General features: G+C 58.4%; 49 protein-coding genes and 1 pseudogene (1 of these 50 cut by a window edge). 21 read left to right on the top strand and 29 right to left on the bottom strand.

Going from position 1 to position 57,002, the window contains the following annotated elements; translation table 11 throughout:
* The 7 genes from ACXHXG_RS14220 to ACXHXG_RS14190 all read right to left on the bottom strand — a co-directional run.
* A protein-coding gene (locus ACXHXG_RS14220; protein WP_457899658.1) for a monovalent cation/H+ antiporter subunit D family protein crosses the window boundary here: on the bottom strand, window positions 1-1,273 show its 5' portion. 191 nt of this gene lie to the left of the window's left edge; 1,273 of the gene's 1,464 nt are visible here — the first part of the coding sequence; it begins with the start codon at window positions 1,271-1,273; its stop codon lies off the left edge, out of view.
* Between the two features lie 4 nt (window positions 1,274-1,277).
* On the bottom strand, window positions 1,278-1,580 hold the full coding sequence (nuoK, locus tag ACXHXG_RS14215; RefSeq protein ID WP_104827778.1) for an NADH-quinone oxidoreductase subunit NuoK: 303 nt from the start codon (window positions 1,578-1,580) through the stop codon (window positions 1,278-1,280).
* Window positions 1,580-2,080 carry an NADH-quinone oxidoreductase subunit J gene (locus tag ACXHXG_RS14210; protein ID WP_457899657.1) on the bottom strand — a complete coding sequence of 167 codons (501 nt, stop codon included), beginning with the start codon at window positions 2,078-2,080 and terminating at the stop codon, window positions 1,580-1,582. Before ACXHXG_RS14210 ends, nuoK begins: the two co-directional genes overlap by 1 nt.
* A 189-nt stretch (window positions 2,081-2,269) precedes the next feature.
* Window positions 2,270-3,052, bottom strand: a complete 783-nt coding sequence (locus ACXHXG_RS14205; protein WP_285169727.1) for an ATP-binding cassette domain-containing protein — start codon at window positions 3,050-3,052, stop codon at window positions 2,270-2,272.
* A complete protein-coding gene (locus ACXHXG_RS14200; protein WP_457899656.1) occupies window positions 3,045-5,300 on the bottom strand; it encodes an ABC transporter permease in 2,256 nt (751 codons plus the stop codon). The genes ACXHXG_RS14205 and ACXHXG_RS14200 overlap by 8 nt, the downstream gene beginning before the upstream one ends.
* Window positions 5,301-5,380: 80 nt before the next feature.
* Entirely contained in the window at window positions 5,381-6,463 is a 1,083-nt protein-coding gene (locus ACXHXG_RS14195) for a substrate-binding domain-containing protein (protein ID WP_104827782.1), read from the bottom strand.
* Between the two features lie 372 nt (window positions 6,464-6,835).
* Window positions 6,836-7,069 (bottom strand): helix-turn-helix domain-containing protein, encoded by a 234-nt coding sequence (locus ACXHXG_RS14190; RefSeq protein WP_457899655.1) that lies wholly within the window; start codon window positions 7,067-7,069, stop codon window positions 6,836-6,838.
* Window positions 7,070-7,197: 128 nt separating this feature from the next.
* Here ACXHXG_RS14190 and ACXHXG_RS14185 point away from each other — a divergent pair, with 128 nt between their 5' ends.
* From ACXHXG_RS14185 to ACXHXG_RS14175, 3 genes are all read left to right on the top strand, one after another.
* Window positions 7,198-7,767, top strand: coding sequence for a YcxB family protein (locus ACXHXG_RS14185; RefSeq protein WP_457899654.1), 570 nt, complete (start codon window positions 7,198-7,200; stop codon window positions 7,765-7,767).
* A gap of 260 nt (window positions 7,768-8,027) precedes the next feature.
* On the top strand, window positions 8,028-9,266 hold the full coding sequence (serA, locus tag ACXHXG_RS14180) for a phosphoglycerate dehydrogenase (protein WP_283052988.1): 1,239 nt from the start codon (window positions 8,028-8,030) through the stop codon (window positions 9,264-9,266).
* Between the two features lie 202 nt (window positions 9,267-9,468).
* Entirely contained in the window at window positions 9,469-10,353 is an 885-nt protein-coding gene (locus ACXHXG_RS14175) for an MBL fold metallo-hydrolase (RefSeq protein ID WP_457899653.1), read from the top strand.
* Here the strand turns inward: ACXHXG_RS14175 and repC (ACXHXG_RS14170) are convergent.
* From repC (ACXHXG_RS14170) to ACXHXG_RS14155, 4 genes and pseudogenes are all read right to left on the bottom strand, one after another.
* Window positions 10,350-10,544, bottom strand: a pseudogene (repC, locus tag ACXHXG_RS14170) (replication initiation protein RepC); the annotation flags it as partial. The gene ACXHXG_RS14175 and the pseudogene repC (ACXHXG_RS14170) sit on opposite strands and share 4 nt — an antisense overlap.
* A gap of 37 nt (window positions 10,545-10,581) precedes the next feature.
* Complete coding sequence (locus ACXHXG_RS14165; protein WP_457899652.1) at window positions 10,582-13,977, bottom strand: acyl-[ACP]--phospholipid O-acyltransferase; 3,396 nt, start codon at window positions 13,975-13,977, stop codon at window positions 10,582-10,584.
* A 90-nt stretch (window positions 13,978-14,067) separates the two neighbouring features.
* Window positions 14,068-14,349, bottom strand: coding sequence for a YiaA/YiaB family inner membrane protein (locus tag ACXHXG_RS14160; RefSeq protein WP_104827797.1), 282 nt, complete (start codon window positions 14,347-14,349; stop codon window positions 14,068-14,070).
* A gap of 37 nt (window positions 14,350-14,386) precedes the next feature.
* Window positions 14,387-15,076, bottom strand: coding sequence for a PspA/IM30 family protein (locus ACXHXG_RS14155; RefSeq protein ID WP_285169723.1), 690 nt, complete (start codon window positions 15,074-15,076; stop codon window positions 14,387-14,389).
* 110 nt (window positions 15,077-15,186) lie between these two features.
* On the opposite strand from ACXHXG_RS14155, the gene ACXHXG_RS14150 reads away from it, so the two are divergent.
* Both ACXHXG_RS14150 and ACXHXG_RS14145 read left to right on the top strand, forming a co-directional pair.
* A complete protein-coding gene (locus tag ACXHXG_RS14150) occupies window positions 15,187-15,795 on the top strand; it encodes a TetR/AcrR family transcriptional regulator (protein WP_283052993.1) in 609 nt (202 codons plus the stop codon).
* Window positions 15,796-16,118: 323 nt separating this feature from the next.
* The gene (locus tag ACXHXG_RS14145; RefSeq protein ID WP_104828001.1) at window positions 16,119-16,709 is read left to right on the top strand and encodes an IMPACT family protein; all 591 of its coding nucleotides are present in this window, start codon (window positions 16,119-16,121) and stop codon (window positions 16,707-16,709) included.
* A 34-nt stretch (window positions 16,710-16,743) separates the two neighbouring features.
* Here the strand turns inward: ACXHXG_RS14145 and ACXHXG_RS14140 are convergent, their stop codons facing one another.
* Together ACXHXG_RS14140 and ftsZ are read right to left on the bottom strand one after the other, a co-directional pair.
* Window positions 16,744-16,959 (bottom strand): hypothetical protein, encoded by a 216-nt coding sequence (locus ACXHXG_RS14140; protein WP_260304580.1) that lies wholly within the window; start codon window positions 16,957-16,959, stop codon window positions 16,744-16,746.
* Window positions 16,960-17,081: 122 nt separating this feature from the next.
* The gene (gene ftsZ / locus ACXHXG_RS14135) at window positions 17,082-18,104 is read right to left on the bottom strand and encodes a cell division protein FtsZ (protein WP_260304581.1); all 1,023 of its coding nucleotides are present in this window, start codon (window positions 18,102-18,104) and stop codon (window positions 17,082-17,084) included.
* 220 nt (window positions 18,105-18,324) lie between these two features.
* On the opposite strand from ftsZ, the gene ACXHXG_RS14130 reads away from it, so the two are divergent.
* Window positions 18,325-19,185: a tetratricopeptide repeat protein gene (locus ACXHXG_RS14130; RefSeq protein WP_457899651.1), complete on the top strand. Its 861-nt coding sequence runs from the start codon at window positions 18,325-18,327 to the stop codon at window positions 19,183-19,185.
* Here the strand turns inward: ACXHXG_RS14130 and ACXHXG_RS14125 are convergent.
* Together ACXHXG_RS14125 and ACXHXG_RS14120 are read right to left on the bottom strand one after the other, a co-directional pair.
* Complete coding sequence (locus ACXHXG_RS14125; protein ID WP_104827803.1) at window positions 19,123-19,839, bottom strand: hypothetical protein; 717 nt, start codon at window positions 19,837-19,839, stop codon at window positions 19,123-19,125. The two genes, ACXHXG_RS14130 and ACXHXG_RS14125, sit on opposite strands and share 63 nt — an antisense overlap.
* Before the next feature lie 134 nt (window positions 19,840-19,973).
* On the bottom strand, window positions 19,974-20,123 hold the full coding sequence (locus ACXHXG_RS14120; RefSeq protein ID WP_104827804.1) for an entericidin: 150 nt from the start codon (window positions 20,121-20,123) through the stop codon (window positions 19,974-19,976).
* Between the two features lie 202 nt (window positions 20,124-20,325).
* Between ACXHXG_RS14120 and ACXHXG_RS14115 the strand changes: the two genes are divergently transcribed.
* The 5 genes from ACXHXG_RS14115 to ACXHXG_RS14095 all read left to right on the top strand — a co-directional run bounded on the left by ACXHXG_RS14115 (window position 20,326) and on the right by ACXHXG_RS14095 (window position 26,874).
* Window positions 20,326-20,691: a DUF488 domain-containing protein gene (locus tag ACXHXG_RS14115; protein WP_260304584.1), complete on the top strand. Its 366-nt coding sequence runs from the start codon at window positions 20,326-20,328 to the stop codon at window positions 20,689-20,691.
* A gap of 333 nt (window positions 20,692-21,024) precedes the next feature.
* A complete protein-coding gene (gene repA / locus ACXHXG_RS14110) occupies window positions 21,025-22,248 on the top strand; it encodes a plasmid partitioning protein RepA (RefSeq protein WP_104827806.1) in 1,224 nt (407 codons plus the stop codon).
* The gene (gene repB, locus ACXHXG_RS14105; protein ID WP_104827807.1) at window positions 22,245-23,273 is read left to right on the top strand and encodes a plasmid partitioning protein RepB; all 1,029 of its coding nucleotides are present in this window, start codon (window positions 22,245-22,247) and stop codon (window positions 23,271-23,273) included. Before repA (ACXHXG_RS14110) ends, repB (ACXHXG_RS14105) begins: the two co-directional genes overlap by 4 nt.
* Before the next feature lie 386 nt (window positions 23,274-23,659).
* On the top strand, window positions 23,660-24,970 hold the full coding sequence (gene repC, locus ACXHXG_RS14100) for a plasmid replication protein RepC (RefSeq protein WP_457900006.1): 1,311 nt from the start codon (window positions 23,660-23,662) through the stop codon (window positions 24,968-24,970).
* Between the two features lie 1,097 nt (window positions 24,971-26,067).
* Complete coding sequence (locus tag ACXHXG_RS14095; RefSeq protein ID WP_457899650.1) at window positions 26,068-26,874, top strand: heparin lyase I family protein; 807 nt, start codon at window positions 26,068-26,070, stop codon at window positions 26,872-26,874.
* Window positions 26,875-26,949: 75 nt separating this feature from the next.
* Here the strand turns inward: ACXHXG_RS14095 and ACXHXG_RS14090 are convergent, their stop codons facing one another.
* On the bottom strand, window positions 26,950-28,116 hold the full coding sequence (locus tag ACXHXG_RS14090) for a M20 aminoacylase family protein (protein ID WP_104825956.1): 1,167 nt from the start codon (window positions 28,114-28,116) through the stop codon (window positions 26,950-26,952).
* A gap of 399 nt (window positions 28,117-28,515) precedes the next feature.
* Here ACXHXG_RS14090 and ACXHXG_RS14085 point away from each other — a divergent pair, with 399 nt between their 5' ends.
* From ACXHXG_RS14085 to pepT, 3 genes are all read left to right on the top strand, one after another.
* Window positions 28,516-29,778, top strand: a complete 1,263-nt coding sequence (locus tag ACXHXG_RS14085) for an adenylate/guanylate cyclase domain-containing protein (RefSeq protein WP_104825957.1) — start codon at window positions 28,516-28,518, stop codon at window positions 29,776-29,778.
* Between the two features lie 234 nt (window positions 29,779-30,012).
* Entirely contained in the window at window positions 30,013-30,531 is a 519-nt protein-coding gene (locus tag ACXHXG_RS14080) for a DUF992 domain-containing protein (protein WP_104825958.1), read from the top strand.
* 354 nt (window positions 30,532-30,885) lie between these two features.
* Window positions 30,886-32,118 carry a peptidase T gene (gene pepT, locus ACXHXG_RS14075; RefSeq protein ID WP_457899649.1) on the top strand — a complete coding sequence of 411 codons (1,233 nt, stop codon included), beginning with the start codon at window positions 30,886-30,888 and terminating at the stop codon, window positions 32,116-32,118.
* A 45-nt stretch (window positions 32,119-32,163) separates the two neighbouring features.
* Here pepT and ACXHXG_RS14070 read toward each other — a convergent pair whose 3' ends face one another.
* Complete coding sequence (locus tag ACXHXG_RS14070; RefSeq protein ID WP_104827809.1) at window positions 32,164-33,258, bottom strand: LLM class flavin-dependent oxidoreductase; 1,095 nt, start codon at window positions 33,256-33,258, stop codon at window positions 32,164-32,166.
* A gap of 148 nt (window positions 33,259-33,406) precedes the next feature.
* The gene (locus ACXHXG_RS14065; RefSeq protein ID WP_457899648.1) at window positions 33,407-35,290 is read right to left on the bottom strand and encodes an MFS transporter; all 1,884 of its coding nucleotides are present in this window, start codon (window positions 35,288-35,290) and stop codon (window positions 33,407-33,409) included.
* Window positions 35,291-35,818: 528 nt separating this feature from the next.
* Here ACXHXG_RS14065 and ACXHXG_RS14060 point away from each other — a divergent pair.
* Window positions 35,819-37,048, top strand: coding sequence for an ATP-binding protein (locus tag ACXHXG_RS14060; protein WP_457900005.1), 1,230 nt, complete (start codon window positions 35,819-35,821; stop codon window positions 37,046-37,048).
* Window positions 37,049-37,083: 35 nt separating this feature from the next.
* On the opposite strand, the gene ACXHXG_RS14055 is transcribed toward ACXHXG_RS14060, so the two are convergent.
* The 9 genes from ACXHXG_RS14055 to ACXHXG_RS14015 all read right to left on the bottom strand — a co-directional run bounded on the left by ACXHXG_RS14055 (window position 37,084) and on the right by ACXHXG_RS14015 (window position 46,934).
* On the bottom strand, window positions 37,084-38,283 hold the full coding sequence (locus ACXHXG_RS14055) for an MFS transporter (protein WP_457899647.1): 1,200 nt from the start codon (window positions 38,281-38,283) through the stop codon (window positions 37,084-37,086).
* A 275-nt stretch (window positions 38,284-38,558) separates the two neighbouring features.
* Entirely contained in the window at window positions 38,559-38,930 is a 372-nt protein-coding gene (locus ACXHXG_RS14050; protein ID WP_104825962.1) for a hypothetical protein, read from the bottom strand.
* Between the two features lie 158 nt (window positions 38,931-39,088).
* Window positions 39,089-40,045, bottom strand: coding sequence for a S1C family serine protease (locus ACXHXG_RS14045; protein ID WP_457899646.1), 957 nt, complete (start codon window positions 40,043-40,045; stop codon window positions 39,089-39,091).
* 256 nt (window positions 40,046-40,301) lie between these two features.
* Window positions 40,302-40,718, bottom strand: coding sequence for an organic hydroperoxide resistance protein (locus ACXHXG_RS14040; RefSeq protein ID WP_457899645.1), 417 nt, complete (start codon window positions 40,716-40,718; stop codon window positions 40,302-40,304).
* A gap of 282 nt (window positions 40,719-41,000) precedes the next feature.
* A complete protein-coding gene (msrA, locus tag ACXHXG_RS14035) occupies window positions 41,001-41,732 on the bottom strand; it encodes a peptide-methionine (S)-S-oxide reductase MsrA (RefSeq protein ID WP_457900004.1) in 732 nt (243 codons plus the stop codon).
* A gap of 17 nt (window positions 41,733-41,749) precedes the next feature.
* A complete protein-coding gene (locus tag ACXHXG_RS14030) occupies window positions 41,750-43,516 on the bottom strand; it encodes a cytochrome c biogenesis protein DipZ (protein WP_457899644.1) in 1,767 nt (588 codons plus the stop codon).
* A gap of 182 nt (window positions 43,517-43,698) precedes the next feature.
* Window positions 43,699-45,021: an ATP-binding protein gene (locus ACXHXG_RS14025; RefSeq protein ID WP_457899643.1), complete on the bottom strand. Its 1,323-nt coding sequence runs from the start codon at window positions 45,019-45,021 to the stop codon at window positions 43,699-43,701.
* Window positions 45,018-45,758, bottom strand: coding sequence for a response regulator (locus ACXHXG_RS14020; RefSeq protein WP_104827811.1), 741 nt, complete (start codon window positions 45,756-45,758; stop codon window positions 45,018-45,020). Before ACXHXG_RS14020 ends, ACXHXG_RS14025 begins: the two co-directional genes overlap by 4 nt.
* A 123-nt stretch (window positions 45,759-45,881) precedes the next feature.
* Complete coding sequence (locus ACXHXG_RS14015; RefSeq protein WP_457899642.1) at window positions 45,882-46,934, bottom strand: alpha/beta fold hydrolase; 1,053 nt, start codon at window positions 46,932-46,934, stop codon at window positions 45,882-45,884.
* 399 nt (window positions 46,935-47,333) lie between these two features.
* Here ACXHXG_RS14015 and repA (ACXHXG_RS14010) point away from each other — a divergent pair, with 399 nt between their 5' ends.
* The 3 genes from repA (ACXHXG_RS14010) (at window position 47,334) to ACXHXG_RS14000 (ending at window position 49,965) form a co-directional block, all read left to right on the top strand.
* A complete protein-coding gene (repA, locus tag ACXHXG_RS14010; RefSeq protein WP_283053023.1) occupies window positions 47,334-48,509 on the top strand; it encodes a plasmid partitioning protein RepA in 1,176 nt (391 codons plus the stop codon).
* Entirely contained in the window at window positions 48,506-49,531 is a 1,026-nt protein-coding gene (gene repB / locus ACXHXG_RS14005; protein WP_457899641.1) for a plasmid partitioning protein RepB, read from the top strand. Before repA (ACXHXG_RS14010) ends, repB (ACXHXG_RS14005) begins: the two co-directional genes overlap by 4 nt.
* Window positions 49,532-49,614: 83 nt before the next feature.
* Window positions 49,615-49,965 carry a hypothetical protein gene (locus ACXHXG_RS14000; protein ID WP_104825970.1) on the top strand — a complete coding sequence of 117 codons (351 nt, stop codon included), beginning with the start codon at window positions 49,615-49,617 and terminating at the stop codon, window positions 49,963-49,965.
* Between the two features lie 42 nt (window positions 49,966-50,007).
* Here ACXHXG_RS14000 and ACXHXG_RS13995 read toward each other — a convergent pair whose 3' ends face one another.
* A complete protein-coding gene (locus ACXHXG_RS13995) occupies window positions 50,008-50,604 on the bottom strand; it encodes a hypothetical protein (protein WP_245464138.1) in 597 nt (198 codons plus the stop codon).
* Window positions 50,605-50,894: 290 nt separating this feature from the next.
* Here ACXHXG_RS13995 and ACXHXG_RS13990 point away from each other — a divergent pair, with 290 nt between their 5' ends.
* A complete protein-coding gene (locus ACXHXG_RS13990) occupies window positions 50,895-52,454 on the top strand; it encodes a B12-binding domain-containing radical SAM protein (protein WP_457899640.1) in 1,560 nt (519 codons plus the stop codon).
* Between the two features lie 240 nt (window positions 52,455-52,694).
* Window positions 52,695-54,656: an elongation factor G gene (locus tag ACXHXG_RS13985; protein ID WP_283053028.1), complete on the top strand. Its 1,962-nt coding sequence runs from the start codon at window positions 52,695-52,697 to the stop codon at window positions 54,654-54,656.
* Window positions 54,657-54,719: 63 nt separating this feature from the next.
* Here ACXHXG_RS13985 and ACXHXG_RS13980 read toward each other — a convergent pair whose 3' ends face one another.
* A complete protein-coding gene (locus tag ACXHXG_RS13980) occupies window positions 54,720-55,760 on the bottom strand; it encodes a LacI family DNA-binding transcriptional regulator (RefSeq protein ID WP_285169707.1) in 1,041 nt (346 codons plus the stop codon).
* A 147-nt stretch (window positions 55,761-55,907) separates the two neighbouring features.
* Between ACXHXG_RS13980 and ACXHXG_RS13975 the strand changes: the two genes are divergently transcribed.
* Window positions 55,908-56,882 (top strand): sugar ABC transporter substrate-binding protein, encoded by a 975-nt coding sequence (locus ACXHXG_RS13975; RefSeq protein ID WP_285169706.1) that lies wholly within the window; start codon window positions 55,908-55,910, stop codon window positions 56,880-56,882.
* Window positions 56,883-57,002: the final 120 nt, after the last annotated feature.

The raw sequence follows: 57,002 nt of genomic DNA, 5'->3' as shown, positions 1-57,002 counted from the left end.
TCGAGCTCACCAGGAGCACGGCCAGGAACGCGATCTGCCCTGCCTCCACGGACCCCAAAGTCAGATACCACTTGCTGATGAAGCCCGCGGTCGGCGGTATCCCGATCATGCTCAGCGAAGCGATGAAAAATGCGCCCATCGTCCATGGCAACCTGCGGCCGATGCCCGCCATGTCGCTGATGTTGCGCTTACCGGACGCGCAATAGATCGACCCCGCGCAGAAAAACAGCGTGATCTTCGAGAATGCGTGGGCAGCCATGTGGATAATGCCGCCAACCATCGCGACCGGCGACAGCAGAACCGCACCCAACACGATGTAGGAGAGCTGGCTAACTGTCGAATAGGCGAGCCTCGCCTTAAGGTCGTCCCGCGTCAGGGCATAGATCGACGCCATGAGGATCGTGAACGAGACCAGATAGGCCGTGGCGATGCCGAGGCCGAGCTCCCCGACCAACTTGACGCCAAAGACATGGAACACCACTCGCAGCAGGCAAAACACGCCCATCTTGACCACGGCCACGGCATGCAAGAGCGCGCTGACCGGCGTCGGCGCCACCATCGCGGCAGGCAGCCAGGCGTGCATCGGCATCACCGCGGCCTTGGCGAAGCCGAAGAGATAGCAGAAATAGACGACCGTCAGCAGCGCCGCCGAGGCGTTGACGCCCGCCAACAGCCCGCCCTCCCTAAAATCGAGCGATCCCGCAATGGAGTAGGTCAGTGCCAGCGCGGCGAGCAGGACGCTTTTCGAGGCTCCCATCAAATAGACGAGATATTTGTGGGCACCCCTCCACCCCTCTTCATCCTCGTGGTGATAGACAAGCGGATAGGTAACGAGGCTGAGCACCTCGTAGAAGATGACCAAGGTGAACAGATTGGCGGCGAAGGCACCCCCAACGGCCGCCGCGAGGCTGGTGGCGAAGCAGGCGAAGAAGCGGGTCTGCGCATGTTCGTTCAAGTGCCGCATATAGCCAATGGAATAGAATGCGGCCACGATCCATAAAAGCGACGAGATAGTGGCGAACACCATGCCGAGCGCGTCGGCCCGGAAAGCGAACTCGACCCCCGGCAAGATCTCGAACAGGCGCAAGTCGACGGTCCCGCCCGCCAGCACCGTCGGCGCCATTGAAGCGACAATCGCAAACAGAACAATTGCTGCTATTGGCGATACGATATCGCGGAGTTTCTCGCGGTGGTTCAGAAGCAGAATTATTAGGGCCGCCAGGCCTGGGACGGCGACGGCAAGCAGTGGCCGGATCGATATCACCGGGTCCAAGCCGCTATCCTTTCATCATGGTAACGTCGTCGACCTTGAGGGTGGATTTGTTCCTCACAAGGGCGACCAGGATGCCGAGGGCGACGGCAACCTCCGCCGCGGTAATTGCAATGACGAAGATCGCGAAGATCTGCCCGCGGAAATCGTCGTATTGCCGTCCAAAAGCGATGAAGTTGATGTTGACCGAGTTGAGCAGCAGTTCCAGCGACATCAGCACGACCAGAATATTGCGCCTGAGCAGCACGCCCGCTGCTCCGATCACGAAGAGGATCACTGCGAGCAAAATATACCACCAGAGCGGAACCATCAGCTCGACTCCTTCCGCGCCAGAACGATAGCCCCGATCAGTGCCGCCAGCAGAATGACAGAGGCGACTTCAAACGGCAGAAGATAGTCGGAAAAAAGTGTCGTGCTGAGCTGCCTAATCTCATCGCCGCCACGCGCAACGACGGGCTCCGTGACCGAAAAGCGCGGGCTCCGGAGAACCAGCACGAGCATCTCGACGCCAAGTAGAACGAGCAGCACCAGAGCCGGCAGATTGCCACCCGGCAAGAACCGCTGCAACACCGCTTCGCGCACATCAATCATCATGATCACGAATAGGAACAGGACCATGATCGCGCCGACATAGACGAAGATCTGGATGGCCGCGAGCAACGGCGCCCCGAGCAAGACGAAAATTGCGGAAACCTGCAGGAAACACGCCATCAGCGCCAATGCGCTGTGAACCGGATTGCGCGCCACGACGACCATCAGGGCCGCGATCACGGACACCGTAGCGAACAGAAGAAAGAACCCCTGATCCATCGACGCGACCCTCCCACGCGAGCTCTCACTCGGCGCGAGATGGCCGGATTCGAGTTAGCTCCGCACTTCAGGTGCATTCACAAATTGTGCCCTAGTATTAGGTTTTTCACAAGATTGTTGTCGCTAGCGGAGCAACCAAGCCGGTCCGAATGTGATGAAAACGCCTCCGAAGGTCTATAAGGTGGCCGATCAGGCATTTCTTGCCTCATCGGCTGTCAGCGCAGTCTCCCGCGTGCCGGAAACAATTATCTCCAAGACTTCGTGCTCGTCAGTGTTTTTGATGTAGCGGTCGCCGACATATTCACCGCGCTTGAGGACCATAACGCGATCACCCACAGCGAAAATATCGACCAGGCGGTGCGAGATGATGATCTGAGCAACGCCTTGTTTCTTCAACTCGAGCATGGTTTCGAGCAGCCGTTCGGTCGCCATCACGGAGAGGTTGGCGGTCGGCTCGTCGAGAATTACGACGCGCGGGTCGAACGAGATCGCCCGGGCAATCGCCACGGATTGCTGACGGCCGCCCGACAGGCTCTCAACCTTTTGATAGACGGAGTTGACGTCGACTTTGAGCCGTTTCAGCACGCCATCGGCTTCCGCATACATCTTCCGGCGGTTGACGAAGGGGCCCTTGAGCGGCCAACGGCCAAGAAAGATGTTTTGACCGACGTCCATGTTCCCGCAAAGCGCGAAGTCCTGATAGATCATTTCAATGCCGACATCGCGGCTCTCATGCGGGCTCTTGAAGTGCACCGCTTGACCGGCAACAAGGATTTCACCCGCATCCCGTTGATAGGCACCGGTCAGGATTTTCATCAGAGTGGATTTGCCGGCGGAGTTGTCACCGACCAGGCCAAGAATTTCCCCGGGATAGAGCACCAGGTCGACTTTGCGGAGCGCCTGCACAGCTCCGAAAGCCTTTTCGACGCCTCGCATTTCCACAATCGGCTGTAGTGTTATCTCGTCAGCCATGGATGCCTTCCTCTGTTCGCGCGCCCCTTGCGAGGCGCGCTCGCAGGCGTCCGAAGATATTGGCCTGGCGCACCCATATATCGATCAGCACCGCGACAATGAGGATGACGCCGATGAAGACATTGATCCAGTGCTGCGGCATGCTGAACCCCTGAACGTTGAGCTGAAGGAGCGCCCGAACGAGCGTGATAACAGCCGCGCCCGCCAGCGAACCGATCACCGTGCCATAACCGCCGAAGATTGATCCGCCGCCAATGATGACCGAAGCTATGGCGTCAAGCTCACGGAACTGGCCGGCGACCGGATTGAAGCTGCGGAAGTATGCGACGTTGATAATGCCGGCCATAGTTGCGCAGAGCGCGGCCAGCAAAAGGGAGATGAAGCGTACCCGGTTCGTGTTGATGCCGGCGTAGGCAGCGGCACGGACATTGCCGCCGGCGGCACAGACCTTCAGCCCGAACGGTGTGTAGGCAAGCACGATGCCGGCGATAATGGCAACGAAAAACATCCAGATCGTCTGGACGCTAACAACCTCAGCCACCGTGCGAATTATCCCCGGCGGCAACGTAAGGCCGAAATGGAGGAGAACGTCATTCATTTTTCGACCAAGAAGATTGTAACCTTCTGGCCAGCCGGTCAGTTGTTGTCCCGCGACAAACCAGGCGGCCATGCCGCGCGCAATGTAAAACATGCCAAGCGTGGCTATGAAGGCGGGGAGTTTGAAGCCGATTGTCACGACGGCGTTGACGAGTCCGGCGACCATCCCCACCAGCAAGGCCATCGTAACTGCGGTGAGCGGATCGGCACCCAGCACCTTCAAGAAATAGGCTGCGGTGCTGCCGGCCAGGGCAAGCACCGCGCCGACGGAGAGATCGATGTCGCCGGCTGCGATGACGTAGGTGAGCCCGACTGTAATGATTGCCAGCTCCGTGTAGTTGAGCAGGATGGCAAAGGTGTTGGACAGGTACCACCAGTAATCCGGCCTTAACGCGAGGCCTGTCAGCCACAACACGACTGTGAGGATAATCGCGAGAGCGTCGCGTCGGGCGAGAAATTTGCCGAGCCCCGTCGCAGACAGTGCCGTATCGGTCGCCATAGCTCCCTTGGTCTGGACTCCCTCAAGTGCCACGCCACCCATTTCATAAGCGGGCGGCGGCGGCCTACCGCGAAGCCACGCCCAAAGCCGGCCCGCGATCTGGCGGCGAATGAGGATAGGCTCAACAAGCACGGCGATAACAAGAAGCAGACCTAGAAAAACCAGCACCGCACCCGCGGGCAACGTGAACTTGGCGCCGACCGCAATGCTTTCACCGTCGATAACGACAGTCCGCGTGATCGGCCAGCCTTCACGCAAGACCTTGTCGATCAGGACGACGACCGCAGTGCCAAGGCACGATCCGATGACCCGCCCGCGCCCGCCAAGGATCGACGCACCACCAATAATGACGGATGCTATGACGGTGAGCTCCCAGCTTACGCCGTAGAGAGGCGTCACGCCCTTGTCCTGCGCGGCCGACAGGAGAGCGGCAAGTGTGGCGCAAAGCGACGAGAGCAGATATGCGCGAATGCGCACCCAGCGCGTGCGAATGCCGGCATAGACTGCCGCTTGTTCGTTTCCCCCGGTGGCGAAAGTCTCGTAACCCCAGCGGGTCCCGGCAAGCACATAGGCCCCGATGGCAGCGATGAGGAAGAAGATCGCGATCTGGTTGTTGAACCCCAAAGCATTTGTCTCCCCCAGGTGGAAGAGCAGCGGATGGTCTTTCGCCTTGTCGGAATAGTAGATCGCCTGTCCATGCGTGAACGCGAGCACGAAGCCACGACCAATGAAAAGCATTGTCAATGTCGCTATGAACGCAGGTACCTTCAGGATCGTAACAAGCGCGCCGTTGATCAAGCCAATGGCCGTGCCCAGCAGCACACAGAGGATCACCGACGTCGTAACGCTGAAATCGAGAAAGTTCGGGGCAAAGAGTCTGGCAAAGACGACGGCGACCAGGCCATATGTCGATCCGACCGAAAGATCGAGATCCCTGTTGGCGATCACAAACGTCATTCCTACCGCGATGATCCCCACACGGGAAGTGTCACGGAGAAGCGCATGCAGGGCTTCGGTTGATCCGAAAAACGCCGGATTGACGAGAGTGCCGCCAAGATAGAGCAACGCAAGGAAGATCAGCAGCCCGACCTCCCAGCCACCAGCGAGCTGAGGTGGCGCACGGCCCAGCGATGTCGTCGCAGTAAGCGCCATGATTTTTACCGACCAATCCTTGCCACCCGCGTTGCGGGAGGGCTTGTGCCCTCCCACATTCTCCAGATGCTTCGAGCGGCTTAGTTTTCGAAGCGCTTGCCAACCTTTGCGACCGTGTCCTTCGTCACGAGCTGGGCTCGCGTGTCGAGATTGGCGGCCGCAATGCCACGATCAATTTGCAGATAGAGCTGCATGACAGGCCAGAAGCCCTGCAGGAAAGGTTGCTGTCCCAGCGAGCCGGTCAGATTTCCAGCGGCAATACCTTCCTGCTGCGCCGGGCCGAGATCGAAACCAAAACTACAGAACTTGCCGGTTCGCCCCATCTGAGCCACTGCCTTGACGAGCGGTGGCGTAAAGACGTTGTTGGCTGTGAAGGCGCCGACTACGTCGCCGCGGGACTCGAACAGCGAAACAAGTGCGTTGACCGGATCGTTCGGGTTGGTGTCGATGCCGACATTCTCCGGACCCGCGTCAACCTTGAAGGCGTCGAGCTTGCCGGCGTCCTTCAGCGTCTTAACGATGGCGTTGAAAGCGGCGGTCACGCGATTGTTCACCTCGATGTTGCCCATCGCAGTGGAGGACGGCAGGACAATCGAGCCGCTGGTCGCTCCGCTTGCGAGCACGCATTTTGCGAGCGCCTCACCGCCGATTGCCGCCGCCGACGCATCCTGACCGGTATGGCTTATGCTGCTCCGGTCCAAGAGGTTCGCATCGAACGAGTTGGTTGTGGCAACTGGGATACCAGCCGCTTCGGCAGCCTTGACGATATCATTATAGGCGCCGACCTGCGGCGTCGTCATGATAATCCCGTCAATGGTCGGATCTTGAACGATCTGGTTGAGGATCTCGATCTCGCGGGCGGGATCGTCCACGGGCGATTCCGAACCCAGCAGCAATATCTTGGCCCCGATCATGTTGCCGGCAACGGTCGCGCCGACATAGACAGGGTCAAAAAAGCCGTTGCCCGCTGTGTGCGTTACAATTGCGAAGGTCAAATGACCATCAGCCGAATGGAAATTCTTCGTGCCGGGATCTTCCTTGGCGGCTTCAGCGAAATTGTAGCCGCCAACCGCCTTCTCGACGCTGCCGGACTGCGCAAATGCATGCGAGATGCCAAGTGATAGTGCCGCGGCCGATACCGTGTACAGCAAAATCCGCCTCATGATTGGTCCTCCCTTGAACCGAGGGAGAAAAGCCGTTCGGGCGCAATTTATCGGGAATGGGGCCGAAGGCTTTTTCCCATTTGCTAATATTCTTCGCAATTCTGATGCAAGTAAACGGTCAACTCATCGTATTGGCGAATTTGTTCGCTCCGAAAACACCCGATGATCGTTTTTCGCGGAATTCGACGGGTCGGCAAGCCTGGAGAAGTTTCTGGCAGGTCAGTTCCGACCGCGTTCCCCGATCCGATTTATGATCTGACGGGTGAGCCCAAGCCGAAGAATCCGAGCGGAGTTCGCCGCTGCGCGAAGGCTCGTTTGGGTTCGTATGCCGCGACCGGCAACTCGCCGGTCTCTCATGTGACCAATGTGATTTTAGCTACGGTTGAGGGAGGCGTCCAGATCGATATGAACCCTTTCGGCGATACCGGAGAGGTAGTCCCGCGGCGTATTTCCGAACGCTCTTCGGAATGTTCGCTGAAAGTAAGAAAGATCTGAGAAGCCGGCCTCGAAGGCAATTGTGGATATGAGTTCGACCCGCGTATCTAACCAGGGGCTTGTCGAAATAATCCGAGCAGGAGATGATCGCTCTGCTACCCCGCATTGCACGATCCACCTCGGCCATGTGTGTCAGGAAGAGAAGTCTCCACTCTGCAATAGGTCATCTTATGTCTGAGATTCCCCGCACTTCGGTTCCCAAAATCTGGCCGGCAAGCCGTGAGCCGGGTTTCCATAAGGTGTTTGAACTAACCCTGGATGATCATCTGGCGATTCAGCACACGACGCGCCAGCTACTGCCACTGCGGTCTTCCGTGCTTGCCATCTCGTTCATTGCGCTGTTCGTCGCTCTCATCACAAGCTACGATAGCTGGCGCTCCGGCAACGTGGTGCGGTTTGTCTTGGTGGTCGTCGCGACGGTGGCTCTATGCGCTCTGGCAACGGTCGTCCTGATCAAGCCGGCGCGCGCACTGCTGCGCGCCATGTATCGTCGAAGGCTGGTCAAAAATGGCGGAGCGGGCGTACCGGTCGAGGCATGGGTGGATCAGGAAGGTATCCGCTTTACAGCGAACGGTCAGACGCTGAGCTGCCCGTGGCCGTCGCTCCGCGCGATCGAGGAAGAGAATGGCACTTTTTATTTCTGGATGTCCAAGACATGGGCGCATGTCTGGCCTGATCGCATTTTCGCTTCCGCGGAGGAACGACAGCATTTCCGCGACTATATTTTGAAGTGGTCCGGGCGTCCGATCGCCTCGCCGCCAGTTCTCGCCAGACTCGGCGCTGGCGGACGGGCCAATCTTCCAGATTGAGAGAACGCGGCCTCGGGCGGCGGCGACACTTGCGCTCGCTCGCAAAACATCGCCGAATGTGCTTTCTCATCTTCGATCGGTTATCAGCCGATTTCCCAAAAGTCGTCGGCCGCGGGCGTAGTCCCTTGCCGCCAAATAGCTTGAGTTTGTTCTTGCGCTGTCCGTTGGATGGTCGCTAAAGCATGTTGCCATATCTGTGCGTTTCTCTGGCCGACAAGCGACCTCGGCTTAATCGAATGCGACAATCGAAGGCAATTCAAATGACCCGACATCTTTCTCTTCCGCGCGATCGGATTTCCGTACTTCTGCTTGAGGGCATCAGCCAGAGCGCCGTGGACTACTTTTCGTCGTCCGGCTACGTCAATCTCACGCATTTGCCGAAAGCTCTGGATGACAAGGATCTCAAAAGTCATATAGCCGATGCGCATATTATCGGAATTCGTTCACGCACACATCTGACAGACGAAATTTTCAGATCCGCCAAAAAGCTTATCGCCGTCGGTTGTTTTTCCGTGGGGACAAATCAGGTCGATCTGAATGCAGCGCGTCGACGCGGGATCCCCGTATTCAACGCGCCTTATTCGAATACGCGCTCGGTTGCAGAGCTTGTGATCGGCGAAATCATCATGCTGACGAGGCAGATTTTCCCGCGTTCAGCATCCGCCCACAAAGGTGGGTGGGAAAAATCGGCCGTAGGCAGTCGTGAGGTGCGCGGGAAAACGCTGGGTATCGTCGGCTACGGCAACATTGGGTCGCAACTTAGCGTCCTTGCGGAAAGCATGGGCATGATCGTGCGCTATTTCGATCCTTCAGATAAGCTTCGCCACGGCAATTCAGAGTCGATGGCAACGCTCGGCGAGCTTCTCGAAATCTCGGATTATGTGACGATGCATGTTCCGGAAACCAGTTCGACGCAAAACATGATCACTGAAGCCGAACTGCGCAGGATGAAAAAGGGAGCCATTTTCATCAATAATTCGCGCGGGACCGTGGTGGATCTCGAAGCGCTTGCCAAGGTTTTGAAAGAAGGACATCTCGCGGGTGCGGCTGTGGACGTGTTCCCGAAGGAGCCGGCATCAAATAGCGAGCGCTTCGAAACGCCGCTGCAAGGCTTGGATAATGTCATTCTCACTCCGCACATCGGCGGGTCGACCGAAGAAGCCCAGGAGCGCATTGGAAGGGAAGTCTCCAGGAAGCTTGTCGAGTATTCCGACGTCGGCTCGACGCTGGGCGCGGTCAATTTTCCCCAGGTTCAACTGCCGCCACGTCCAAATGGAACGCGTTTCATCCATGTTCACGAAAATCGCCCTGGCATCCTGAACAATCTGAATACGATCTTTTCGTCCCGTGGACTGAATATCGTCGGTGAGTTCCTGCAGACCTACGGCGAAACGGGTTACGTGGTCATTGAAGTCGAGGACGTTGGCGAGACGCCGGATGACATACTTGACGCGCTTCGCCAGATTCCGGGGACGATACGAGCTCGATTGGTTTACTGACGCCGGTGGGAAATTGGCATTCTCTAGGTGTTTCTGAGAGAGCTTTGTCGCCAGCGACCCAATCAGGCTAAGATTCACGCAAGGGGCGAGTCCCGTCACTTAAGAAAAGCCGATGGTGTGGAAGAACAGCGACATGCGCTCTGGCGCGGCATTGCGATCTTTCGACAGGCCTTATGCCGAAAACCACTGAAAGCTGCCCTTGATGGATATCACCGTTGAATTGTGTTCGTATCCCGATCTCGATGATCGCATCGCCATTATCAGAGCAGCGGACGAAGTCGACAGCGTCTTCGTCCGCACCGAGAGATTCAACGTTCTGATTGATACGCTGGCGACCCCGGCCCTCTGTGCGAGGGCACTCAAACTGCTTGGCGGTCATTTGCAGGATCGACCGCTCGTTGTCGTCAACTCCCATATGGACTGGGATCATTTCTGGGGCAATGCGGCACTCCCCGGCGGAGTGCCGATCGTCGCGCATGCCAAAGCACTCGAGCGGTTGCGTGATCCGTCATCCCGGCAAACTCTCAGCGACAAGATGCAGGAAAGCGCGCGGTTCCATGATGTCGAGATCATCCCTCCCAATATCACCTTTGCCGGCGAGGAGATGGCGCTTCATGGCGGGGATCTCACGCTGGAGCTCATTCACACGCCCGGGCACGCTCCCGACCATGTGTCTGTGTGGATTCCCGAGATCGGTGTCTGCCTAGCCGTCGACGCAGTCGAGACGCCGATTCCGGAAGTTTGGAGCAAAGCTCCGGCTGACCTGCATGCGCTTTGCTCATCGTTGCAGCGGATCCGTGATTTGAAGGCAAATCACGTCATCCTCGCGCACGGCCAAACCTCTGCACCATCCATCGTGGACGAAAATCTTTCCTATTTCGCTAGTTTGCGCGACCGCGTCGCCGAACTAGCTGATGAACACTTGGCTGATCCGGCTCTAAACGAGCGACCCGGCCTACGACTACAGGATTTTGTCAACGTCCCGGCTGCGATGCCGGCGGAGACCGTCGTCTTCTACGAGAACTGCCACAAATCGAACCTTCGCGCGGCTGTCGAAGCGCGAAAAGCCACGTTTGCGTTCATTTAGTGCGGATAGGCTTTTGTCGGCCTATCCGCTCGATTAAGCAGAAACCTGAAACACACCATCAACATCGGTCGAAGCGAAAGCTCGCCTCGTTCCGCCTTGCGGGTGAAGTTACGCAAATAACCACCCGCATTGTTGATGTGCCCTGCCCTCGTCACCGCAGCCGCGGTTTTCGTCCCGGGCGCATTGCAGGCGTTAACCACCGACCGCTTTGCTGCCCAGGTACGAAACTTACGCCGCCTGCGACTGCGACAGTCCTTCCATCGCCACGGCGCGCGCCGTCACGAAATCGATCTTGCCAGAGCCGAGTACCGGCACCTTGCCGACGGTGACTTCGGCAGGGACCATCATTTCCGTGGCGCCCTTCGATTTGGCGAATGCCAGGAAATCGCTTCGGTTCGCATCCGGCGCATCGGTCAGCAGGATAAGACGCTCGCCTTTCTTCGCGTCCGGTACAGCCGATACGACGCTGAGAGCACCAGGCCAGAGCTGCGCGGCAAGGGTCTCCACGGCGGCAAGCGAGATCATTTCGCCGCCGATCTTGGCAAAGCGCTTGGCCCGGCCGCGAATCTTGACGAAGCCGTCCTCATCGATGGTGACGATGTCGCCGGTATCGTGCCAGCCCTCCGGCAGCGGCTCGATGACGCCGGGATTTTCGGCGCGCAGGTAGCCGGCCATCACGTTGGCGCCGCGAATAAGAAGACGGCCGCCCTCGTCGATACCGGGAACTGGATCGAGCTTCCATTCCATCCCTGGCATGATCTTTCCGACTGTTCCCGTGCGGTTGTACATCGGCGTATTCAGCGAGATCACTGGGGCTGCCTCGGTCACGCCATAGCCTTCCAGGATACGCAGGCCGAATTTCTCCATATAGACCTCGCGGGTCGACGCCTTCACCGGCTCGGCGCCCGAGAAGATGTAGCGGATCGACCGGAGGTCGTAAGGATGAGCGGTGCGCGCATAGCCGTTCAGGAACGTATCCGTGCCGAAGACGATGGTGGCGTTCGAGACGTAGATCAGCTCCGGCACGATGCGGTAGTGCAGCGGCGACGGATAGAAGAACACCGGCACGCCCGAAACCAGCGGCAGGATCGTACCCGCCGTCAGGCCGAAGGAATGGAACATCGGCAGAATGTTGAACACCTTGTCGCCGGGGTGGAAGTCGATGCGCGAGGCCGCCTGGGCTGCGTTCGAGAGGATATTGCGGTGGCTGAGCACCACGCCCTTCGGCGCACCTTCGGAACCGGAGGTAAAGAGGATCACAGCCGGATCGTCGGCACTGCGCTTGACCAGCGGCCGGTACTTGCGGACGAGACCGACGATCTTGTCCAGCGAGGTGACCTGCGTGCGCAGTTCGTCCAGCCACACGAACGTCACGTGCTTTTCGAGTTCCTCGACCACCGGGCCGAGCTTGGCCTGGGTGATGAAGGCGCGTGAGCAGAGGACATGCTTGACCTCTGCCGTACGGCAGGCGGACAGGATGTTGGCTGCGCCGGCGGTAAAATTCAGCATGGCCGGAACCTTGCCCGCCGACATGACGCCGAGGACGGTCGCGGCCGTGCCGTTGGCGTTCGGCAGCATGACGCCGAGCGTCTTCTCGTTCGGGAACATCTTCCGGAACTTCGCGCCCAGCACCGCAGCACCGGTCAGGAGCTTGGCATAGGACAGCTTGCCGGCAATCGGATCTTCGACGGCGAGCTTCTTGCCGCCATATTCATGGGCGCTTTCGATGACGCGGCCAAGCACCGTGTTGTCGGTGTCGGCGGTGCGGAACATCAGCGTCGACATGATCTGATAGAGAGCGGCACCGGCCGCGATGCGCCGCTTCCTGCCCTTGAGTTCCGCCGGAACGTCGAGCTTGACCGGCTCAAGGATCGTCACCTTGACCTTGGGGAAGAGACGGCGGCGAACGTGGCTTGAGGTCAGATAGGAGGCGTAGCTCTTTTCCAGACCATCGATGCGAACGGGCACGATCATCGCGCCGGTCTTGTCTGCGACCATGGCCGCGCCGTCATAGACCTTCATCAGCGTGCCGGTGACGGTCAGGCGACCCTCGGGGAAGATGCCGACCGGGCTGCCATCCTGGATCACCTTGATCAGCGAGCGCGTCGCCATCGGCTTCGTCGGGTCGAGCGGCAGGAACTTGCACTTGGTCAGCAGCGGCCGCACCCACCATTTCTTGGCGAAGGCATAGTCGATCGCAAAGACAGGCTCTTCCTCGGTGATGGCAAGCGCCAGAGCACCGTCGAGCAGGCTCACATGGTTGAGCGCGATGATCGGCGCCGGGCCGGCCTTGCGGATGTTTTCAAGACCTTCGACTTCCAGCCGCATGAAGGCGCGGAAGATGATGGAGATGAGATCGCGGAAGGCGTTGGTCGGCAGCATTTTCAGCATGACCCAGGCGATCGCGATGTTAAGCACGGAGATGCTGAGAATGATGACCGGAACAGACAGGCCGATAGCCTGCAGGACAGCGACGAGCGCCAGGCCGACGGCAATGAAGAGAGCGGACAGGACATTCGATGCGCCGATGACGCGGGCGCGGCGATCCTCATGTGCCCAGCTCTGCATGGCCGAGAAAGTCGGAACGGCCAGGAAGGCACCACCGATTGCCATGCCGGCGAGGTCGATGGCAACGCGAATGGTCTTCGGTCCGGCAAAGAAGGCAAGAATGGTTTCGGCGTGGGCGGTCGACTGAAGGCCCCACAGGTTCCAGGCGAGATCGAGACCGAAGAGCGCAACAATCAGCATGCCCACGGGCGCCGGCAGCAGCACGATGCGGCCTGCAGCCATCCAGCCGGCGATGGCCGAGCCGATGGCAACGGAGATGGCAAAGATCGCCAGATAAGCAGGGACGACAATTTCCGAGCCGCCGAGGATGTCGGTCACCATGACCGGCAGCATCGACATGATGAAGGAGCCGACGAACCAGAACCAGCAGTTCATCAGCGAGGCGCGCCAGATGCGGCTATCGGCGCGAAGTTCGTTCACGAGCCTGTAGCTGGAACGCACGACATTGGTGTCGACGACCAGATCCGGCGCCTTGGAACCGGTCGAGGGGATCATGCGTGCAGCAAACCAGCAGAGGATGGAAAGCCCCATCATCATCGGGCCGAAGATCCAGACATTCTCGCCCTCGCGGAAGGCGACTGCCGCAACCATGGTGCCCGTGAGAATGGCGATGAAAGTGCCGCCCTCGATCCAGGCATTGGCCTTGGGAAGATCCCGGCTTTCCAGATGATCCGGCAGGATGCCGTATTTGATCGGCCCGAAGAGCGAGGAGATGACGCCAAAGCCGAAAAGGGCGAGCATCAGGATCCAGATGGACGAGAAGCCGATGCCGACGACGGAGATCGCTGCCACGCCAAGCTCACATCGCTTCAGAAGCTCAGCCATCTTCGCCTTGTCATATTTGTCGGCGAGTTCGCCGGCAATCGCCGACAAGAGCAGAAACGGCACGATGAAGATGCCGCCGGCAAGCGTCACCAGCGCCGCACCCTCCGTCGCCATCTGCGCTAGAATGACAAAAACCAGAGTCTGCTTGAGAAAATTATCGTTGAAAGCGGTGAGGAACTGCGTCCAAAACAGCGGCGCGAACTTCCTCGATCTCATTAAGTGCTTTTGCATGGCGTACCCCTCATTCAGCCAACAAGACGCCACAGAGTTATTACGCAAAGGTTGAGCGCGGATACAACTCTGCGGCGTCGTTAATAAAGTTTAGTCCTGACCGTCACGATTGAACTTAACCAGCAGCTTTTCCGTGCGGGCATCCTCTACCTTGCGGATCAGCCTGTCAGCCTCGGCATTGTCGCGGATCGTCTTGGTCACGTTGACCGCCGTCTGCACCAGCATCAGGATGCCCATGGCGAGATAGCCTTTGCCCCAGAGATCGATCGGCATCATGTAGAGACCGACGAACAGCATGAAGGCGGCGGCGCCGAAGGAGATGTAGGAAAAGCTGACCCAAGCCTGGGAGTGTTTCTGGAAGCTGTCGTTCATGATCGTATCCTCTCTTATGTGTTTGATGTGTTTGGTTTCAGGCTGCTGAATTCATGCGTTCGCGAAGGCGGGCGAGCACGCCATCGGCCGAGGGGCCAAGCGGTGCGCCGAAGCCGGCGCTGGCGAGTTTTTCGATGGCGATTTCGGGCCGGCTCGCGGCGTCCATTTCCTTCATGGCCGATGCGGTGATCTCGCAGCGATTTTGATAGGCCTGGAGGCGGGCAAGCGTTTCCTCGGCCTCGTCGAGCGTAACCAGGCCAGCGGCGGCGTCGCTAACGGCATTAAGCTTCTGTGTCTGTTCGGTGGCACGAGCCAGCCGCTCGCCACGCTGCAATTGCTGCAGACGCGCTTCCGATGCGCGGACGGTTGCCTTGAGCTTACCGATCGTCTGGATGAATTGCGCCTGTGCCTTCTCGGAGGCATCGCGCTCAGCCTCGAGCTGGGCAATCGCTTCTGCCGCTTCCCGGGCAAGCTCGTCACTGCCCTTCTGCAGGGCGGCAATGGCCCGGGTTTCCAGATCCGCGATGCGCGCGGTGATCGCCATGTGCTGGCTCTTTTCCTGCTCATTCTGCGCAATGGCAACCGCCACTGCTCGCCGCGCCGACTGGATGGCGCTCGCCGCGTCGCGGATCTGCTGCGCAAGCAGCGGCACGGCATTGCGATCGATGAACGCCTGCTCCGCATCGTAGGCCCGGCCGCGGATGAGCGTCAGAATTGAATTGAACATTTGTCGTCTCCCGTTTATGAACGATGTTCATGAAACGATGTATGCCAGAATCGTGAACGACGTTCAAGAATAATTTTGAACGACGTTCAAAAATCGGATTGGAATGGTTAATGGCGAGAAAAACCCTGGAAAAGCGCGAGGATCTGAGGTTGCGGCTGATCGAGGCGGCGCGAAATCGCATCGCGGCCGACGGCCTTTCCAACCTCAGGGCACGCGACGTCACGCAGGATGTCGGCTGCGCTCTTGGAGGTCTCTATACGGTCTTTGCCGATCTCGACGATCTCGTCATTCACGTCAATTCGTCGACGCTGAAGGCGCTTGAAGCCTCGCTGACGCTGGCGGAGGTCAAGGATCACACGCCGACGGACCGCCTGCGCAACCTCGCACGCGGTTATCTGCGGTTCGCGGTCGCTCATCGCAATCTATGGAAGGCGCTCTTCGACCATCGGCCGCCGGATAATCGCCCGAGCCCCGAATGGCATCTGGAAGAGCACATGTTTTTGATGGGCATCATTGCCGAGCCGCTTGCCGAACTGCAGCCGACCATGTCGGAGACGGCGCGCGCCATCCGTGCGCGAACCTTGTTCGGCGCCGTTCACGGCGTCGTCAGCATCAGCCTCGAAGGGCGGTTCGTCGGCCTGCCGGTCGAAAGTCTGGAGCGGGAGCTCGACGACTTCATCCTGACGGTCGCGGCCGGAGCCGCGGCAAGGCAGGGCTAAAGCATGCCAGGGGATTGGGAATGGCGTGCCCGATCATCGCGCTATGTACAGTAACGCGCTGACAACAGAGACGCCGCCGATCGGGGCTAAAAATAGGAGCAGGAGTTCAAGTCCGAGCGCCCACATCAGCAATTTCTGCTGACCCGGCGTCAAGTGCGGAGGCTTTCTTTCCGGCTTCCGAGGGCTCCCTCCTCCTCCATAGAACCCATTTAAATCGCGATACATTTGCGCCTCCATCATTTATGGAGAAACTATGGTTGCTGCACATGGTTCCTGCGATGGATTTGGAACCAAGCACCGCACTCCATATCGCTGGGATTAAGATGTTTCGCCTTGAAGAGCAGTGCAGTTTCGAACAGATCATCAAGAAGAGCACGTTTCGCGCCGTCGCAATCCCGGTCGATACCGAGGAGACCGCGAAACTGGCTCTTCAGACCGTCGCCACGGCAACAGGGGCCAATCACAATTGCTGGGCCTGGCGCATCGGACAAGCCTACCGCTTTTCGGATGATGGCGAGCCGAGCGGGACAGCCGGAAAGCCGATATTGGCTGCAATCGACGGGCAGTCAGTTGACCGTGTGATTCTGGTCGTTTCCAGATGGTTCGGCGGCGTTCTGCTTGGGACGGGAGGTCTCGTGCGAGCCTATGGCGGGAGCGCCGCAGCCTGCCTGCGGGCAGCGAAGCTCATCGCTTTTACGCCGATGATCGCCGGACAAGCGAAAATTCAGTTTAGCGATCTGGCTCTCGTAAAGGCACGCCTCGCCTCGCTCGATCAGGTTCGCATTGTCGAACAGCACTTCACCGACGAAGGTTGCGACGCGACAATCCAATTGCCTCAAGAGGATGTCCAAGCCGTCGCACAACTCATAAATGATCTTACAAACGGGCGCTCGTCGCTTCGTATGGACGACTGATCTTAATTCGATCGCTCCTCTTGAACCTATCTCGTTACCAGTTGCCGGGGTCTGCGGTATGGTCGATGCTGGCAAATTCATCTGCCTTTTCACGATCCAGCGTTATGCTGGTAGTGGAGTTTGAGTCATCCATGACCGAAAAATGAAGCGGTGGCTGCCCTTTCGTCAGCTCCTGGTACATGAGCAGGGCGGCCTCTTCGGCGGTATCAGCTTCGATTTCGTTCGCGACGATAACGTTAAACTTGCGCATCTCAGTTCCCTTATCTTTGCCGCCCTGATCCTAGCATCACCTCGCAGGACCGTCGCCTGCCGAAGCGACCGACCGGCACCTCGGCGTCCAATTCTCTCCCGCCCCATCGAAAATCTCGCATGCTACTGTAGCGTATGCTTCGGATCCAAATCCCGAACAAAGGCGTCCATCGGTTCAAGCATTCTGCGGCCATCCAATCCGGTCGCCACAACAGAGAGGCGGAACCTACCGTCGAGATTGCGGTCGAAGATCGCACCGATGACGATTTCCGCATCGCCTTCCACTTCGTCGCGAATGCGGCTCGCTGCCTCGTCCACCTCAAAGAGCGTCATATCCGAGCCGCCGGAGATCGAGACTAAAACACCCTTCGCACCTCTCATTGAAACGTCGTTCAGCAACGGATTCGCGATTGCCGCCTCGGCCGCTCTCATCGCACGGTTTTCCCCGGTCGCTTCGCCCGTGCCCATCATAGCTCGGCCCATACCTCGCATGACCGATTTCACGTCAGCGAAATCAAGGTTGATCAGGCCTTCCTTGACGATGAGATCGGTGATGCATCCAACGCCGGAATAAAGCACGCGATCGGCGGTCATGAAGGCATCCGCGAAAGTGGTCTTTGCATCGGCTATGCGAAACAAATTCTGATTGGGAATTACGATGACGGTATCGGCTGCCTGCTGCAGCGCCTCGATGCCGAGCTCCGCTGTCTTCATGCGGCGATTGCCCTCGAACGAAAACGGCTTGGTGACCACGCCGACGGTTAGGATGCCAGCCGAACGGGCAGCTTGTGCGATCACCGGCGCCGCACCCGTCCCCGTTCCGCCGCCCATTCCGGCGGTGACGAAGCACATGTGCGAACCGCTCAGATGATCCATGATCTCATCGATCGATTCCTCGGCAGCCGCGCGGCCAACTTCCGGCAGCGAACCTGCACCGAGACCTTCGGTTACATTTGCTCCGAGCTGGATGCGGCGAGCTGCCTTCGATGTCGCGAGGACCTGGGCGTCCGTGTTTGCCGCGATGAAGTCCACACCCGCCAGATTTTCAGCAATCATGTTATTGATCGCATTTCCGCCGCCACCTCCTACGCCAATGACAGTAATGTTTGGCCTTAGGCCAGAAATGCCGCTCTTGGCGTCCGTCATGTTTTACTTCCCTCATCCATCTTGGTCGCACGTTTATCGCTTCGAACAGCGAGTCGCGGTTCATCGTAGAAGCGCAACAAGGCGTTGACAGGGCAAAGGCCGACCGTTTGAGCGCAATCGGGCGGATGAAATTCCACAATTGACGGCTCGATATCGGCGGCGGATAACTCCGTCATGGCGATACGGGGTATTGCGCTCGGGAGCATCTGGATGGCTGCGCATGAAAGAAAGTGAGCGTTTGGCGATCATTGCGAACGCGATAGCGGCGTTCAATGAGAGCAATCGTGAGCTGGCAAAGCAGCTTTGCGAAGCCGGTTTAAATCAGTTTCCATCGGATCCGTCGCTCTCTCATCTTTTGGCAGCCATTCTGTTTGCAGAAGAAGATTTTTCCGGTGCTCGGGAAAAAATAGAGAAGAGTCTTGCAGCTCAACCAAGGAACGCCCCCGCCCTCATTCTCGCCGGCAAAATTTATCGAGCAGAGCATAAACTGGAAGCGGCATTGATGCAGCTTGAGAAAGCGGCAAGCCTGGAAGTCCGGCTAGAGATTTTTGTCGAGAAAGCCCGAATTTTCGACCAGATGGGCAACAAGTCGGCTGCACGCGATGCTTGGAGCATGGTTCTCAATGCCAAGCCGACATCCCTGGAAGCTTTGAATCGGCTCAGTTCGCTAGCGAGAGAAGGTGGCGCCCTCGTTGAAGCAGAGCAACTGCTCGAACGCGCCGTTGCCCTCGAAGACCATCCAAAAATTTGGTTTGAGTTAGCACTCGTGCGGCACGATCTGCAGAACCTGGTTGGCGCGGCCGAGGCTTACCAACGTGTGCTCGAAATGAACGCAGATGCGCCGGAGGCGGCCGTCAACTTGGGTGTCGTATTGCAAGAGGCGGGCAGAATGGACGAGGCGATGGCGGCCTTCTCGACGGCTTATGCGCTGGACGCATCCACGTTTGGCGTCATTGCCATGGCTCTTACCTCGGCGCCGTGCGGTCGGCTGTGGCTCGACGAGGAGGTTCTGCGTCAATCATTGGTTAGCGGAGCGACCGCGCTTGGCCCGAAATCGCTTGCGGTAGACGCCCGGTGTTGAAAGCACGGTGGCAACCGTCTGCGTATACGCTTCCTGCCGTTGCTCATCCAACTCCTCAAAAACAAGTTCGGGCATGCTGCGTGGAACCGCAAAACACTGTGCGACCGGCGTTCCGCGGGCCAGAATCCCCGAGAATTCAGGTTCAGTCCAAATTGCCGGGAAATTGATCCCGCCGTCAGTAAACCGGTCGGAATCCACAAGGCCTGTGACAAGCCGAAAGGGAAGATCGGCACGGTTGATGGGATGTGTTGCAAAGAGCGACCAGCCATCATCGAGCTGGATTGTCCAGAAACTGTTGAATTTGACCGCCGCCTGCCCGGCGATTTCAAACGGGCTGCCGGTCAATTGCCCAGGCGTATGAAAACTGAGCGGCGATCGAGGATGTCGCTCGGTGGCTGGCGACGGAATATCCCAATTCCAGGAAAAGGCACCCTTATCCACAAGCACATCGCACGGCAAAAGTATCGTGAAGCCATACGCCATCGCATCGACCACGGGAGGGCACTGCTTCAAAGTGCGCACGTCGCGACCGTGAATTGCCGAATAGGCGGTGTTGGGCATAGTGCGCAGCCAGTCCGGCAGCGCACTGCGAGCAAGGACGGGACGCGGCAGATATTCGGCCAAGGCCGGGTCACATCGGAAAATAATACGCATTGCGCCCGCCTCCAGTGCTGTCCGCCGGTCAAGACCGACGAGTTGGGGGACGCTATCATGGGAATCTTCGCATTGATACACGGCCGTGCGCTCGTTCCCGCAGAGCAATTTGCGGCCGGCGTCAGAGAACTAGGCTAGTTCGACGCCTTCAGCACCCGATGCGTACTCGAATCCATCGCCTGGCCGGTCTCTTTTGCATCCTTCGCCATTCCCTTTACCGTGTTTGCGCAAGACGATAGCGTCAACAGGACCAGCATTGCAGTGGCGAGTGAGACTTTGAGCATCGTTAAATCTCCCCATGGAATGGTATGGATTCAATTTAACCGCGCATCTTTTCTTTTCAAGGAAGGCCGATCCGAAACTCGCATAGGGGTCGATTCTCAACGGACGTGGAGGGTATGGAGATGGCAGCATCTCGGATTGCCGGTGTGATGGTTGCGGGCTATGTAATCGGCAATAGGCTCTGAAATAGCGAGGGCTTTCGGAATGGCTCATTCGCTTCTGAAACTGAAACGGGTATATGACGAACCCTCGAACGAAGACGGTCGCAGGGTGCTTGTCGATCGGTTGTGGCCACGCGGTCTATCCAAGAAAGATGCGGAACTGAGCGACTGGATCAAGGAAGTGGCTCCATCGCCGGAGCTCCGGAAGTGGTTTGATCACAGGCCGGAGCGGTTCATGGACTTTCGGGAAAGATACCGGCAGGAACTGGCGTCGAATCCGGCGGTGCAGGCATTGCTTCATTTTGAGGATGGACCGGTGACACTGCTGTATGGCGCGAAGGATCCGGTTCACAACCATGCAGTGGTGCTTCTGGAGTTTCTGAAGACCTTGGAAGATCGGGGCTCGTGACCAGCGCGGTTTAAACAGGAAACGAAGAATGTTAGCGGGCGATCGACACGAAAATGAGTCGCGACTCATCATAATGTTTGGAGGCTCGAAGGCGAATTCGGTCGCTCGAACGCAACCATTTCTCTTTATGCCAAAGCGCTAATCAAGATGGGCGCTTCATCGGGCAATGCGGCTAACCGATGGAGAAAACAGGGAGAATCGTGATTCGTTGCTTAGCCGGGAAACGGCGTTAGGATTGCTCTAACCTTATTTTGCTGGACGAAAACACAGAATCATGGCCTTTGTTAGCGGGTGGCGGCCGATAGAACGAGTGTAGGCCGCCAAGAGGGACAGATGGCGCTAACAGAACAAATCGAGCAGGAGAATGCTTTTTCCGAGGATGCTGCGACGAAGATCGTCCGGCATGCTGGCATGCTTTCGAACCAGCTCCAGGCTCTGCGAACCCGCATGTATCCGCCGAAGGCGGAAAAGAGCCTGCGATATTTCATGACGAATGAGGTCTCAAAATTGACCTCCATTCCCGACTCGACCCTGAAGCTGCTGTCCAATGAGGGCCGCGGCCCGGTTCCTAGCCGGCTAGAGAATAACCATCGCGCCTATACGCTGCAGCAGATCAATCAGTTGCGTGCCATGTTTGCCGAGCAGAAGCCTTCGGACGCATTGCGGTTTCTTCCTTATCGGCAGGGCAGGGAGCATCTTCAGGTGCTCGCGGTCGCAAACTTCAAAGGCGGCAGCGCCAAGACGACAACCAGCGTCCACCTTGCACAATATCTCGCGCTCCACGGCTATCGTGTTCTGGCGATCGATCTCGACCCGCAGGCCTCGCTTTCTGCGATGTTCGGTTTCCAGCCCGAGATCGACGTGCAAGCCAACGAGACTATCTATGCCGCTTTGCGGTATGACGACGAACGCCGGCCGATGAAAGAGATCATCCATCGAACCTACTTTGATGGCATCGACCTCATTCCGAGCAATCTCGAGGTTATGGAATACGAGCATGAGACGCCTCGCATTCTGGCGCAGCGATTGGGCAGTCGCGAGGGGATGTTTTTCGAACGGCTGAAGCTCGCATTGGACGAAGTCAGACATCGTTACGATGTGGTGATCTTGGACACTCCGCCATCCCTGGGTTTCCTGACGCTTGGCGCCATTCATGCTTCGACGGGGATGATTGTAACTGTCCACCCGGCAATGCTGGACGTCTCGTCGATGAGCCAGTTCCTGTTGATGATGGGAGATCTCATCCAGGTTTTGGGCGAGAGCGGTGCCGTGTTGAAGCAGGATTTTTTCCGCTACCTCATCACCCGCCACGATCCGAACGATCAGCCGCAGTCGCAGGTGGTGGCCATGCTTCGCCATCTTTTTGGCGACGACGTCATCTTGCCGACGGCGATCGAAAGCACGGCAGTCGAGGCCGCAGGTCTTGCCAAGCGCAGCCTGTACGAATTGGAGATGGGTCAGGTCGGCCGCGATACCCATCGCCGTGCCCGCGATGCAATGGATGCCGTAAACGATGCCATCCTGGATTTGATCAAAAGCAGTTGGGGGAGGCGATGACGAAGTCCCCAAAAAGATCATCGCTTGCCGCAAGCTTCGGATTGCTGGCAGCCGATATCAATGCCGATACGAAGAACAGCGTTGAGCAGCAGGTGTCCGCTTCGGCGCCTGTCCGTGTGGGCGCCGGCGTCATTGGCGCGACCCATAAGGCGATCAGTGACATCAGGGACGAACGCGACCGGCTTCTTGCCATGCTGGAGGCGGGCTCCGGCGGCTCGACCGAAATCGACACCGATCTGATCGATCCGTCGCCCTTTCCTGACCGGCTTCCTGACGACAACGACGAGTCTTTTGCGGAGTTCAAGAAGAGCATCGAGGAAGATGGGCAGAAGATCCCCATCCAGGTCCGCCTTCATCCGACGTTGGCAGGCCGATATCAGGTGATCTACGGCCATCGCCGCCTGCGCGCCGCCCGTGAGCTTCAGCGCCCCATCAAGGCGTTGACCTTGGACATGTCTGATCGAGATCTTGTTGTCGTTCAGGGGATCGAGAATGCTGCGCGTCAGGATTTGAGCTGGATCGAACGGGCGCTGTTTGCATGGCGTATGGACGAAGCCGGCATCCGCCCGAGAGATATTTATGCAGCGCTTGGGATCGACGACGCAGAGCTTGCACGTATGCGTTCCGTCTATCGCGTCGTCCCTCTCGACGTCATCGAGGCCATTGGCAGGGCGCCTAAAATTGGGCGCCCGCGATGGGTCGAATTCGGCGGATCGTTAAAAGCGAAACCTGATGCACTTAGGGCGATCAGAGAGACCCTGTCATCTGACAGGGTTTTGCGCTTGATGTCGAATGAGCGGTTCAGTCAGGCCATGGGAATGTTGAAAACTCCTGCGGCTCGCCTGCCCGGTCGAGATATTCGTGATGGACGCGGCAAATCCCTGGCGAGGCTTCAGATTTCGAAGAAAGAACTGAAGCTTATGCCAGAGACCGACCGAGGTGTCCGGTTTGCAGCCTTCCTGGAAGGCGAAATACCGGCGCTGATCGCGAAGTTCGATGCCGCAGATAAACAGGATGATTCATAAACCCTGTCAGTTGACAGGGTTTTATCGCCGCGCCCCCGCGCGGATTTGGAATAAACTTATCAACGGATGAAGCCCTCACGGCGAGCCATTCGAGAGCCTTTGTATTCTTGTAGCGAAGATATCATTGCTCTTTTGCCGCGACCTTCGATCTGTTTGGTATCCGCTAATCAGCGGAAATCGCTCGGTCAAACACCGAGAAACCATGATTGAAACGAAGAGAGAAAGGTAAGCGACGGCAAAAAGAAAAGGCCCCCAAACGGCGAACCATTCGAGAGCCTTTGCATTCTTGTAGCGAAGATATCAATAGCTCCCCCCGAATCAGTTGTCAATGCATCGAAGTCGTTTCGGTGGCCGTATTCGCTTTGCCTGAGATCAGAGGCGAAGATATGCACAATTCGAATTTCATAACGACGCCGTTTGGGCGGCGGTCGATGACGCTTGGCATGTTGTCAGATCAGTATGATGCCAGGGATATCGAACCCGGGAAATCCGTCGACAAGTGGAAGCTGTTTCGCGCGCTCTGCGAGGCTAGAAGCGTTTTCGGAATTTCCGACCGTGCCCTTGCCGTATTGAACGCGCTCTTGAGCTTTTATCCGGAAAATGCCTTGTCGGAGGAAAACGGCCTGGTGGTTTTTCCATCCAATGCGCAATTGTCGTTGCGGGCGCATGGCATTGCTCCGGCGACATTGAGACGCCATCTCGCTGCTCTGGTGGCGGCAGGCCTGCTGATCCGCAAAGACAGCCCGAACGGCAAACGCTATGCAAGGCGGGACCGGAAAGGCGAAATCGACGAGGCCTTCGGCTTCAGCGTGGCGTCTCTCATCGCCCGCGCCGATGAAATCTTTGCCCACGCGGCGAGAATCGTCGCCGATCGTCAGCGACTGCGCGTCACCAAGGAACGTCTGTCGATTTGCCGCCGTGACATCGCAAAGCTGATCGAGATCGCCCTGCAGGAACAAGCCCCGGGCGACTGGATGATGATCCAAAAGACATTCCAGTCGATCCTGGCAGCTATCCCGCGCGCGCCGCATGTCGGCGACTTAAGCGGAGTGCTCGACGAGCTGGAGATGTTGCGGGATGAAATCCTTATCCGATTGGAAAAGCAGCTAGAAACACAAAAACAAAGCGCCACCGAATCCCAAACTGAGCGCCATATACAGAATACAGATTTAAAAAACATTCTTGAATCTGAACCAGCCTCCCGCGCGCAACCAGCTCGAGGCGCAACCCAGGACGACACCGTTGATGCGTGCGACAGGCAGGAGAGTTCGCATCACCTTCCCATACCCACAGGCAACGTATATCGAGTGGCCATAGCCCAAAGACCAAGTAATCCTTCTGTTCAGCCGCTGAAGTCTTTCCCGCTTGATCTTGTGATCCAGGCTTGCCCTGAAGTCGTATCGTACGGCCATGCCGGTAAGGTCGAGAGTTGGCGAGACCTCATGACGGCGGCAATCGTCATCCGTACCATGTTGGGCATCAGCCCATCCGCTTACCAGGACGCTTGCAACGTCATGGGACCTGAAAATGCAGCAACCGTCATCGCCTGCATGCTGCAGAGGGCGGAGCATATCAATTCGGCAGGAGGTTATCTGCGCAATCTGACGCGAAGAGCGCAATGTGGTGAATTCGCTATTGGCCCAATGTTGATGGCTTTGGCGCGGTCACACAGGCTGCCAGGACGAAATGCGGCATGAAACATTTCCTCCTGCGCAAGACCGGAGGAAATGGTGTTGAACAAGATCCTTGCGAACGATCTCGAGTTTGTACGCTTGCTCAAGCTTTAGCCGGAGCGTCGTATCGTTGAGCATGACCAGACACGAGAGCCTACCTCATGGTAAAGATGATCGAGGCCGAGACCCCGTACACTTTGTCTCAAGAAAAGAGCCGGAACTTGAACATGGGAAGGATGCTTACGTGAACAACTGCGAGCTCTCGGAGGAAAATTTCCGGCGACCGTCGTTAGGACCCTGTTGGAGACGACGCGGACACCAAAAGATCAATCACGTCACCTATTTCACTTTGCGTTCCGGCGTTATTGTAGTAACCTCCTACTCGTCAAATCGATCCGAATTCAGCAGTTTTGCCTGCGACGGATTATCCCCTCCCGGACATTCCTTTGATCGAAATTGAGCCCTTCCAAAGGGTATAGTGAGTGACGGAAGTTAAAGCCGAAATTACTTCCGTTTGGCAGCTTAGCTTAGATTTAACAGCCATTTAGACATAGGATAATTTGCATCCGCAAAAGGAGAAAATGGCTAGGTTTTGGAGCGGGAGACCCCGGCAGCAACTCTATAGGCATGAGCTCGCGTAGCCTTATTTTCAGTAACCTGCATCCTGACAATTCCAGTCATTTGGCGACAGATTGAAACGCCCGGCAACACGACGGCGATGCAACGCGAAGGGACAGGGTCCTCGTCCTTTTCGCTGGATTCCAATCGACGAGATTCTGTGTTTAAACCTTCTCCAGGGTGCGATGCGCGCCTATTGGGATACGAAGATGTGGCGTTTGACGCCTGCTACTATGTTTCTTTTGCTTTTTGTCGCGGTCACATCCAACGCGTCGGCAGCCGAGCTTCTCTACAATGATTTCAGGTCGCCGACGCTAGATCAGAGCCAATGGTGTTCCTGCCAGATCGATAACAAAAATACACCGGTAACATTCTCGGCCGATCCAGCCGAAAGGAGGGATTACATAGCCGGGATTACCGTCAACGAATCCTCACTCGGCGGCAAGAAGTGCGAACCTGCTTGCAAGGCGCCGCAGGAGGTCCTGACTGCGCAACACTTCTTGATGACCGAAGTCAGCAGACCGGAGTTTCTCGGCACGAACTTCTTTGCGAAAGTGAAGCCGACATGGGCGCCGACGGCGAACCAACCTGATCCCTATTGCGACGACAACGCCTGGAGCCGGGCCAAGGCAGCTCACCAGGAGGACGAATGCATTCAGCGTGAAGAGCTTCGCCTGCAAAAGACCTTCTTTCGAAGGTCCGATGTGCCGCTCGTCTATTCCTTCCGCTTCCGCATGCCGAAAGAGGTTTTGAACGATAAGGATTCCATTCGCTGGATAACGGCGCAATGGAAACAGGAGGCTATAAATAGCAAGTACGCGCAGGAGTTTGCGGGCTGGTCACCAAGCCCGTTTCTCGCCCAGCGCTATGATGACGGCATCCTGCATGTCACGGTTCAGGACGATATGTGTAGGTGCTTGATCGCCTCGGCGCCAGCCAAGGGAAGCAAGCTCGCCTGGAAAAACGGAACGCCGCATTATTGCCAGTCTATCCGGCCGGAGGACAGCGACGGCAAGGCCTGCACGTCCAATTTGAAGGTGGAGTATGGCCGCAATCCCATCCTGTCGACGCCGGCGGGGAAATGGGTCGAGATGCGTTATCGCGTGCAGGCCGGTCGTGACGGCAGCGCTTTCATCGAGATTCATCAGGATGGCCGGTTCATCGCCAGGGTAACCGGCAAGATCGGGTATGAGCCTGATCCATCATCTCCACCGATGACCAAGTTTAAGATCGGCCAATACCGCGACTATATACCGTCCTCGGACACGTTGGAGCTGGATTGGATCAGGATCGAGACCGCCCGGAAATGAGGCAGCCTTGCCCTGCGAGGCGTCAATCCGCGGCGATCGAATGGTAAACCCGCGAACGAATGCCTCTCCGTTCAGCTATGACAATCGCTGCGCAACCAGGGCGGCCCAGTAGTCGATGCCGTAGGCGATGGCATTGTCATTGAAGTCATAAGCCGGATTATGCAGATCGGCGCTGTCGCCATTGCCGACCCAGATGAGCGCGCCGGGCCGCTTTTCGAGCATATAGGAAAAGTCTTCCGAACCCATCGTCATTGGCCAGTTGCCGTTGACGCGCTCTGCGCCGACAACGTTCTTCGCGGCGGCGATCGCAACCGCGGTCTTCTCGGCATTGTTGACGGTCACGGGATATCCCGGGCGCCAATCGATTTCGGCCTGCGTGTCATGGAGCTTCGCCGTCCCAGTCACCACATCGCGAAACCGTTGCTCTACGGCGCGGCGTGTCGCCGGCAGCATCGTGCGGACCGTGCCGCCGATTTCGACGGCGGGAGGGATGACGTTCAGCGCCTTCCGGTCGCCGCCGCTGATGAAGGTAACGGAAACGACGACGGGATCGAACGGATCGGTAAAGCGCGATGCGATCGACTGGAGCGCGACGATGACATGCGAAGCGACAAGCACGGGGTCGCGGGCAAGATGCGGCGAAGCCGCGTGGCCACCGCGTCCGTGGATGGTGATGACGAAACGGTCCCCAGCAGCCATCATCGGGCCGCTGCGGATGGCGAACGAGCCGACGGCGAGGCCCGGCTGATTATGCATGCCATAGACTTCCTCGATGCCGAAACGATCGAGCAAACCTTCCTCCAGCATCACGCGCCCGCCGCCGCCGCCTTCTTCCGCCGGCTGGAAGATCAGAACGATCTTGCCCGCAAAATTGCGATCGGCGGCAAACCGTTTGGCGGCACCCAGGAGCATGGCGGTGTGACCGTCATGGCCGCAGGCATGCATCATGTTTGGTATCTTCGAGGCGTAAGGCAGGTTCGTCTGTTCGGACATCGGCAGCGCGTCCATGTCGCAGCGAAGCGCGATCGTCTTGCCATTGCCTCTGTTACCTGAGATCACCGCCACGACCCCGGACTTGGCCATCCCGGTCACTACCTCGTCGCAGCCGAACGCCCTCAGCTTCTCCGCCACCATCGCCGACGTGCGTGGCAGATCGAATAGAAGTTCCGGATATTGATGTATCTCGCGACGCCAGTTCTTGGCCTCATCCGCAATGATGCGCGATGCTTCGGACGGGTTCATGAACAGTCTCCTTCAGAAAGTCTTACAAATCGCCGCGATGCCGGCGGGAGCGGATCTGTACCAGAGATAACGACGAGCAGCATACGAGTATAGTCACCTTTGCAGACGGCCCAAGATATGGGCCGCCTGTCAATTGATTTGTGACCCGGGGACATTGCTCATCGTCTGCCATGCGTTTGACGGCCTGCGACGGTTCGCCTCACGTTTAAAGAATACGGAATTCGACCTATCTATCTTTGGCCAGGTAGCACGAGGCGCGGTATAGGTTCGCGCTTCGGTTTATAAAATCATGGGCTGAAGCCGATTGTCGTTCCAGGTAAATGACAATCGGCGTATATTCGCACTTCGGCGTGGATCGTTGCGCGACGACAGAGACCAGGTATTTGTGGGGTACGGGTAATGCAATTGTCATCGGAAGCGGCGTCCCGCTCGCATGTCGAGAGCCAGGGTATATGGCCGGCAAGACGGAGTAATATCCTCGATTGGCTGATGCATGATACCCGCGACGAACGCTTCATCGACAATATCCTCGTGGACTTGTGCGGGAGACTGCGGGCAGCGGGTATCCCGGTCGCACGGGCGACGTTGCATTTCAGAACGCTTCATCCGCAATGGCTCGGTGCACGAATCCTCTGGCGTATAGGGATGGAGGAGGCAAACATCAGCACCTTCAGCTACGGGGTGGAGACGACACCGCAGTTTCTGGCTAGCCCGATCAACGAGATCTTCAATGGAGCCGCCGAGGTTCGCCAGAACCTCGAAAAGCTGGATACGGCCGATCGGCCCGCCTATCCGCTCTACGAGGAAATGCATGCCGAAGGATTGACCGACTATATCGCCTGGCCGATCTACCATACGCTCGGCAAGCGCCATATCGTCACCTTTGCCGCCGACATACCGGGCGGCTTTACCGAAGAGCATGTCACCTTCCTGAAGGACCTACTGCCGGCCCTGACGCTGGTGAGCGAGATCCGGCTGAAGAACATCCTGGCCCGGACGCTTCTGCGCACCTATGTAGGGCCGCATGCCAGCGAGAAAATCCTTGCGGGTGCTACCACCCGCGGCAGCGGCACGACCGTCGGCGCGGCCATCCTCATCTGCGACCTGCGCGACTTCACGACGATTTCGGACATGTGGCCGCGCGACGACGTGATCGACCTTCTGAACGGCTATTTCGACGCGATGTCGGAGCCGATCGAGAAACATGGCGGCGAGATTCTCAAATTCATGGGGGATGGATTACTGGCCATTTTTCCGCTGAGCGATCCCATGGCCTGCGCTAACCTTCTTCAGGCGATCAGCGAGGCGGAGGCTGCGGTCGGCGCGTTGAATGAGGAAAATAGTCGGAATGGCCGCGAGGTCTTGCGTTACGGCGTCGGCGTGCATGTCGGCGATGTGATGTATGGCAATATCGGTTCGCGTACCCGCCTTGATTTCACCGTCATCGGGCCGGCCGTCAATGTCGCTTCGCGACTGGAGACATTGACCAAGGAGGTCAAACGGCCCGTCTTGTTGTCCAAGGCCTTCGTCGATATGGCAGGCTGTGAGATCGAAATGGAAAGCCTTGGTGCCTTCCCACTCAAGGGTCTTGGTGAACCGGTCGATGTCTTCGCCTTTGCGACGAATGGAAATAGCGTAGCGCGCCACAAAGCGCGATCCTGATATGTTTCCGAGATCATGCCCGGTCCATTTTCTGGACCTCGCGGAGCGAAAAAGCTGATCGCAAAACGTGAAGTGTCGAGGGCTGTTGTCTCTTGTATATTAGGATGAGTGGAAAGACGATAGCCGCCTCAATTTCGTGGGATCGTTCTGCGATCACGGACGTTAGTTTGGGCCGACTCAACGGCTCGGCGACCGGGTGCCCTGCACCCTGAATACTCTGACAAGGAGAGAAAGATGAATAAATTACTCGCCACGGCATTTTCAGTAGCAGCATTGATCGTCATCGGCGGGACGGGGGTACGCGCGGCCGACCTACAGACCACCTACCAGGAGCCGGACGAGCGCAATGGGGTAAAGATCGGCTATCTTACGTGCGACGTCGGCGGCGGTGTCGGCTATGTGCTTGGCTCTGCAAAAGAGGCCGACTGCGTTTTCCGCTCGACCGTCGGAAAGGAGCGCATTGACCATTATAGCGGTGCGATCAGAAAACTGGGCGTCGATCTCGGCTTCACCACCCGCAGCCGTCTTGTCTGGCTCGTTTTTGCTCCGACAGCCGGCTATCATCATGGTGCGTTAAGCGGCCTTTATACGGGCGTTACCGCGGAGGCGACCCTTGGTGCCGGCGTTGGTGCCAACGTTCTTCTCGGTGGCAGCTCCGGCTCCGTGCATCTGCAGCTAATCAGTGTAACCGGCCAGCTCGGGCTCAACGTCGCCGCTACAGGTACGTCGGTGACGCTGACCACGATAGACTAAGCGTATCTTCATTTGCCAGTTCCGCCCCGTGCGTATCTTCTCTAAGGAGGGTACGCATAGGGTGCGACTACGGATGCATGATGGGACACTTTTAAAACGTGGTCATCGTGCAAATGATTGTCTTTGGTGGGTTACTCAACTACCTGGCTGACGCATTTTCAGCCCCAGACAACGCGTGCCGCCGGCGGTCTCGGTGGCATGGGCACACCCTTCGCGTGTTTGTTGTATTTTATACCACCTAAGGTTATATCTTGCTATACCGACAAAACGCTTCGGCAAAACGAAAATGCATTCACGGCCGCGTCCGCGAGGGCTATAGCTGTCCATCGTCGATGAATACGTGGACCTGAACTCATGACTGATACCGTTATCGATCGCTTCCTTCGCTATGTCGTTATCGACACCCAATCGGATCCCACGTCATCGACGCAGCCGTCTACGGAAAAACAGAGGAATCTTGGCCGACTCCTGGTGGAGGAATTGCTGGCGATCGGCCTTTCCGATGCGCATCTCGATGAGCACGGTTACGTCTATGCAACCGTCCCGTCCAATGTCGACAGGCCAGTGCCGGTCATCTGCTTCTGTTCGCATATGGATACGGCGCCCGATTTCACCGGCACCAATGTCAAGCCGCAAATCCTGCGAAACTATGGTGGCGGCGACATCCAGCTTCCGGGCGATCCGCAACAGGTCATTCGCGTCAGCGACAATCCGGTTCTGCGCGACCAAATCGGCAACGACATCATCACCTCTGACGGCACGACGCTGCTCGGTGCCGATGATAAGGCTGGCCTTGCGGAAATCATGACGGCCGCCCAGTTTTTGGTCGACAATCCGGAGATCGAACACGGAACGATCAAGCTTCTGTTCACGACGGATGAGGAAATCGGACGTGGGGTCGACAAGGTCGATCTGACGAAGCTCGGCGCAGAGTTCGCCTACACCGTCGATGGCGAAACGGCCGGCCATATCGAGGATGAAACCTTTTCCGCCGACGGCGTCGAAATCACCATTCAAGGCGTTGCCATCCACCCAGGTTTTGCCAAGGGTAAGATGGAGAACGCCATCAAAATCGCCGGCGCGATCATTAGCCGGCTTCCGGAAGACATGGCGCCGGAGACGACAGACGGCAGGGATGGTTTTGTCCATCCAACCGGTGTGACCGGTTCGATGGAAAAGGCAGCCCTCAGCTTTATCATTCGCGATTTCAACGATGATGGTCTCGCTGCCAAGGAGGCTATGCTCGAGGCGACCGTAAAGGAGGTGATGACGGAATATCCCGGCTCCACCTATTCCTTCAAGGTCAGGCAGCAGTACCGCAACATGAAGACCATCCTCGACCGCCATCCGGAGATCGCCGACAACGCCATCGAGGCCGTCCGGCGCGCTGGCATGACGCCCGTGCGCGGCAGCATCCGAGGCGGCACCGACGGTTCGCGACTGTCGTTCATGGGCCTGCCCTGCGCCAACATCTTCGCCGGAGGCCATGCCTTTCACTCGCCGCTCGAATGGGTCAGCCGGCAAGACATGGAGAAGGGCGTCAAGACGCTTGTCGAACTGGCAAAACTCTGGGCGGAGCGCGCCTAACGCATGCGATGATAGCGTCGTCTGAAATAGATTGACGCCTTTCCTTCATTCGACTCGAAGCCCCGCCTTTTTCAGCAGAGGGATGACCCGATCGCAGAAATAGGGCAGTTCCTGCGTATAGTTGACGAAGGACAGAGCTATGCCGGCATAGCCCTGGGCAGATATGGCGATCATATCCTCGACGATCTTTTCCGGCGTGCCGATCAACGGATAGCTGCCCGCGCCGCCGGCGAAGCGCTGGCGGTATCGGTCATAGGCATCGCGGTCGTGCGATTGCGAGAATTCCTTCTTGCCGGCCATATGCTGATCGACGGCGGCGTGGTCGGCCATGGTGACGGCGTAGCGGGTGTAATAGTCCTCCGCCTCCTGCTGAGTCTGGCGGCAGACGACGTGGCAGACGGTGTAGACGCCGACATCCCTGCCCTTTCTCTCCGCCCTTTCGCGGATATCGATGACATGTTTTCCGGCATCCGCGATCTCGGTGAAGGTGGTGAAGAGATAGTCGCAGCTCGCCGCCGCAAAATCGCGGCCCGGACCGCCGAAAGCGGCGTTCATCGTCACCGGCCGCGGCGTCTGCAGACTTGCCGGCCGGCTCACGGCTTCCTTCAGCGTGTAATAGGTGCCGGCATAGTCGACTGGATCGTCGGAGGCGTAGACCTTTTCAAGGATCTCCAGCCATTCCGCCGCCTGGTCGTAGCCCTTCTCGACCAGGGGAATGCCGAACATGCCGAATTCCTTCGGGTTCCAGCCGCAGACGATGTTGAGGCCTGCTCGCCCCTGGCTGACATGATCGACCGTCGCCAGCGATTTGGCGGCATAAAGCGGATGCACCAACGGCACATGCACCGTCATGAATAGGCCGATCTTCTCGGTCGCGGCCGCCAGCGCCGCCGCCCAGGTGAAAGTCTCGAACGACCATTCGCGCACCCGGTTCTTACCGCCGAAGCCTCGCCAGCGGGCAATCGGCAGAAAGAATTCCAGCCCGGCGCGATCGGCGATCTGCGCAGCGGTCAGATTGTCCTGCCAGCCAGCGGCCCAGCGTTCCGGCACATCGGTGATCGCCAGCCCGCCATCGGCATTGGCGGAGAATACGCCAAGCTTCAGCCGGTTCGGGCCTTTCAGCGGATGCGGCTTGATCATCTTTCCCTCTTCATTTTCGTCTTCGGCGGGCAAGACGGATGGCGGGTAGAACAGGACTTGCCCAAACATTGCCAATCGTGAAATGCCGGACGTCCGGCACAAAAAAGCCCGGCGCGATGTGGTTTTGCGCCGGGCTTTTCATATGTTGCTACTTGATGGCGTTGAGATCAATGCCCTTGGTGTCGCGGATAAAGATGAGGCCGATGACAAGGCTCATCGCGGCAACCGCGATCGGATACCAGAGACCATAATAGATATCGCCTGTGGCAGCACTCATTGCAAAGACCGTTGCCGGAAGCAGGCCGCCGAACCAACCATTGCCGATATGATAGGGCAAGGACATGCCGGTATAGCGGATGCGGGTCGGAAACATCTCAACCAATATCGCGGCAATGGGACCATAGACCATGGTCACATAGATAACGAGAATGGTGAGAATGGCGATGGTGAGGGGCCAGTTTACCGCATTGGGATCGGCGACCATCTTGAATGCGCCGCCGTTCGCTATGGTGTAAACCGGCATTTCCGTCGCCCCCGCAGCTTGGTCAGCCGTGAGCAGCTTGGCCTTGACGAGGTCAGCCACCGGCGTGACCGTCTTGTCGCCGGCGCGGACCGTCGTTGCATTGAGGCCGAGTTCAGGGTTTGCGGCAATGAAGCCATCCAGCTTGACATCAGGCACCTTGGCGGGATCGCGCGCGAGCGGGAAGCCGGCCTTTTGCAAGGCAAGATTCAGATCATGCGTGAATACTGCGCTCTTTGCGGCAGCGTCCGCGCCGGCGGTGACGGCATTGTACGAGGTGACGGTCGTATCGCCGACCGTCACCGTTGCCGGCTGGCCGGCGGGGCCATCGACGATGGCATAGGGGACGGAGCTCTTCGACAGGAATGAAGTCGCAATGTCGCAGGAGTTGTTGAATTTCGCTGTGCCGACCGGGTTGAACTGGAAGGTGCAATCGTGGGGTGCTGCGGTGACGGTGGCGCGGATCGTCTGCTCCGCCTGGGCGAGAGCCGGGTTTGCCGCGCGGGTCAATGCGTTGAACAGCGGGAAATAGGTCAAGATCGCCAAGGCGAGACCGGCCATGATAATCGGCTTGCGGCCGATCTTGTCGGATAGCCAACCGAACACGACGAAAAAGCCGCTGCCGATCAAGAGCGCTATAGCGATCATGATATTGACGGTTTGGCCATCGACCTTCAGCACGTTCTGAAGGAAGAACAGCGAATAGAACTGGCCCGCATACCAGACGACCGCCTGGCCGGCGGTGAGGCCGAGCAGCGCGAGCAGAGCGATCCTGGCGTTCTTCCACTGGCCAAAAGCCTCAGATAGGGGTGCTTTGGAGCCCTTGCCCTCTTCCTTCATCCTTTGGAAGGCCGGGGATTCACTGAGCGACAGTCGAATCCAAACGGAAATGCCGAGAAGGACGCAGGACAGGATGAAGGGGATACGCCAGCCCCAATCGGCAAAGGCGGTTTTGCCAAGCCAATTCTGCACGACCAGAATGACGATGAGCGACAGGAAGAGCCCGAGCGTTGCCGTCGTCTGGATCCAGGATGTGTAATAGCCGCGCCGGTTGTTGGGCGCATGTTCCGCGACATAGGTCGCCGCGCCGCCATATTCCCCGCCGAGCGCAAGGCCTTGCAACAGGCGCAATCCGATCAGAATGACCGGGGCGATGATGCCCCAACTGGCCGAACCCGGCAGGACGCCGACCAAGAAGGTCGACAGACCCATGATCGTGATCGTGACTAGAAACGTATATTTGCGGCCGACGAGATCGCCGATCCGTCCGAAGACCAGCGCGCCGAACGGCCGGACAAGAAAGCCGGCTGCAAAAGCGAGCAGCGCGAAAATATTGCGGGTCGCCTCCGGATAATCACTGAAAAAGGCCGCACCGATGAATGTGGCCAAGGAACCATAGAGATAGAAATCATACCATTCGAAAACAGTTCCGAGCGAAGATGCAAAGATCACCTTCTTCTCTTCCCTGGTCATACCCCGACCAGAAGTTTCACCTACAGAGGTGCTTACCATTTTTATTCCTCCCAGTTGCACCAAGGATATGGACTGCTGGAGCCGTGCCATACCCTCCCATGTTGGCATTGCGCTTGGTTTCCCGGCCTCTCGGCTGCAAACCAAGCGCCGGCGAATGCCTCCGGATTTCCTCCCCCCAGAGGTTACGCACCTGATGCCCTGGAGAAGTGTTGACCAAAAATTGAAAAATGCAATGCCAGCAACTTACGTCCGCTGTCTAAAACTGTGTGTAAGGCGGTGAGAGGGACAAGGAAATCCGCGATATCGCTCATTCCTTGGTGGTCGCGGTTGAAGGATACCAAGCGCGATCTCCAAAATCGATATGAGAAGAATGGTTTCCGCAGAAGCTACAGCCTCGGATCGTCGAAATCGCTCAATACGGCTGTCTGTTTCAGTTCCGGATCGGACGACTTTAAAATCCGGATTGGACGGTCTTGAAATCCGGATTAGACGAATATAAAATCCGAATTGGACGAAACAAAAATCCGAATTGAACGGAATATCCTTTTGCTTGAAGAAGAAGCTAGCCTGCCCCTTTATTTTCGAGGGGTAACCAAGCAAATCTCGGCAGCTCTGGCCGATACACCTGTCGTGTTGGTCAACGGTCCGCGACAGTGTGGTAAGACCACGCTGGTACGTAGGCTGATGTCGGTCGATCGGCCTTATTTCACCCTCGACGACGACACCACTCTTGCTTCGATCCGTGCTGATCCGACGGGTTTTGTTCGAGACCTCGACGTCGCGACCATCGATGAGGTACAGCGTGCACCTGACCTTTTGCGGGCTATCAAGCGCTCGGTCGATGACGATCGTCGGCCGGGACGATTCCTGCTCACGGGATCAGCGAATATTCTCACTCTGCCGACCGTAGCGGAGAGCCTCGCCGGACGGATGGAAATCATAACGCTTTTGCCGCTGGCTCAATCCGAAATCCGTGGCCTCGGGTCAAGCTTCCTCGACAATGCTTTCTCCGGGCGGGCGATCTCTCCACGGTCGTCCATTGTCGGAAAGGAGCTCGTTGAAGCCGTCCTCATTGGCGGCTATCCCGAGATGATCGGACGCAGTGCACCTAATCGACGCGCCGCCTGGGCAAGAGACTATGTCCAGGCCGTCGTAGAGCGCGACGTGCGTGATATCGCCGACATCGAGAGGCTGGGTCAGATGCCGCATCTGCTCCGCGCGCTCGCGCATCACTCCGGGCAACTTGTCAATTTCACTCAGTTGGCCGGGCAGATCGGCCTGGATGATAAAACGGCCAGGCGTTATGTCGGGTTGTTCGAACAACTCTTTCTCACAAGGCGGATCGAGCCATGGTTCCGTAACCAGCTCAAGCGGCTTGTAAAAACGCCAAAGCTGCATTTTTTGGACTCAGGACTGCTCGCCGCCACCTTAGGCGTTACTCCAGACCGGATTGCCACGAACCGCTCTCTCCTTGGTCCGCTGCTTGAAACCTTCGTCTTGAGCGAGGTCCTCAAACTGGCAACATGGTGCGAGACTGCTCCTACCCTGTACCACTATCGTGACAAGGACCAGGACGAGGTTGATATCATTCTTGAAGACAATACCGGCGCTATCGTCGGCATCGAGATTAAGGCCGCGGCCTCCGTCTCGAATGCGGATTTTAAGGGTCTGCGGAAAATTGGGCAGGTGGCAGGTGATGGTTTTCGGCTCGGGCTTGTGCTTTACGATGGAGACAAAGTCTTGCCTTTCGGCGAACGGCTCTACGCGGCCCCCATCTCATGTCTATGGGGGCCGTGATCATTTACGTCACATGCGTTGGCGCTGCCCTCAAACTATGCCGGTTGAAGCCTGACGCGCTGCAATGGTGGAAAGGCGAGCGCGATGGCGACCGCGCCGAGGCCTACCATGGACGATCCGATGAAGAGCCAGGAATAATTCCCGAACGTATCGAAGATCCAGCCGCCCGCCAGCGGGCCGAATGCCATTCCGATACTCGACAGCATCGTTGCCGCGCCGAAGACGGTGCCGATGACGCGGGGTCCGAAATACTCGCGCGCAAGCACCGCATAGAGGGGCATAACCCCGCCATAGGCGCTGCCGAAGATGACCGCGAGCGCGTAGAATTCGCTAAGCTGGCTGACGAGGAGATAGGTCGCGAGCGCCGCCGCCTGCACCAGCAGGCCCGCGACCAAGACTGGCTTGACGCCGAGCCTGTCTGCAAGCGTGCCATATAGAAGCCGGCCGCCGAGCCCCGCAAGCCCTTCGACGCTGTAGATGCTCACCGCCGCCATCGGCGCCACGCCGCAGATCGTCGCATAGCTTACCATGTGGAAGATCGGCCCTGAATGCGCCGCGCAGCAGGCAAAGAAGGTTCCGCCGAGAACGAGAAATTGCGGCGATCGGAATATCTGTCCGAGCGGTACGTTGGGGCCTTCGGCCGCGGGATCGGTATCCGGGCCCGCCGCAGCCGCAGGGGCGCGTCGCACGAGCAGTGCCGCCGGCACCAGCAGTATCCAGGCGAGAAAACCGATGAGCATCATGGCCGTCTGCCATTCGTAAGCCGAAATGAGCCAGCGGGCGAATGGTGAAATCGTCATCGGCGCAACCCCCATGCCGGCGGAGACCAGTGAAACGGCGAGGCTGCGGTTTTCATCGAACCATGCGGTCGTAGCCGCGATCATCGGCGCGAAGAATGCGCTGGCGGCGAGGCCGACGAGAATGCCGTAGGTCAATTGAAATTCGAGAAGCGATCCCGCCCGACTCGCCAGGACAAGCGCGAGGCCTAGCAGGACTGCGCCCGTCAGTACGACAATACGAGGACCGAAGCGATCGCTTGCCGCGCCCCACAGGAAACCGCCGAGACCCATGACCAGGAAATTGAGCGTCATCGCGCTCGCAATGCCGGCATGCGACCAATTGGTGGCGGTAGCGATCGGCACCTGAAAAATAGCCAGTGAAAACATTGCGCCCAGCGCAACACAGGTCATCAGCGCGCCGGCGGCCACGATGACCCAACGATAGGAATTGCCCATATCCGCTTAACCCCATTTTGCACGATCGATCTTGATGCGGCATAGACGGCCCCGTTCCGCAGCGCCATCCATTCCCTAAGACGCTCGAGCCAGCGTGATTTCGACATGTCCTATCATTTTTATTCTTGGACGTGCGATGAAGGTTACGGCGGATCCGGTCTCATCGAACAGGTGGATGAAAGCTCGCGGATAGCTACAAAGATGACGTCGCCTGCTTTCGCGCGGCAGACGCCGCGTTGGGCGATGGTGAAGGGATGTCCGGCTAGCGGATCCACCTATTTCCAATTCTCGCGCCGCCACTCCTCCACGCGCTCATCCATATCGATGCTTCCTCTTTCCGTCAGGATGTTCAGCGCGGCGTCGTGCTGCGCCTTGCTCACTTCCTGCACGGTCAGCAGGACGCCCCCGCGCCGGAGCGCCTCCGCATAGTTCTTGCGCTGCTCTTCCGTGAAGAAGAACCCGGTCAGCGCGTCGAGGAAGCCGATATGGTCGATCGGCGGTATGTCGGGCCGGTTTCCCGGTGTCATGGTGATGGCGTCTTTCGGGATGCCGGCCTCTATGAGCTCTTCGGACGCCTTTTCGGCGTCGGACTCGTCGTCAAAAAATGCGCTGAGCGCATGCGAGCCCGGTCTTCCTGCGATTTCCATGGTGTTTCTCCATCGCTATACTTGTGTCATAACGACGGCGACACGTCACGGTTCCCCGTCGAGGTCGCTAGGAGAAGCGCGGAGCCCCTCGTCACCCGCGCGTCGCGGTGCCGCTCGCACCTGAGCCGCCAATTCGAACGGCCGCTTTCGCCGGATATTTACGACCGGGCAACCGGCAGCAAGTTTCGTTTCTCAATTCGGCCTGCGACAGAGAAGACGAGCAGATCGGTGTTTCGGCCGATTCTCTCGCCGCTCATCAATCTGACGATATCGTCGACACCGCCGACCGGGGTACCGTCGATCGCCAGAATGTAGTCGCCGTCCCGCAAGCCTGCGCGATCGGCAGGACCGCCGGGTTCCACCCGTCTGATGCGCACCGAGGTTGTCTGGCCGGTGCCGGCTTCAAGGGCGATCCTGCGAGGCAGCTCGATCGTATCGCCGGCGATCCCGATGAAAGCGCGCCGGACCTGGCCATACCGCAGTATTTCCGAAACCACGAAGTTCGCCGTATTGGAGGCCACCGCGAATGCGATGCTCTGCGCGCCCTGGATGACGGCCGTATTGACCCCGATGACCTCGCCGCTCGACGACACCAGCGGGCCTCCGGAATTACCGGGATTGAGCGCGGCGTCGGTCTGAATGACGTCGTCCATCAACCGCCCGCTCGCGGACCGCATCGAGCGACCGAGTGCCGATACGATGCCGGCGGTCACCGTCCACTCGAAGCCGAGCGGATTGCCGATGGCGATCGCGATGTGGCCCCTGCGCAGACGCTTGGAGTCTCCGAGCCGGGCCCAGGCGCCGACGCCGGAATTCGCTCGGATGAGAGCGATGTCGGTGTCCACGTCGCGTCCAAGGACGCGACCTTCCGTGATGGAACCGTCAGGTGTGGTGATGCGGACAATCCTGGCATCGTCGACAACATGGTTGTTGGTGACGATCAGCCCGTCCGGCGAGACGGCGAAGCCGGAACCATGCCCGCCCCTGCCGCCAACCCGCTCGATCCGGCTGACCGCCGGGCCGACCATATCCACTGCCCCAGCTATCGATTGAGAATATACATCTATCAGTGCCCCGTCGTCCGCGGGCACTATGTCCTTATCTATGAAACCCATCGTTTGATCCTCAAACAGCGGCGCCTATCGCCGCTGCCGTCGGCGATCACAGGGATGCCTGGTTCGCCATGACGCTGTCGTTAAGATTAGATGGATGGGCGTCGGCTTGCGTTCAAGTCGGGATGCGAGGCTCTGGCTGGCAGAGAGCTTTGATGTCCGCTAGGACGCCTTATTGAATCGCACGCCGGCTCTCTTGCCGGCGTGCGATGATGATGATCCCAATGAAGGAGGCGCAGCGTCTGTAAGGCGGATTCGCTCAGACCACGTTGATTACGACATCGATGTTGCCGCGGGTGGCTTTGGAATAGGGGCAGGTCTGGTGCGCAGCGTCCACGAGGGCCTGGGCGACGTCGCGCTCGACGCCCGGCAGACTGACGTTGAGACGGGCCTGAAGGAAATAGGCGCCGTCGACGAGGCACAGATCTACCTCGGCGTCGATGGCTGCGTCGGCCGGGACGGCGACCTTCATCTTGCGGGCAGCAAGTCCGATGGCACCTTCGAAGCAGGCTGACCAGCCGGCAGCGAAGAGCTGCTCCGGATTGGTGCCGCTGCCGGAGGTGCCAGGAGAGGAAAGCTTGACGTCGAGACGGCCATCGGAGCTGCGCGACGCGCCGTCGCGGCCGCCGGTGGTGTGGGTCTTGCCGGTGTAGAATACCTTATCGGTCTGGGTCATGATGTCGGTTCCTTTGAAGCGGTTGATAGCGTCCTCTTGGGACGCAATGACTGCTGACCAGCCATTGCCCGCATAAAGCGCTGGTGACGTATCCGGCATGTGTCCTGATTGAGCCGAAGTGTAACGGAGTGTGGGATAGCAGCGGCTGTGTACATTGCCGTACAAAGCAAGCCGGTCGGCACTTCTTGAAATGAAAAACTCCTCCGGCCTGGCGCCAGAGGAGTTTTGTTTCGGCAGACAGTCAGAAGCTTATAAGGCAGAGTAGGCGCTTCGAGGCCTCCGTCAGCCCTGGCCATCCGAGACCAGAACGGGTTTCTCCCGATAGGTTTGGGGAAAGAGGTTCTTCAGATTGTCGACCTTCGGCTGCTCGTTGATCACGATATAGAGCTGGCCAGGATTGTTGGCCATGTAGTTCTGATGGTAGACCTCGGCCTTGTAGAAGGGGTTGCCGGGCTCGACGGCCGTTGCAATCTTCGCCTTGAAGACATGGGCCGTTTCCAACTGAGCGATATAATCCGAGGCGACTTTCCCCTGCTCCGCGTCGGCCGGAAAGATAGCGGAGCGATACTGCGTGCCGCTGTCAGGTCCTTGCCGGTCGATCTGTGTGGGATCGTGCGCGACCGAGAAGTAGATTTGCAGCAGCTTGCCATAGCTGATCTTCTTGGGATCGAAGACGATTTGCACGGCTTCGGCATGGCCCGTGGTTCCGGTTTCCGTCTGCTCGTAGTTCGCGGTCTCCGCACTGCCGCCGGCATAACCGGACGTTGCGCTGATGACGCCGTCGACATGCTGGAACACACCTTGCATGCCCCAGAAACATCCGCCGGCGAACACGGCGGTTTGCTGGCTGGTTGTGTCCGCCACGTCATGAATCGCGGGTGGAACCAGCCGCGGTTCTTCGGCGGCCGATGAATTGCCGAGAAGCGCCGCACCGAGAAAGCCGAGCAGACCTCCGGTAATCAGAAAGGGACGGACGATCCCAAAACGGGTGATAGACTTCGAACGCGTTTTCATCTGCATCATTCCGCTCCTCATCCAAAGGTGAATACGTAGGCTTCGACGCCGGGATCGAGGAAGCGGACCGTGAAGGTCCGTTCCCCGACATCGCCGGCTTGGCGCACGAGCTGATAAAGGCGTGTTTCAGTAACGGTACCGTTGCCTTCGGCGTCGGTGTCGGCGCCGTGGCTTGCACCAGGCACCTTGCCATCGATCGTCACCTGAAACCGCACGGACTTGCCGTCGGCGCCGGGGCCCAGAACGAAGTGCAGGTCACGGGCACTGAATCGATAGGTGATACTGCCGCCGGCCTTGTTAAGCGTCCCCTGTTCGGGACCGATCGTCCAGTTGCCGGAGAGGCCCCATTCGTTGAGACCGGGTTCGCCTGTCGTGTAGTCCTGGGCGGCATTCCCGCTCAGGCCTTCCGGCGATACGAAGTTCGAAGCCTCCTTATAGCCGATATAGGTCTCGCCGGATTTGATATTGCCGAGATCAGGTGCCGCCTCGGCGCCGGGCGCGTTTGGCCTGACCATATTGTTTTCGGCGACTTGGCTGCCGGCGTCGGCGAGCAGTTCCTGAATGACTTTTTCGGAGGTGTCGTATTCCCCCTCCCCGAAAACATGGTGCCTGATCTGCCCCCTGGCATCGACGAAATAGAGAGCCGGCCAATAGCTGTTCTGGAACGCCTGCCAGATCCGGTAGTTGTTATCGATGGCGACGGGATAGCCGATCTGGAAGTCCTTGAGGGCTCCCTTGACGTTGTCGATCTTCTTCTCGAAGGCGAATTCTGGCGCATGGACGCCGATCACGACCAGCCCCTGATCCCGGTATTTTTCCGCCCAGGCTTTGATGTAGGGGATGGTGCGGATGCAGTTGATGCAGGAATAGGTCCAGAAATCCACCAGCACGACCTTGCCGCGCAATTGCTCAGCGGTAAGCGGCGGCGAGTTCAGCCACTCGACGGCGCCGTCCAGCGAGGGAAGCCGGCCTTCGACGGGAAGCTTGCTCTTGAAGCGAGGCTTTGCCGCGGCCATCATCGGTGTGTTGCTGGCCACCATCGTCGCTGCCGGCTCCCGGTGATCTGCGTTGAAATTATCGAGAACGGCCTGCTCGAATGTCGAGGTACTGGCATAGGACAGGCGGGCCAGAAATCCCGTGTCGAAGCCAAGCGCAATCGCCGCGACTCCGGCGAGGACCGCCGCGCCGAGCGCCTGGCGAATTCTTTCGCCGGAACCAACCGAGCTTTTCATGGCGGTGAAGACTCGGCCGCCGATCAGAAGCGCAGCAGCGAGTGATGTTGCCGCACCCGCCGCATAGGCCAGCAGCAGCAATGTCGTGCGGGCATTCGCCCCCTGAAGGGCGGCACCTGTCAGGATCAAGCCAAGGATAGGGCCGGCACAGGGCGCCCACAGCAGCCCGGTTGCGATGCCGAGAGCCAGGGAACGCCCAACTGTCGAGCCGGAGCGTTGGCCGGGCGAATTCATCAGCCTGTTTCCCAAGGCGACGATCGGCCGGGTTAGGATGCTGGCTGCTTGCGGCGAGACAAGCGCCACGCCGAAGACGGCGAGCAAGGTGACGGCGGCGTAGCGGCCATACTCGTTGGCATGGACGGCCCAGCCACCGCCGACGGCCGCAAGGGTCGCAACTGCGGTAAAGGTCATCGCCATGCCGGCGAGCATTGGCAGGCTGCTTTTAACGAAGGGCTGCCCGGCACGGGCAAAGACAAAGGGAAGAACGGGGAGAATACACGGGCTGAGGATTGTCAGCACGCCCCCGAGATAGGCAATGACAAGTAGCGTCATCTTCGTTTCCTTTGAAGGGATTGATCGGGCGCCGAGGCGCAATGGCCGACGAGCAGCCATTGGCCGCATAAGGGGGAGCGGACGTATCCCGCATGTGTCCCGATCGGGCGAAAATGTAACGAAGTGTTTGACGAGGGGGAGCCGCTACGTTCGGATACAAACCGATCGCGGCCCTCCGCTTCTTAGCGGACCGAGATTTCCGCCGACAGCCCGCCGCCCACGCGGTTGCGCAAGGTGAGCGAACCGCCAATCGCAAGGGCGAGCTGGCCGGCGATCGCCAATCCCAATCCGGTTCCCCCGGTTCCGCGGCTTCGGGATTGTTCGAGCCGGAAGAAAGGTTGCATCACGGCGTCGAGCTGATCCTCTGGAATGCCGGGACCGCGGTCGAGCACTTTGATGAGGACTGCCCCGGTACTGTCCTTCTGTACGGAAATCTCCGCGGTGCCCGCGAACTTGAGCGCGTTGTCGATGAGGTTTGTCAGGATTCGTCTCAGAGCATGAGGCCGCGTGACGATTGCGCCATCGATCTTGTCGGCGACCATCACGGCTTTGCCGGTGTCCTGGTAGTCATAGGCAAGGCTCTCGACGAAGGAGCCGATGTCTATGCGGGAGGGTTTCTCGGTATTTCCATGGGCGCTGCGGGCATAGGCCACCCCTTCGTGGACAAGTCGTTCGATTTCGGCGAGATCTTGAACCAGCTTTTCCTTCTCTGCGGAATCTTCCGCGATTTCGGCGCGGAGCTTCATGCGCGTGATGGGCGTTTGAAGATCGTGGGAGATCGCGGCGAGAATCTGCACCCTCTCCTCAAGATAGTGGGCGATGCGATCCCGCATCGCATTGAAGGCGCGGGCGGCATGGGCGACCTCGGTTGGCCCCGCTTCCGCCAGGCGCGGCGTCTTCTTGTTCGGATCAAGAGCGTCGGCGGCATGGGCGAGGTTCACTAGCGGCCGGATCGCTTGCCGGACGACGAGCCAGGTGCAGAAAATGAGAAGACCGAGTTGCACGAGAAGAACGAAAGGCAGCCACTGGGCCAGCGGCATGATGGGTGCGGGATTGACGTCGATCGTCAGCGGATTGCCGTCGCTTAGGGTCAGATGGGCCTGGAGGCGTTTGCCGTCACCCGGTATCGATTCGAAGCGGATGGGGAAACGCTTGCCGACGGCATCCTGTATTTTTCCGGCGATCTGCCTGCCCTGCTCCGTAATATCGGGCACGCCGGGAAGACCTGGCCCGAGGACAAAACGGTAGGTTCCGCGATCGAGGCGGTCCAGCCAATCGGCCCGCTCGGCGGCCGGCAGACGGTCGAGAACGGCGATCGAGGTCCCCACATCGTTCTCTAGTGTGTTGAGCATCACCGTCTTGGCCGATATGTAGCGTTCGAGGAACTGGACGCTGAAGGTAAGCCCCTGCGCCAGCAGCAGCCCGGCGAGAAGGATCAGGAACAGCCTTGATCCCAAGGTACGAGGCCAGGGCCGGAATCCTCGAAACCGCGCGACGGCGTTCATCGGCGCAGCTCGGATATTTCGACCGGCATTGCGAAAACATAGCCTTCGCTGCGGACGGTTTTGATATAGGCAGGCTCGCGCGCATCATCGCCCAGGCGCTGGCGAAGCCGGCTCACCAGCAGGTCGATGGACCGGTCGAACAATTCGGCGTCCCGCCCCTGCGTCAGGTTCAGGAGCTGATCCCGGTTAAGGACGCGTTGCGGATGGTCGATGAAGACACGGAGCAGACGATATTCCGCGCCGCTGAGCGCGATCGCCGTTCCTTCGCGATCGAGCAGATGCCGGCCGGTCGTGTCGAGCTGCCAATCGCCAAAGGACAGGAGCTGACCGACTTCCGTCACCTGAAGATTGGGCGGAAGCATGCGGGTGCGGCGCAGGATTGCCTTGATGCGGGCTAGGAGCTCGCGTGCAGCAAACGGCTTTACCAGATAGTCGTCCGCGCCCATCTCCAGGCCGATGATACGATCCGTCTCATCGTTGCGTGCGGTCAGCATCAGGATCGGTGTCGACTTGTGCTTGCCGGCGCGCAACTCGCGACAGAGAACCAGGCCGTCATCGCCCGGCATCATCACATCGAGGACGATGAGATCGACGGAGCTTGTTTCCAGAAACGCCCGCATATGCCGGCCGTCCGCGGCGACGGTGACGCGCAGCCCATTCTTTTTAAGATAGCTCGACACCAGCTCACGGATTTCACGATCGTCATCAACGATGAGGATGTGGTCGATGTGATCCATCATTGGGTGCCCTCTTTTGTCCGCAACGGCGCAGCAGCAATTTTTGAACGGTAGCTCGATGCCCTAAACAGATTATTGCCGGCAGCGGTATTCTATACCAGTGCCGGCGCCCTGCTCGGAAGATCAGAATCTGTCGACGTCGATGATCGCCTGGGCGAAAGCTTGCGGGGCCTCCTGCGGCAGGTTGTGGCCGATGCCGCCATCGATGGTCCGATGCTGATACTTGCCCGTAAACTTATTGCGATAGGCGGCGGGTTCGGGATGCGGCGCACCGTTCACATCGCCTTCCATTGTGATGGTGGGCGCACTGATCACCGGAGCCTTTGCCAGCCGCTTTTCCAGATCGTCATATTGCGCCTCGCCTTCCGCGAGGCCCAGTCGCCAGCGATAATTGTGAATGACGATGGCAACGTGATCCGGATTGTCGAAGGATGCGGCGCTGCGTTCGAAGGTCGCGTCGTCGAAATTCCACTTTGGCGAAGCGATCTGCCAGATAAGCCTGGCAAAGTCGCTCCGATATTTTGCGTAACCCGCCTGCCCACGCTCCGTGGCAAAATAGTACTGGTACCACCATTGAAGCTCGGCCTTCGGCGGCAGCGGAGTCTTGCCGGCTTCTTGGTTGCCGATCAGATAACCGCTGACGGAAACCATGGCCTTGCAGCGCTCCGGCCACAGCGCCGCGAGAATGTTGACCGTTCGCGCACCCCAATCGAAGCCGCCAAGGATCGCCTTCTGGATTTTCAGGGCATCCATCAAGGCAAGGATATCGACAGCGACGACCGCCTGCTGGCCATTGCGGACCGTATCCTTTGAAAGAAAGCGCGTCGTGCCGTAGCCGCGCAGATAGGGAATGATCACGCGGTAGCCTTGCTGCGCCAGCAAGGGAGCAACGTCGACAAAGCTGTGGATGTCATAAGGCCAGCCATGCAGAAGAATGACCGGTGGACCATCGGCGGGGCCGGCTTCCGCATATCCGATATTCAGCACGCCCGCATCAATCTGCTTGAGAGGACCGAAGGACGTATTCGTCCCCGGCTTAACCGCGGGCAGGGCCGTGGGCTTGGTCTCCGCGGACTGTGCTTGTGCGATTCCGAACATGCCAAGCTGAGCGGCGGCGATGGTCATGGCCGCGGTACCAAAAAAGCGGCGGCGGTGATGGTTGATGTCTTCGGACATTGATCTCTCTCCAGTGGGGCCTTGGGTCGTCGTGAAGAAACCGCTTCCATGTATCCGCGATGTGTCGCGATCCCCTCGGGTTTGAATGGGGATGTAACTTTTACCGCTCCGGATACAATTGGTTACAAAGGATGGTGCGCGCGCGCCGTTTAACAGCACTACGCTACCAAGCTCGCCTGCCGCACCGCAATGTTCCCCGTGGGGAACTCCCTTATTTTGACGTATCAGGGTAAAAGTTCCCCGCGGGGAACCCGCGCGGTTGCTCCCGCCGATAGAATCGCGCTACCTCTTTATCTACGCAAAATGTGAGTAATATCGGCATTCAGCGTAATTACGAGATCCTTCATTAAACATTTACCATCGAGGCGCTTAGTAAGCCGGCCAAAATGGGAGAGTGCCGTGACACGACATCTGAGCAGCCTCGCCTTCATGCAGACATTCTCTGCGAAACTCGACGTTGCGCTGGGCAATCTTAGCCTCGCGCAATTTCCCCCGAATGCCCGCCGCACGATGCGCAAATTCAGCTCCTCCGAGGTCGCTGAGCTGCTCAACGTTACAGAGGCTTATATCAGGCAGATTTCGCTGAAAGAGCAGGGGCCGTCACCGGAAGTCGCAAATGGTCGGCGTCTCTACACGATGGAGCAGATCCTCGAGCTTAGGATGCACCTCGCGCAAAATGGCCGGAAGAAGCGGATGAACCCGCGCCGGATAGGCGCCGAACAATGCCAGATCCTGGCCGTCACGAATTTCAAGGGCGGTTCCAGCAAAACATCGACCACGATTCATCTCGGCCATTATCTGGCCTTGAAAGGTTATCGCGTGCTTGCGGTGGATCTCGATCCGCAGGCGTCGTTGACCAGCCTTCACGGAAGCCTGCCCGATTTCGATTACCGCGATGGCGACACGCTCTATTCGGCCATTCGTTTCGAAGATCCTGTGCCCACCGAGCAGGTGATCCATCAGACGCATATTGCCGGCTTCGATGTTATCTGCGCCGGTCTCGAGTTGACGGAATTCGAAACGGCCGTCGCTCTGGAAATGCGTAAATCCGCCGGCACGAGCTTCCTGCTACGCGTTTCGCAGGCATTGGAGCAGATCGCGGATCGCTACGACATCATCCTGATGGATTCGGCGCCGTCGCTGAACTTCCTCACCCTGTCGTCGCTGACGGCGGCGACGGGCGTTCTGATCCCTGTTCCCGCCCATATGCTCGATGTCGACTCGACGGCAAAATTCCTCGAGCTTGCCGGATCCTACATGCAGATCCTTGAGCAGGTGGGCACCTCGGCGCAATGGGATTTCGCCAAGTTCCTGATCACCAAATTCGAGCCGAACGATCATCCGCAGGCGAATATGACGGCGCTGATGCGGCAGGTGTTTGGCGACGATCTTCTTTTGAATTCGGTGATCAAGTCAACCGCTGTCGCCGATGCCCTGACTTGGAAGCAGAGCCTTTACGAAGTGCAGCGCGCCAGATTCTCCGCTCCGAAGACCTATGACCGCGCAATTGAATCAATCAATGCCGCGAACGCCGAAATCGAAGAGCTTTTTTGGAGAGCATGGGGGCGCGAATGAGCAGAAAAGATTCCAAAGGCATGTTCGCCAACCTCTTGGTCGGGCTCGGCCAGGAGGCATCCACGCCGCCGCTCGCGACATCGCCGTCGCCGCATCTCCTCAAGGTCGCAGCCGGCGTTCGCCAGCTTCAGGAGCGCGGCGAACTTGCCGATAAGCTATTGCGGAATGCGGATCATATTATCGAACTTGACGTGGACGTGGTTTTGCCGTCGCAGATACGGGATCGGTTCGACGGCGCTTACGAAGCCGACCGGCTCCAGGACCTTGTACAGTCGATGCGTGAGCACGGACAGACCACCCCCGGTCTGGTTCGACCCATCGACGGGGAGGGCGGTAAATTTCAGATCGTCTTCGGCCGGCGCCGTCTTGCGGCGGCAAAGCTTCTCGGCATTAAGTTCAGAGCGATTGTCCGTGATCTTTCGGACGAACAGGCGATCGTCATCCAGGGCGAAGAAAATGCCAACCGTGATGACCTGTCCTTTATCGAGAAGTGCGTTTTCGCCCTCAGCCAGGAAGAGGCAGGGTTTAAGCGCGAAGTGATCTGTGCCTCGCTGGCGACCGGAAAGTCGCACGTCTCCGAGATGCTGCAGGTCGCAAGAAGCTTTCCGAAAGCCGTCCTGGCGGGCATTGGCGCTGCTCCGGAGACCGGCCGGCGGCGCTGGGTGCAATTGGCGGAGCGTTGGAGCGCAAATGCCGATGCTGCAGGGATTGCGGAGCGTGTTCTCGCGGAACCGGACGTTCAGCCTCTTTCCAGCGATAGCAGGTTTGCCGCCGTGCTGAGCGCAGTCTCCCCCGCCAACAAGGCGTCTCCGCACGCTGCGGATCTCGTTCAAGACGTCGTTTCCAAGGGGTTGACGCTTGCCGTGGTCAACTACGCCAAGTCGGGAACCAAGCTTACCTTCACGAAAGCCGTGCCCGACGATTTCGTGCAATATCTGCTGAGCCGGATCGAGGGGTTGCACGAAGAATATCTCGGCAAATCCCATAAGGCAGAGAGCCAGAGTAAGCGGGAGGCTCGGTAGGTCTGGACAGAAAGCAGCAGGGGTGCTTGGCTGAACCAACTATCTCGACGACCTGGTCGTCATTGACGGGATCACAAAGCGACATGGCGCCGGAAACGGACGATCAGGAAAAAATCGATTCGACCTTTCGCAACGGATCCTTGACCGCCGTTGGGATTATTGTCGGTTTCTCGTTGAGTTTCATCAATCGCTGGGTTTCCGGTCCGAACGACTGGAGCCGCGTCGATATTCTGCCGATGGCGGTCATGGTCGTCGGCATTGCCGTGCAGGTGAAAGTCTTCGCCGATTTGCTCGCAAGGGATTCGCTGCTGGTCGTCAAATACGACCGCGCCCGCCGTCTTTTTCTAATCGGGGTGCTCATCGTGGCGGCTGGGATCGCAATCGCTCTTGCAAACGACATTCTTGGCATCAGCAGTCAGAAGATGCTTGGTTAGACCGCTTTTCGTTGGCGAAACGACCCCGATCCGCTCACTGTTCTAGATCCGTCGAAGCGCGATATCGCTGGTTATCGCCGATTTTCCGGTTTTCGGATCACGGTCGATCGTTCGCAGATTGAGGCTATTGCCGCCGATTTTTTGTATTAGCATGTTCGCGGACCGGTCGCCGTTGACCTCTTTTGCCCAATGAACGACGAGATCGATGGTATTGCCCTGACGCACTCCAGACAGGCCGGAGCGTCCCCCCGAGGGGCCGACGTAAACGCCGTTGTAGCGCTGGCCGTTCACTCGAAGATCCGCCGAGATCGCACGGCTTACCACGAGTAAAGCCCGACAATTGCCGCGCATGGAAAGCGACGGCGCGCTCGCCGTCACTGCAAATGTACATGTGACGTCGATTGGCGAGGTTCCCAGCCGCCTGATGATGGTTCCCTTGCCACTCCATTTTCCCTGCAGAGATTGAAGGAAACCGCTGTCGTCCGCCGCGGCCAAGCTTGGGAAGAGGCCAATGGATAAGGTCAGGGCGAGCCGCGCGAGGAAAGACACGGCAGACCACCTCAATGTCGAATCTTCGTCAACGCCTGCCCGGCTTGCAAGTTCCAGGAAGCGCCGCGCGATGTTCACGGGTTCTGCCATTGGATAGTCCTCCGTGTCAGGAAAGCGGATCAAGCGGTTCTCGGTGTACCAACGGTCTGTTCTGATGAATTGAAATTGCCGACGCTCGATAAGCTACCGCCTTTCGTTAGCTCATCGAAATTTAATTTTGAGCTCATTTACGGCTGCTAATACTGCATTCTGTGCTGCCGCCAGAGATATGGCTCCCGTTCGGGTTGGGATAGCGGAACAAGCATCAAGCCCAATCCAACCGAAAATAGCCTTAGCAGAATACCGTACTAGATCCTCCAAGTCATGGAGCGGTGGATTCAATGGCTCATATCATCATCATCAATCCGCGTTTCGAAACCTCTTATTGGGGCATGGAACACGCGCTTCCATTGTTTGACGTAAAGGCGAACCTTCCAGTCGCCTGCTTGCCTCTGCTGGCGGCGCTCACGCCTGCCGAACACACCGTCACGCTTGTGGACGAGAATGTCGAGCCGATCGATTACGATCTGTGCGCGCAAGCGGATATCGTCGCGCTCACGGGCATGATCGTCCAGCGGTTTCGGATGAAGGAAATCCTGACCGAGCTTCGAGAACGCAATTGTTTCACCGTGGTCGGAGGACCGTGGGTCACGGTCAAGGAGGACTATTTCGAGGGACTTGTCGACGTCACTTTCATCGGCGAGGCCGAGGAGACCTGGCCGCAGTTCTTGCTCGAATGGGCGGAGGGTCGTCATGCCGGGCGTTACGCGCAATCCGACAAGACCGACATGAGCAAGGTGCCGATCCCGCGTTTCGATCTGCTGAAAATGGATGAATATGCGGTCGGCAGCATCCAGTTCTCGCGAGGCTGTCCGTTCACCTGTGACTTCTGCGATATTATCGTCGTGTTCGGGCGCAAGCCGCGGATCAAGGCCAGCGCACAGATCATAGCCGAGATGGAGGCATTGTTGTCCGCCGGAATGGATACGGCATTCATCGTCGACGACAATCTCATCGGCAACAAGAAGGCGATCAAGGAGGTTCTGCGCGACGTCGTTGCTTGGCAGGAACGCAACCACTATCCGATGACGTTCCTCACCGAAGCCTCAATCGATCTTGCTGACGATGACGAGCTGATGCAGCTCATGGTCGATGCCAATATCCGTGTCGTCTTCATCGGCGTCGAGACGCCGAACGAAGCAGCACTGCGCGAAACCAAGAAACTCCAGAATCTCAGAAAAGGCGGCACGATGCTGGAGAAAATCCACATCATCCAGCAGACCGGAATGGAAGTGTGGTGCGGCATGATCTTGGGTTTCGACAGCGACGACCCGACGATCTTCGAAGCCCAACGCGTCTTCATCAAGGACGCGCGGATCGTCAACGCCATGATCGGTATGCTGGCCGCCATTCCCAAGACGCCGCTTTATACGCGCCTAGAGAAGGAGGGACGGCTGGATCACGATGATCCTCCAGCCTTTGGCACCAATGTCATTCCCCTTAATCTCAGCCGGGAAACCCTGCGCGACGGCTATCTCTCCGTGTTGAGCGATCTTCACCAGCCCGCTGCCTATTTCGACAGGCTTGATGCGCTTTATCTCGATGCCCGTATTCAGCCGGAACGCTCGCGCCTGCGCCATCTGCGCCGCCATCCCATCCGCCTCATCGCCTTAAATCTCACATGGGCCTTTGAAGCTGCGGGCATTTTCACGAGATTGATGCGCCGGGTCCAGGATGCGGAGCTGCGCAATATTTATCGCCAACGCCTCTGGAAACTCCTTTTGCGCCGTCGTTCTCCCGTGATCCTACAGATCTATGCCATCAAATGCGCCATGCATTATCATGCGCATAAAATGGTCCAGCAAATGCGGTCCGGCGGCGACATCGTCAATTCATTCTGATTGGCAACCCGATGAGGGGAGGGCGGGCCGCCGACACGGTCGCCCCCAGGCGAGGCGCAACGGAGATTCTTGCTTCCGACCTTACCGGTCCGATCAAATCGATCTCACCACGATCACAGCGAACACAAGCTAATCTCACCTACATCTTAATAAGAAAAATGTGCCTCTGGCGCCTTGCCGCGGTTCGGGGCATCCTGTGTTGGCCGAAAATTGTACTTTATGGCAGTTGGAGGAATACCGATGCGCTGTTTTACCGTACTTGGACCCTCGCAGACCGGAAAATCGACGGTCGTTGAAAAGCTCAGCTCCCTGGAAGGGCCGCCGAGAAAATCCAGCTCCCCTTACGGGCTGAACCTGACGGAATTTACCTTTGCGAACGAAACCTGGTGTGCGCTGGATGCGCCGGGACCCAACGAAGCGCTGGCGCATGTGCAGCATGCCCTTCTTGCCAGCGACGCCTGCATCCTGTGCATTTCACCGGCTCCCGAGGAGGCTGTGCTTGCCGCGCCCTATCTGCGCGTGATCGAGTCCTCGGGGACGCCTTGCATCCTCTTTGTCAACCGGATGGATGAACCAAGGGGGCGGCTGAGGGATGTAATTGCAGCGCTTCAAGATTACGCCAATCACGCCCTTCTGCTTCGCCAGGTCCCGATCCGCGAGGGGGACAGGATCGTCGGGAGCTGCGATCTGATTTCGGAGCGGGCATGGCAGTACCGGGAAGGCCAGACTTCGGCGCTGATCGCAATCCCCGAAAGTGCCGCCGAACGCGAGCAGGAAGCGCGCACCGAGCTCCTGGAGCATCTGTCCGAATTCGACGACTGGCTCCTCGAGGAACTGATCGAGGACCGGGAACCGGCGAGCGACGCGCTTTATGCCATTTCATCGCGGGTCTTGAAGGAAAACAGGGTTATCCCGGTGCTGATCGGTGCCGCAAGTCACGGAAACGGCATGATGAGGCTGATGAAGGCGTTGCGCCATGAGGCGCCGCAGGTCACGGCTCTTCGCCAGCGTCTTGCTCGCGCGGCCTCCGTCGAGGAAGGGAGGCTGACAGCGGTGAGCTTCCATGCCTATCATCGTCAGAATATCGGCAAGACGGTGTTGGTGCGTGCGCTGGGCGAGGGGCTGCGGCAGGGCGCATCGCTGGGCGGCTCCAGCCTCGGCGCCGTGCAGGGTCCCGCAAACGGAAAGTCCAATGCGGCTGTCGTGCCTGCGCCGGGAGATGTCTTCGCGGCGGTCAAGTCAGATCACCTGCCCGTGCCTTCGCTGTTGACATCGGACGCGACGGTCGCCCCGCCCGAGTGGACGGAACCACCGACGCCCATGCTTGAAAGAATCCTGGTTCCGGGCAGCGAACGCGATGAAAACAAGCTATCCGAAACGCTGGCAAAACTTTCCGAGACGGATCGCGGCCTGATCGTCTTGCAGGAAGAGGGCACCGGCGCCCAGCTCGTTCGCGCCCAGGGACCGGTGCATCTGCGCGATCTCTGCCGAACCCTGGCCGATGTCTTTCATATCGACGTGACCGACCGGACGCCCAGCCCGATCTACCGCGAGACGATCGCGAAATCATCGGATGTTCATTACCGCCATCGCAAACAGACCGGCGGCGCAGGGCAATTCGCGGATGTGAAGCTGAACATTCACCCCAACGCCCGCGGTCAGGGCTTCACCTTCAATGAAACAGTCAAGGGCGGCGTCGTTCCGCGCAACTATATCCCGGCGGTCGAAGCAGGCGCACGCGAAGCGATGGAGAAAGGGCCACTCGGTTTTCAGGTCATCGATGTCGGCGTGACCCTATCGGATGGCCAGCATCATGCCGTCGACAGTTCGGAACACGCCTTCCGGACCGCGTCGAGGATGGGAGTGCGACAGGCGCTTTCCGAAGGATCGACTGTCCTAATGCAGCCGATCTTCCGCAGCGAAATCCACATTCCGTCGGTCTATTCGGGCAATCTCGTCCAGATCGTCTCCGCTCTCAAAGGTCAGGTACTTGGCTTCGACCGGGATGAAGCCGCCAAGGGATGGGATATTTTCCGCGCGCTCGTTCCGGGCAGCGCACTTGACGACCTGGCCCGGGCACTGCGTTCGGCGACGCAAGGCATCGGTTATTTCTCCAAGGCCTTCGATCACTTCGAGGAGCTTTACGGCAAGGAGGCGGACGCCGTCATCAAGGCGCACGAGACCCAGCGGGTCGAGCACTGAAGCGTTCGCGACGGATAAGTAGGTACGCAGTGAGGCGTGACGTCCTTGCTGCGTAGAGTTGGATCAAGTCCACATGCTTTCCGGCGTTAAGATATCGAAGGGAACGATCCGCTGCTCGATCGAGGGCGTGTCTCTCGATTCGACGCGCCGCAACATGACGTCGATCAGTTCCTCTGCCATCTTTTCCGAGGGATGGCAGAGCGACGCGGTGATGAGCCTCTCGCTCAACCCCTTCCTCGTCTCCGGTCCGACATCGCGGGATACGATCTTCACCTTATGCTGCCTGTCCGGCGATAATTCACGCACGGCGCGCAATACGCCGGAAATCCCCCCGCCATTGACGAACAGGCCGCAAAGCTCGTTTTCAACTGCCAAGAGGTTCCGCACGATTTCATAGGCATTGTTGGGCTCTTCATAAGTCAGCAGCGGTTCGCTGACATGGAGCTGCGGTGCGTGCTCGCGCATATAGGACCGAAAGCTTGCATCCGCTATGTCCTGGCACTGGTAGCGATTGCTTCCGATCAAGGGGAATACTTTCCCGGGCTCATGTGCCGCCTGGTTTATAAACCACGCCGCGGTGCGGCCGATTTTCCAGTTGTCCGTGCCGACGAACCCCGCACGGCTCGCTGCGGAGATGTCGGTCACGAATGCGACCGCCGGCACCCCCTTGCTCCGCAATTCGTCTATCGCCTGGCTGACCAGCGGATGATCGGCCGTAATCATCGCGACGGCGTCCGCGGTTTCTCCCATTTTCAGGAGATTGGCAGAAACCGCCTCGGGCGAAAGATCGTCCTCGAATACGACATTGGGCTCAATGACCACATCGCGGTGACGCAAGGCCGAATTCGTCAGCGCCTCGGCCCACATTTGATACAGCGGTCTGTGAGACTGCTGCATCAGAAAGGCAAGCGTTCGATGGGGCAGGTTGTCCCGCTTTCGTTCGCGTAGCGCGCCCAGGCCGTAGAAGCCGATTTCGTCTGCGGCCTTCAAAATGCGGTCAACTGTGTCTTGCCTGACCGAGCCCGTCCCGTGGAGAAGCCTGTTCACTGTCGAAAGGCTCACATCCGATGCTCGCGCCAGATCGGCGATGGTTGGTCTATTCATGACAGCTCCCGCAAAGTGTCATTTTTGAAAGACACGTTATGAAACAAAATCACCTACGTGTCAGTATTACAGTTTCGCAATGGCATCTCAAGGATTAAACATCGTGTCGCATTGTGGTCCCCAATTGATGGGGCTCGGGAGGAAGATATGAAACGCATGAAGTTTATCGGTGCAGCGCTGCTGACGACTGTTGCCCTGTCCATGGGTGCTACGACAGCGTTCGCTGCAAAAATCTTTGTCGTCGGCGGAAAGCCTGACGACCCGTTCTGGTCGATCGTAAAGCGCGGTGCAGAGGATGCCGGTGCTGTTGTGAAGGCACAGGGCGGTTCCGTCACTTGGCTCGGCCCGCAGAACTACGACAATCTCGGCGTCGATGCGGCCGAACTGATCCGCCAAGCCATCTCCCAGGGCGCGGACGCCATCGTCGGCCCCGACTGGGTCCCGGAAGCGATGGACCCTGCATTCAAGGCTGTCGTCGACAAGAAGATCCCTCTGATCATTTATAATGCAGGCGGTGTTGCCGCCGCGGATCGTCTGGGCGCCATGAATTACATTGGCAGCGACGACTACAAGGCTGGCGTTGCCGCCGGCAAATATTTCGCGAAGAACGACATCAAAAGCCTGGTCTGCATCAACACGCTTCCGGGTGCAGCCAACATCGAAGCGCACTGCAAGGGCATGACCGATGGCGTCAAGGAAGCGGGCGGCAAGGGAGATACATTGCCGCTGCCGGCAACATCCTTCGGCAATTCCACAGCGGTTGCCCAGGCCGTGAAAGCCTATCTGCTCCAGCATCCGGATGTCGGCGGCGTCTACACGATCGGAAACGTCGACGCGAATTCCGCGATCAACGGCATCATGCAGTCCGGCAAAGTCGGCAAGGTCAAGGTCGGCGGCGTCAACATGGACGAGACCATCCTCAACAATATCAAGAGCGGCACGCAGATGTTCACGATCGACCAGCAAGGCTATCTGCAGGGCTATCTGGCCGTGTCGATCCTGAACGGCAATGTGAATTATGGCCTGACCGTGCCGACCCGCGAAATCCTGACCGGTCCTGGGATTGTCGACGCGTCAAACGTCGAAGCCACGCTTGCGGGAGTGAAGGGCGGCGCTCGCTAAGCGCGTCGCGGGCAATCGACGACTGCATTGCCCGGCCATAAGCGCCGGGCGGTGCGGCGCCGGTCGAGTTCACCCTTAACCTTCGGGGAGGAAGTAATGGCTTTAGCCACCCAGAATAAG

The sequence above is a fragment of the Rhizobium sp. LEGMi-198b genome (assembly GCF_054114205.1).
Note: the sequence above shows the minus strand (reverse complement) of the source record. Positions and strands in the feature narration are given on the sequence as shown.

What these genes read in the sequence shown, in the direction of transcription:
- nuoK (WP_104827778.1), bottom strand. Translation starts at nt 1,580, where the DNA reads ATGGTTCCGCTCTGGTGGTATATTTTGCTCGCAGTGATCCTCTTCGTG.
- ACXHXG_RS14210 (WP_457899657.1), bottom strand. Translation starts at nt 2,080, where the DNA reads ATGGATCAGGGGTTCTTTCTTCTGTTCGCTACGGTGTCCGTGATCGCG.
- ACXHXG_RS14205 (WP_285169727.1), bottom strand. Translation starts at nt 3,052, where the DNA reads ATGGCTGACGAGATAACACTACAGCCGATTGTGGAAATGCGAGGCGTC.
- ACXHXG_RS14200 (WP_457899656.1), bottom strand. Translation starts at nt 5,300, where the DNA reads ATGGCGCTTACTGCGACGACATCGCTGGGCCGTGCGCCACCTCAGCTC.
- ACXHXG_RS14195 (WP_104827782.1), bottom strand. Translation starts at nt 6,463, where the DNA reads ATGAGGCGGATTTTGCTGTACACGGTATCGGCCGCGGCACTATCACTT.
- serA (WP_283052988.1), top strand. Translation starts at nt 8,028, where the DNA reads ATGACCCGACATCTTTCTCTTCCGCGCGATCGGATTTCCGTACTTCTG.
- ACXHXG_RS14175 (WP_457899653.1), top strand. Translation starts at nt 9,469, where the DNA reads ATGGATATCACCGTTGAATTGTGTTCGTATCCCGATCTCGATGATCGC.
- ACXHXG_RS14165 (WP_457899652.1), bottom strand. Translation starts at nt 13,977, where the DNA reads ATGCAAAAGCACTTAATGAGATCGAGGAAGTTCGCGCCGCTGTTTTGG.
- ACXHXG_RS14160 (WP_104827797.1), bottom strand. Translation starts at nt 14,349, where the DNA reads ATGAACGACAGCTTCCAGAAACACTCCCAGGCTTGGGTCAGCTTTTCC.
- ACXHXG_RS14155 (WP_285169723.1), bottom strand. Translation starts at nt 15,076, where the DNA reads ATGTTCAATTCAATTCTGACGCTCATCCGCGGCCGGGCCTACGATGCG.
- ACXHXG_RS14150 (WP_283052993.1), top strand. Translation starts at nt 15,187, where the DNA reads ATGGCGAGAAAAACCCTGGAAAAGCGCGAGGATCTGAGGTTGCGGCTG.
- ACXHXG_RS14145 (WP_104828001.1), top strand. Translation starts at nt 16,119, where the DNA reads ATGTTTCGCCTTGAAGAGCAGTGCAGTTTCGAACAGATCATCAAGAAG.
- ACXHXG_RS14140 (WP_260304580.1), bottom strand. Translation starts at nt 16,959, where the DNA reads ATGCGCAAGTTTAACGTTATCGTCGCGAACGAAATCGAAGCTGATACC.
- ftsZ (WP_260304581.1), bottom strand. Translation starts at nt 18,104, where the DNA reads ATGACGGACGCCAAGAGCGGCATTTCTGGCCTAAGGCCAAACATTACT.
- ACXHXG_RS14130 (WP_457899651.1), top strand. Translation starts at nt 18,325, where the DNA reads ATGAAAGAAAGTGAGCGTTTGGCGATCATTGCGAACGCGATAGCGGCG.
- ACXHXG_RS14125 (WP_104827803.1), bottom strand. Translation starts at nt 19,839, where the DNA reads ATGCGTATTATTTTCCGATGTGACCCGGCCTTGGCCGAATATCTGCCG.
- ACXHXG_RS14120 (WP_104827804.1), bottom strand. Translation starts at nt 20,123, where the DNA reads ATGCTCAAAGTCTCACTCGCCACTGCAATGCTGGTCCTGTTGACGCTA.
- ACXHXG_RS14115 (WP_260304584.1), top strand. Translation starts at nt 20,326, where the DNA reads ATGGCTCATTCGCTTCTGAAACTGAAACGGGTATATGACGAACCCTCG.
- repA (WP_104827806.1), top strand. Translation starts at nt 21,025, where the DNA reads ATGGCGCTAACAGAACAAATCGAGCAGGAGAATGCTTTTTCCGAGGAT.
- repB (WP_104827807.1), top strand. Translation starts at nt 22,245, where the DNA reads ATGACGAAGTCCCCAAAAAGATCATCGCTTGCCGCAAGCTTCGGATTG.
- repC (WP_457900006.1), top strand. Translation starts at nt 23,660, where the DNA reads ATGCACAATTCGAATTTCATAACGACGCCGTTTGGGCGGCGGTCGATG.
- ACXHXG_RS14095 (WP_457899650.1), top strand. Translation starts at nt 26,068, where the DNA reads ATGACCGAAGTCAGCAGACCGGAGTTTCTCGGCACGAACTTCTTTGCG.
- ACXHXG_RS14090 (WP_104825956.1), bottom strand. Translation starts at nt 28,116, where the DNA reads ATGAACCCGTCCGAAGCATCGCGCATCATTGCGGATGAGGCCAAGAAC.
- ACXHXG_RS14085 (WP_104825957.1), top strand. Translation starts at nt 28,516, where the DNA reads ATGCAATTGTCATCGGAAGCGGCGTCCCGCTCGCATGTCGAGAGCCAG.
- ACXHXG_RS14080 (WP_104825958.1), top strand. Translation starts at nt 30,013, where the DNA reads ATGAATAAATTACTCGCCACGGCATTTTCAGTAGCAGCATTGATCGTC.
- pepT (WP_457899649.1), top strand. Translation starts at nt 30,886, where the DNA reads ATGACTGATACCGTTATCGATCGCTTCCTTCGCTATGTCGTTATCGAC.
- ACXHXG_RS14070 (WP_104827809.1), bottom strand. Translation starts at nt 33,258, where the DNA reads ATGATCAAGCCGCATCCGCTGAAAGGCCCGAACCGGCTGAAGCTTGGC.
- ACXHXG_RS14065 (WP_457899648.1), bottom strand. Translation starts at nt 35,290, where the DNA reads ATGGTAAGCACCTCTGTAGGTGAAACTTCTGGTCGGGGTATGACCAGG.
- ACXHXG_RS14055 (WP_457899647.1), bottom strand. Translation starts at nt 38,283, where the DNA reads ATGGGCAATTCCTATCGTTGGGTCATCGTGGCCGCCGGCGCGCTGATG.
- ACXHXG_RS14050 (WP_104825962.1), bottom strand. Translation starts at nt 38,930, where the DNA reads ATGGAAATCGCAGGAAGACCGGGCTCGCATGCGCTCAGCGCATTTTTT.
- ACXHXG_RS14045 (WP_457899646.1), bottom strand. Translation starts at nt 40,045, where the DNA reads ATGGGTTTCATAGATAAGGACATAGTGCCCGCGGACGACGGGGCACTG.
- ACXHXG_RS14040 (WP_457899645.1), bottom strand. Translation starts at nt 40,718, where the DNA reads ATGACCCAGACCGATAAGGTATTCTACACCGGCAAGACCCACACCACC.
- msrA (WP_457900004.1), bottom strand. Translation starts at nt 41,732, where the DNA reads ATGAAAACGCGTTCGAAGTCTATCACCCGTTTTGGGATCGTCCGTCCC.
- ACXHXG_RS14030 (WP_457899644.1), bottom strand. Translation starts at nt 43,516, where the DNA reads ATGACGCTACTTGTCATTGCCTATCTCGGGGGCGTGCTGACAATCCTC.
- ACXHXG_RS14025 (WP_457899643.1), bottom strand. Translation starts at nt 45,021, where the DNA reads ATGAACGCCGTCGCGCGGTTTCGAGGATTCCGGCCCTGGCCTCGTACC.
- ACXHXG_RS14020 (WP_104827811.1), bottom strand. Translation starts at nt 45,758, where the DNA reads ATGGATCACATCGACCACATCCTCATCGTTGATGACGATCGTGAAATC.
- ACXHXG_RS14015 (WP_457899642.1), bottom strand. Translation starts at nt 46,934, where the DNA reads ATGTCCGAAGACATCAACCATCACCGCCGCCGCTTTTTTGGTACCGCG.
- repB (WP_457899641.1), top strand. Translation starts at nt 48,506, where the DNA reads ATGAGCAGAAAAGATTCCAAAGGCATGTTCGCCAACCTCTTGGTCGGG.
- ACXHXG_RS14000 (WP_104825970.1), top strand. Translation starts at nt 49,615, where the DNA reads ATGGCGCCGGAAACGGACGATCAGGAAAAAATCGATTCGACCTTTCGC.
- ACXHXG_RS13995 (WP_245464138.1), bottom strand. Translation starts at nt 50,604, where the DNA reads ATGGCAGAACCCGTGAACATCGCGCGGCGCTTCCTGGAACTTGCAAGC.
- ACXHXG_RS13990 (WP_457899640.1), top strand. Translation starts at nt 50,895, where the DNA reads ATGGCTCATATCATCATCATCAATCCGCGTTTCGAAACCTCTTATTGG.
- ACXHXG_RS13985 (WP_283053028.1), top strand. Translation starts at nt 52,695, where the DNA reads ATGCGCTGTTTTACCGTACTTGGACCCTCGCAGACCGGAAAATCGACG.
- ACXHXG_RS13980 (WP_285169707.1), bottom strand. Translation starts at nt 55,760, where the DNA reads ATGAATAGACCAACCATCGCCGATCTGGCGCGAGCATCGGATGTGAGC.
- ACXHXG_RS13975 (WP_285169706.1), top strand. Translation starts at nt 55,908, where the DNA reads ATGAAACGCATGAAGTTTATCGGTGCAGCGCTGCTGACGACTGTTGCC.